The sequence below is a fragment of the Microcoleus sp. CAWBG27 genome, from assembly GCF_020883145.1.
Taxonomy (GTDB): domain Bacteria; phylum Cyanobacteriota; class Cyanobacteriia; order Cyanobacteriales; family Microcoleaceae; genus Microcoleus.
In genome coordinates this window covers 18,750-76,420 of sequence record NZ_JAHREU010000007.1, presented here as the reverse complement: position 1 = coordinate 76,420, position 57,671 = coordinate 18,750, and the positions used below count along the sequence as shown (strand labels likewise).

Genomic DNA, 57,671 nt, shown 5'->3' with positions numbered 1-57,671 from the left:
TAATTACGACTTGAGTTCCTTCTTCATAAAGTTCGTCTAAAACTTCTAGTGCTTCCTCTGCATTTTCGGCAGTTTCATATACATATTGGTCATCAAATTCTTCTTGAATTTGTCGCAGTACGCTGTTTAAAATAACAACTTCATCATCAACACACAAAATTGCAAGCTTAGGCATAATTATTTCTCCTGAAATTACAAACAATTTAACATCAAACTACTCTAGATACCTGCTGGTAATGTCACAATAAAAGTAGTTTTACCAGGCAGCGATATAAAATGAATTGTCCCTCCATGTTTTTCAATAATTTTTTTCACGATGTCCAGCCCTAAACCGCTGCCCTCCCCTGGAGGTTTAGTGGTAAAAAATGGCTGAAAGATTTTATCTTGAATCTCTTCTGGTATACCACTACCGCTATCAGTAATACTGACTTCGACGTTACCATTCGAGCGAGCGGCATCAACACTGAGTATTCCCCGATAATTCATCGCTTGCAAAGCATTGTGAATTAAGTTTGTCCACACTTGATTTAGTTCATCGAAATAGCATTCGATCTGGGGCAAATCTTCATAATTTTTGATTAACTCTACTCCATGTTTGATTTGATTTTGATAAAGCGTCAGAACCGCTTCTAATCCTTCGATAATATTGACTTTAATTTTTTGCTCGTTGAGATTTTGTCTGGCATAGGTTTTGAGTGCAAATACAACTTTTGCAGCCCTTTCAGAGGCAGTATTGATATCTCGAGTGCTTTCTTGCAATCGCACAAAAGAGCGGACTGTTTTGAGAAATATTTCGCTGCTGGGCTCTTGAAATAAATTGAACAGAGGCTCTATGTTTTCGTAAATTTTAAGATCGAGAAGCAGATTGGCAAGAGTATCGGCATTACTGAGATTTTGGGTTTCTAGTTGGGCGACGATTGCTTTTCTGAGTTGTCGTCTTTCCCTTCCAGAAATCAATGCAGGATTTACCATCGAGCGCGCTAATAATTCCTTAAATTGTAATTCTTTTTCGGGTGTCAACTGTCGAAACCATGTCGGTAATGCAGCCAAATTTTCCGAGAAGTAATCGCCAATATATTTAACAGAGGATTGAATCGCACCCAAAGGCGTATTGATTTCGTGGGCAACTCCCGCAATCAGTTGACCTAATGCTGCCATTTTTTCAGAATGAATCAATTCCTGCTGAGCTGATTCTAGCTGTTTTAAAGTATTGGCAAGTTCTTCGTTTTTTTGCTGTAGCTGTTGCGTTCTTTCGGAAACTTGAGATTCTAAATTACGATTGTAATTCTCTCTGAGTTTTTCGGCTTGTTTCCTTTCTGTAATATCGGAAAAAGTGGCAATCGCATAACAAATTTTTCCAGTTTCATCGCGAATTGGTGTCGAAGAAATCTCTAAAGGAATTATCCGTTTTTCTTGATGAATTTCTAGATCGTCAGTTCGCACTATTTCTCCTGACAAAGAACGCGCGATCGGCAAGTCTGGCGATCGGCACAAATCTTGGTACTCGCTTTGATACAAAGCATAAATATGGGGTAAATTTTCGATATTCGAGATTGTCCCTTCTGCGATTGCAAACAATTCCTTATATTTTTGATTGGCGTAGGTTAGTTGTCCCAAATTGTTATGAACCGATACACCAATTGGCATAGCTTCTAAAAAATGTCTCAATCGCTGTTCATTTTCTATTAATCGTTTATTCTGTTCGGCTAGCTTTCTTTCCTGCACGTAACTTTTGATTGCTTCTTTTACTGTTAATTTTAAATCGACTTTGTGCCAAGGCTTGGAAATATATCGATAGAGTTTTGCGGAGTTAATCGCATTCACGATTCCTTCAACTGTTGCCTCGCCTGTCAACATAATTTTTAGAGTTTGTGGGAGTTTTTCGTGAACGTATCGTAGGACTTCATCTCCTTTGATATCTGGCATGATATAGTCAGAAATCACCAGTGCAATTTCACTACCATCTTTGATTAACTCATCCACCAATTCTAATGCTTCCACACCTCCCAGTGCTGTTTCGATTTCGCATTCATTCTCTAAAGATTCTGATATTTCTCGGATGAGGCTATCCAGAACAAATTGCTCGTCATCAATACAAATCACAATAGGTTTACTCATTTTTTTTAACGCTCTATTGGTAGGATAACTGTAAATGTGGTTTGACCTGGACGAGATTGAAAAGTAATCTGTCCCCGATGTTTTTCAACGATTTTGCGAACGATATCCAGTCCCAATCCACTTCCTTCGCCTGGGGGTTTAGTGGTAAAGAAAGGTTGGAATATTTTTGAGTGGATTTCTGGGGGAATCCCGGTGCCACTGTCGGCAATGCTAATTTGGATATTTTCGTCATTGTGAATTGCGTTAACGGTGAGAAATCCTTTGTTATTCATCGCTTGTAGGGCGTTATGAATCAAATTCGTCCACACTTGGTTAAGTTCGTCAAAATAACACTGAATGGGTGGGATATGTTCGTAGTTTTTAGTTAATTCTATACCCTGTCTGATCTGACTTTGATAGAGGGTCAAAACTGCATCTATGCCGTCGAGGATGTTGGCTTCGATTGTTTCACCGCTAGAGTCGTGTCGGGCGTATGTTTTTAGGGCAAACACGGCTTTGGCGGCACGATCGCTGGCGATGTTAATATCTCGGGTGCTGGCCTGCAAGCGTACAAAGGCCCGTACAGTTTTGAGGAATTCGTCGCTGTCGCTTTGTCGTAGAAGTGAGAAGAAAGGTTCGAGACGATCGTGAACTCCTAAGTCGAGGAGGATATTGGCTAATCCTTCTGATTTCTCAATGTTTTGGGCTGCGAGTTGGCTAGTAATTGTTTTTCTGAGTTGTCGGCGTTCGCGACCGGATACGATCGTGGTGTTGGCAATGGATCGTTGCAACAATTCCAAAAATTGTGTTTCTCGTTCTGGGGTAAGTTCGCGAAATAATGTGGGAAATTGGCTGAGGTTTTCGTTGAGAAAGTCGGTAATATAACTCACAGAAGAGCGAATTGCTCCTAACGGCGTGTTAATTTCGTGAGCAACTCCTGCTACGAGTTGACCTAATGCTGCCATTTTTTCCGATTGCACTAATTCATCTTGAGTCAGTTGGAGTTCGGTTAAGGTTTGGGATAGTTTGGCTGTGCGTTCGGCAACTTGTTCCTCTAATGTTCGATTGTAATCTTCGCGCAATTTTTCAGCTTGTTTGCGTTCGGTGATATCCTGGAAAGCTGCGATCGCATAACTTAGGTTTCCATCCGCGTCGTAAATCGGCGTTCCTGCGCTTTCAATGGGAATAATTTTGTCTGGATGATGAATTTCCATATCTTCGCCACGCACGCTTTTTCCTTGCAACGCATTTAACAGGGGATCTGATTCTTGAGGATAAATGCGATCGCTACCAGCTTGGTAAATTTTGTATTGAATCTGAATTTGTTCGGCAACGGATGCTACCACACCTTGACCGAGAAGATGCTGTCCAGTTTGATTGGTGTAGTACGGATTTCCGTGACTGTCGGTGACAAAAACACCAATGGGCATGGCATCGAGGAATTGCGATAGGCGGCCTTCGCTTTCAGATAATGCTGAATTTAAGGCTTTCATCTCGGCATTCTTCTGTTTGAGTGTTTCTTCATTTTGGCGCAATGCGGCGGTGGCGCGATCGATCGCCAATTGCAACCGTGCCGGTTCGCTAGCTAAAATGAAGACAGCGATGCTTCCCACAAGTGCGATCGCCATACCTCCTCCCCTCAACCAAATAGTAACTGGTGAATGGTCATCCCATCCAGTTTTAGGAACGGCTGCTAACTGCCAAGAACCGTTCGGTAACGTGACGGAAAGAAAAACGGGTTTTTCCTGAAAAATTGCCCCATTCCCGAAAAAAACCTCACCTTTTTCCCCCAATCCATCTTTGCCACGCAGTACATATTTTAAGTTAGAGGATTCTTGTAACAATCCGGCTTCTTCATAGATAGTTTCGGGATTGACCAAAATACTCGCGAGTCCCCAATATTCAGATTTTCCCTCTATTGATTTGACAAAAATAGGCGATCGGTTAATAAATGCAATACCGCCTTGTACGAGTTTAACCGGGCCGGCAACAACCGATTTTTTGGAGGCAATAGTTCGATCGACAGCTTCTTTTTGGGTCGGCGTTGCTGCTAAGTTCAACCCAACAGCTTTTTCGTTGCCTTCAACGGGATAAATATGACTGATCGCCGATTTTTTGGCTAGGTTCATACTCCGAATCCCTCGATACCTCTCCAACAGAGGAGAACCAATAGCTGTAAATTCATCTTGGGTGAGTTCGGGACGGGTTGAAGCATGAATGACTAAAGCTTCTACGAGAAGAAGTCTGGTGTTAATTGCCGCTTCCAAACGGGCTCGCACGGTACTCAGTTGATTGAGAGTATCTGCCTGTTGTTGTTCCTGAAATCGTTGAGTTTCGGAGCGATCGAGAATCATGGTAGCCGCCAGAATTGATAAGGCTGCGCTCGCAGCAGTTACAAAGGCTTTACCAGTATGTTTTTGAATTTTTCTCATACTAGATTGTCCGATATGACTCAATATAAGTTAAAAAAATGGTACGATAGACCCAATGAATTCGGTAGGTTACAATCGGGAATTGCTAATTTTTAAGATACCCGAACTTAAGTAACACAAAAACTCCTTACAAGTAGCAAAGTTTCCCAAATTCAGCTCGCTAGTGCACCCTTTCCCGATCGCGATATTTAAAATAAGCTACAATTATGAGCAATAGTCCGGACAGTTTTTAGTTGTAGTCTGAAACCCTTGATTTTCCGTCGGCCACTCGATTACCGACTTCCCTTGAAACTTTGATGCTCTTCTTGGCGATCGAATACTGTCCGAAGGAGTGCATCTGGTTTTTCAAGAGGGCGAAGCATGACCGCATATAAGTTATTAGTTATCATCTCATATTGATTTCGGTCATGCTTCGCCCCTACAAACATATTTGCCTTGCACAAGCCGCTGCACCCGTCCGAAGTATTGGTTAGAAAAATTATCTGTATTGCTGTATTCTACAGCGACTTTATTGAGAATTGGCAGCGATTAGGATTTTGACCAACTGCTCTGGGAGCTTTGGTTTGAAGTTGTTTGAAGTGGTATTACACGATACTTTTCAGACATTTTATAGTTTTGCGACATCTGAAAAAAATTCAAGCTTATCTCTATTAGCCGATCGCCCTTGATAGTCTTTTGCTTCTAATTTATTGGGTTGAGGGTTGGGGATATTTGAGCTAAAACACCGAAATTCCCCAATTTGGTCAACCCTCCACCTTAATTTTGACAGCTTAATGACTGCCGATTACCATTTCAGCAAATTAAACTCTTCCATGTCTACGGTATTGCGGTTGCGGTAAATCGCCAAGACGATCGCCAAACCAACAGCAGCCTCAGCAGCCGCAACGGTTACTACAAAAACAGTAAATACTTGACCTTTAATCTGTACGGGGTCAAGATAGTTAGAAAAACCCATCAGATTGAGATTGACTGCATTCAGCATCAACTCGATCGACATCAACACGCGCACGGCATTTCGGCTGGTAATTAAACCGTAAATGCCAATGCAGAAAAGTGCAGCAGCTAATAGCAGGAAATACTGGAGTTGCAGTTGCATAATTTTTGGGAATTGCTCTCAGTCTAAATTACTACAAAACAGGCAGATACAGAGGCTGCGAACAGAAACCAGGTTTCTCGCCTGACGAACACATAGGTGGGCAGTGCACACCCTACAATTACTTTGTTTCCGGTGAAGAAACATCACCGGCTGAAACTAATTCGCGGGGGCGTTCCGGCAAACTAAAAGCTGGTGTATCTGATTGCTTCATGGACAATTCATCCGGGAAGAAATCGCGGCGCGCCAAGACAATTGCTCCTACCATTGCCATCAACAAAAATACCGATGCTAACTCGAAAGGTAGCAAATAGTCGGTGAAGAAGTGTTTGGCGATCGTCACGATCGAACTTTCGGCGGGTGCTCCCGTCGTTGTAACAATTGCCCAAGGAGTAGACACGACCATTGTACCCAACAGCGCAAACAAACCAGCACAAACGACTGCGGTTGCGACTTGACGCACCCAAGCGTTAGGAATTGTGCGGAACTCTTCTCGTTTGTTTACCAACATGATGGCAAACAAAATTAAGACGTTAACAGCGCCAACATAAATTAAGATTTGCGCTGCTGCTACAAAGTCAGCATTCAACAATAGGTACAAGCCGGCAATGCTGGTAAATACGCCACACAGCAGAAATGCTGAGTAAACGATGTTGGAAAACAGCACTACTCCTAATGCTCCTCCAATCATCATTAAGGCGAGTATGCCAAATGAAACAATTTGAACCCCTTCGGCTAGATTCACAATATTTAATCCTTTGTTAATTGGGCAAACAGGGCATTGGCCAAACAGGGCATTGGGCATTGGGGATGTGTTATTTGTTATTTGTTGTTTGTTATTTGTTGTTTGTTATTTATTATTTGAAAAATCACTAACAAGTAACCACTAACAAGTAACCACTAACAAGTAACCACTAACAAGTAACCATGCCCCATGCCCGATGCCCCATTCCCATTACTTACTTTCCTGAATTTCCTCTGGGCGGAGGCCTGCACGGCGATCGGTGTAGGAAACTTCATGAGGATCCATCACACCTTTCGGCAAATAAGCGAATTCGCGCAACGGTGTCACCATCGGATCGTCTGAAACCTTGTAGGGCAAACGTCCGAGGGCCACGTTGTCATAATTCAATTCATGACGTTCGTAGGCGGCTAACTCGTATTCTTCTGTCATCGACAAACAATTAGTCGGACAATATTCTACACAGTTACCGCAGAAGATACACACCCCGAAATCGATACTGTAGTGCTTGAGTTGCTTCTTCTTAGTTTCTTTGTTAAATTCCCAATCCACCACAGGCAAATTGATCGGACAAACTCGAACGCAGACTTCGCAGGAGATGCACTTGTCAAATTCAAAGTGAATTCTGCCCCGAAAACGTTCGGAAGGAATTAGTTTCTCGTAAGGATACTGCACCGTAACCGGGCGGCGTCTCATGTGATCGAAGGTCACTGCTAGTCCTTGGCCGATATACTTAGCAGCTTGAACAGTCTCTTTGGCGTATTCGCCTACTTGATTGAGGAATTTTAGCATCGTGTTCTCTCTCTGTACTTGAGTTTTTGGTAATTGCTAACTAATAATAGGTAATTGGTTAACAGGTATTTTTTCTGTTGCCCTTTACCTATTATGAATTAACCGCCAAAAGCAAAGGGAAAGGCAAGTTTCAAAGCTGCGGTCAATAGCAAGTTAACTAGAGCAACCGGAAGCAAAAACTTCCATCCCAAATCTAGCAATTGGTCAATCCGAACTCGTGGCAGAGTCCAACGGAGCAGAACTGCCAAGAACAGGAAAAAGTAGGCTTTCAACAAGGTCATTGTAATGCCCAGCGTGCCAGTAATTACCTGCAACCAAGGAGTTGTTTCGCTCAATCCCAAGGCATTGGTGATAACTCCGACAGGAATCGGGCATTCCCAGCCGCCGAGGTACAAAACGGCTACTAGCAGGCAAGAAAGGACGAGGTTAACGTAGGAAGCGATGTAGTATAAGGCAAATTTCATGCCTGTATACTCAGTCTGATATCCTGCTACCAATTCTTCTTCTGCTTCGGGTAAGTCAAAGGGTAAACGTTCGCATTCGGCTAGTGCTGCAATCCAGAAAATCAGAAAACCTGCGGGTTGGCGCCAGACGTTCCAGCCGATGATGCCGTAGCCGGCTTGTTGGTGTACGATGTCGATCGTACTTAAGCTGTTGGACATCATCACAACTGCCAATACTGCCAAAGCTAGCGGAATTTCGTAGCTGAGGGATTGAGCAGCGGCTCTGAGTCCGCCGAGGAGGGCGTATTTGTTGTTAGAAGCATAGCCCGACATCAGCAAGCCGATCGGCTGAATGCTAGAGAGAGCAATCCACAGAAATATCGCTGTCCCCATATCGGCGATGAGCATATGCTCTCCGAAGGGTACGATCAAGTAGGACAGAAACACTGGAATCACGACAATTACCGGGCCGAGCGTGAACAGCAGCGCGTCAGCTTTTGCCGGTACAATGTCTTCTTTGAATACCAACTTCATGCCGTCAGCAACGGGTGCTAGGACTCCCAGGGGGCCGAGAAATTCCGGGCCAATCCGCTGTTGAGCGGCGGCGGAGATTTTCCGCTCTAGCCAGACGCTAGTCAGCACCCCGAATACAGCACCGACAACCATCAGCACCATTGGCAACGGCAGCCAAAGCACGTGGGCTATGTCCGCCGGTAAGCCCAAATTCGTTAGGGCTTCTACAAAACTTCCTTGTAAGTCAATTCCTGGGTTCATGTTTCCAGCTTTTGAGCGATCGCCATATAATTTTTCACCCGTCCTTCGTAGGAGTAGGCTTAGAGAGCGGGGACTTTGTAAAGATTTTTAATGCTTTACCGCCTATCAGTATATCGCCGGACTGGCCCCAAGAACCGATGGATGAGGTGAAGTTCTAATTATCTGAGCCCCAACGCGAGCTAATCGGTTGGTAACTTATGGTTGAGTGTTAGCTAATTACTGTTGACTGTTTGTAGGGAAAGACCAAAGAAACCGGGTTTTTATGGGTTTCTGCGAGTTGTAACGAAGTTTTTTCGCAAAAACCCGGTTTCTGAGTGCCCGCGTGTAATACCATTTTTCTAAAATCGTGCAACACTCTTCGACCCCCCCTAGCCCCCCCGCTGCATTGCGGGGGGGACAAGAATACTGTTGCATTCTTTTTTTAAATTGGTATAAGTTCGATGAACGAGATATAGCAACCGCCACATCGGGCGCGGACAGAAATAAACTCATGAATAAGGCCGACGAACCCTCGAAAAACGGTTTGATTCGCTTGCTATAACTGTCAACTGTCAACTGTCAACTGTCAACTGCTATATAGCCCAAACAAAAAGGGCAGAGAATTAATTCTCTGCCCTTTTTATGCTTTAAGGTAACTTTCAAATGGCTTAAACCATTGATTTTACGCTACCTTTTTTATGGAACTGGGCAGAATCGAACTGCCGTCCAAAGCGGGTATTTACCTTCCGATCGTTCACAGGTTTATCCCCTCTGATCCTCGGGGCGGGAACCATCTTTATCCCAAATGGGGGGATTTTCTAGTGATTTCTTTCCCGGCTAACCGACTAGAAACGTTTAGCTAGGGCATCCGTTGGGGGTTGTTATGCTGCCTTTAACGGAGTTAAGCGGCATACACTCTGAACCAAGCTAGAGAAGTTTTTAGGCTACAGCTACGGCTTTGCGAGCGAAAGGAACGATGTTGTTCGCATTTACTATTTTTTTTGAGCCGATATTAACGAGAGTAGACTCCCTCTCGACCTGCATCACGGAGCAGCTTTCGCCACCCTGTCGAAACCATTACAGCCCCTCGTGTTCTCTAATCATAGCTAATATTTTGTATAACGTCAATCGATTTTGGATTTTAGATTTTAGATTTTGGATTTTAGATTTTGGATTGAGGCTTTTTTTACCAATAGTCGAGGACGCACTACCAACAAAGAAACCGGGTTTTTTACAAAGAATGAGCATTTTGGGCAAATATTTTCGTTAAAAAACCCGGTTTCTCTATACCCGTGGAAGATTTCTAATGCAGAGTTTTGTCCCAGACGCCGATGTAAATTCGATCGCGCTCATTGCGTTCGATCGTCCCTTTCAGCGAACCTTTCTGAAAATTAAACCGATTGGTGCGACGTTGCTGCACGTCCCGGAACCCTTGCAAAATCTCCTTATCTGCGCCGCCCACCATGCCGTTTAACGCGGTTCGGACTACCAAATCGTCCACCGACTGGGCAAAAGAACCCTCTGTTTGGACGAGTTGTTCGGAATTGCGATCGTAAATATAGCCGAGAGTCACCCGGTTCGGCAGCAATTCATAGAGTGCGGTGCGAGTATTGGGCCAATAGCCGCGGGATTGAGAGTCCGTGGGATCTCCCAGTGCACTTACAATCTGACTTTCCGGCGTACCAACGGCAAACCCTGGGATGGTGGGAGTCTTCTGATAACCGGTTCCTGGTTGTTCGCTGGGTGGGGGCGATCGATCGGGCGGCAATTGCTTGTCAACCAGTTTTTCCGTACGCTCTTGTAGGGGCGGTGCCCCCGTGTCCGCCCCCGCTGGTGGAGTTGGAGTTGGCGCTGGAGTTGGCGCTGGAGTTGGGGTTGGAGTTGGCGCTGGAGTTGGAGTTGGAGTTGGGGCCGGAGTTGGAGTTTCAGCAACAGGCGGCGGAGTTTCTCGGCGAGGGGGAATTGGTGCGGGTGTGGGAGTGGGAATTGGTGCGGGGCTGGTGCGTGCGTCTGGATCTGCGGGGGTGGAAGTGCGATCGTCCTTCGCTATTGGTGCCGGTTCCGAAGATTGTCCGTTGAGGAAAATCCTCGCAATCCCGACCAAACCACCGAATATAAGTGCGATCGTCACAAACCCCAAAATCAACCAAACCTTGCGGTTGCCGAACCCATTCGTCACCACAGCAGGCGCTGTTTTGAGAGTTGCAGGCGACTGAGGGCCGTGTCCCGGCATCACAGCCAGCGTCGGCCCGGTATCCGGCGACTGCCCGTGCAGCAGCGACAGCCACTCATCCACGGTAGCAGGGCGATTTTGAGCCTCTACCGTCATCCCCCGCATCACCGCTTGACTCACAGTCACACTTAAGTCAGGGCGCAAGTCGCGGGGTGAAGGCATCGGCTGACTGGTACGCAAAATGGCAGCCACGGGCACCCTGGCTGTGAGCAAAGTGTAAAGCGTCGCCGCCAGCCCGTAAACATCGGTAGCTGGCGTATATTTTCCTTGGGCGAAATACTGTTCTGGCGGTGCGTAACCGTCGGACACCATATTAGTGTGAGATTGAGTTGCGCCTGCTGTAAACTCGCGGGAAATGCCAAAATCGATCAGCACGACTTCGTGAGTACCTTGGCGCAACAGAATGTTTTGCGGTTTGACATCTCGGTGCAGCAAACCCTTTTGATGAACTGCTTTCAAAGCAGCCCCAATTTGAGTGATGTAGAGAATTGCCAGATTTTCTGGGAGGGGATTGTTTGTACCGACTACATCGCCCAAATTCTGACCGGCTATGTAGTCCATTACCATGTATGGCTGTCCGTCTTCGACAAAGAAGTCGCTGACGCGTACTATATTCGGATGGACGCAGGAAGCCAACCGCCTCGCTTCGTCTTGAAACTTGCGATCGAACTCGGCAAAATTTGGTTGTCGCCGCAGGGATTCGTTGAGGGTTTTAATAACGACAGGCTGTCCTAAATAGCGGTGAGTTGCCTTGAAGGTAATTCCAAAGCCACCGCGTCCCAATTCTTGTTCGAGGGTGTACTTTCCACCCTGTAAAGTTTTGCCGATGAGCGCATCCATAGGTTCGGGCGATCGCACTTCAAATAATATGGCTGATTATGGCACATATGGTTTGCTCAGTTACCAGTCTAAATGGCGATCGAGGAGTGCGATCGGCCCTAAGTACCAGGTTTGCTTCTAGCTGACGTTGATACTTTTCTCCGGCCTCACACCAGATGTGAGTGTATCCGATGATCTTCTGCGATCGCTGAAATATCTATATTTTTTCTGGAATCAGCATTCAAATTCAGCCTTGTTTCAATTTTCAATTAATACTTGTGCTACTTTTTGTAACAATGACGATTGACTGTTATCACCCATTTTTAAAACATTTTGAGTTAGCGTACTAAAATGTAAAGCTGTTATGGGATGCTCGCTCAGCTCCGATGTAGTCATTGACTCTCCGCCATATCTCTTCCCCATCAAATGATATGCTCTAAACCCTTTCTTAATCGAGCCGGCAATATTTTGCCTTGGAGGTACATAATACTGAATAAATGTTTCGTTCTTCAAATCCAAACATATCATATTTTGGATTCTGTTGATAGGTTTAATCTCGCTGTTGTAATGGGATACCAAAGGTAAAAATCTACTACTATTTTCACTTTGGTTTTTTCGATCTATTGTTAGTTCTCCGCTTTCCAAGTCTTCAATAATACCAGTCCTTCCAATTAAGGTGGGCGTATAAAAATCATTGGTATAACAACTAATATACAGACCCTCTGATTCATCAACAAAATATTTTTGATCGTTAATTAATTTTTTTGCATTATTTCTTTGCCTTCTTAAAAATCGAAATTTAGATTCTATTTGTTTCAAATCGTGCATTACATTTTTTATATATATGCAACCATCTTTGTAAATAAATTCTACCGCAACCGCTTTAGCTTCCTTGTTTTTTGGGCTGCGTACATAAATACTAAAAAATTGTTTTTCAGAAAATGATTGAGGAGTAGTAATAGGCAAGCCCAAGTTCGGATTTGACAAACTCTGCGAGATCCAGTTCTTAATTCCCAACTCAATCAAGACTTTCTGAAATTCAGGGGAAATCTTTATCTTGTATTTATCGCAGAAAATTTCCCATTCCTTGCTATCTTCTTGTGCTTTTAGATAACAAAAAATAGAATCTTCTACATCCAATAATTTCCCTTCAGTAAAAGCTTGCGTCTCCTTGTGGAGACTATCTAGATCTCGATCGATTTTCCAATTTGTATAATTAAAAACCGCAAAATCAGTTTTCTCATCTCCCACAGCACGAAATTCTGGTATATTTATCCCCTGCGTGCTAAAAAACTGTCCCGTCTCCAAATAGTTAAATCTTTTCTTTAACTGTGAATAGAAATCTACTTGCGATTGATTATCTATTGTTGTTGATGGATACCACAGATTGTCTTTTGCCTGATAAGCCATCGAACCGGATTCTTCTTCCAAAAGTTTATTGAAAACCAGATAGTTTTTTCCTGCTTCGAGTTGAATATCTGACCATTTAATAGATTCCGTAATTCTCCAGCAAACTTCGTCCTCACCGTCAGGTACTTGTTCGTAGGTACTCACAGTTTTTCCATGATTGTAAAATGCGATCGTAGATACCCCTTGATGTTTCAGGAAGCATTGCAAAAATTGTCGGTCATCTTCAGTTAAATCGAGTCCTGTATTGTTAATAATCTCTAAGAATTCTACAGATTCTATGTTTTTAATGAAAGGGTTTTCCAAGTAGTGGTCAGCCTGAAAATCAAGAGACTCAAAAGCAATATTGCACTCACTTAAAAACCCCTCAAGTTTTGTCATGAGGTTTTGGTAATGATAAAGCTGAGTCTTTTTGAACTTGTCATAATTTTTAGGATCGCTATCAAATTGCATAAAATTTATTTTATTTGTTTTCCTAGCATCTAGGTCGCGATCGAAGTAGTAGTTCTTATTGTCGTAGACCAACAAATCTCCTAAATCATCACCATCTATGGTACTGTAGCTATCTTTTGGTAAGAAGAGTCGGTGTTTTCGAGACAAGGTTAATGTGAGTACGCCATGTTGATTGTATTTGACTAATAAATTTTGGCCCCACACTAAAAGAGCCTCTTTCGATTTGCTGAGATCCCTGGAATGGAGTAACAGTAATTCTTCAAAACCATTCAGTGTCTCAAAGTATAAGCCTTGAGACAGAATATAAAACTTGAAAATGAGGTTAAAAATTATTTCTAGATCGCTAGAATTGTCTGTAAATAACTTTTGCCATCCAGAATGATTTTTATTAGGGGATAAAAAGAACACATATTTTTTGCCCCCATTATATGAGAAAAAGTATTGAATTTCTGATTTTTCCCGTTTCTCCCCATGTGCAGCAAGTCTTTCTTGGACTTGAGCTTTAATGTATTTATGCCGCTCTTTATAAAAGGTAGGCCGTGAATCCTCATTTTCAGAATCTTTATCTTCAACAATCGGATATTTAAGCTCAAAATGTTCTATCCCTTGTCCCTCTTTAAATAGATACTTACGCAGTTTTTCGGCAACTTCTTGTGGATTTTCTAAAATTTTTAGTTGATTGGTTCGCGATATATCTGATAATGCTGCTGTTTTATTTTTCATTTTATTTCTCCTTTGTAAACAAAAACTCTTTGAGGATATTGGATTCTACTGGACAATTGCGATCGTCAAAGAAAATTAAATTTCCCGAAAATAGCGTGGGTGAGTATTGTTGATTTTTTTCTTGGGCGGCGTGCAAGTTAAGAAGTAACCCCCTTGCGGTGCTAAATTCTGGATAGTCTGAAACAATTTCCTTCAGCTTGTTTTCGGTTTTATCCAGCGTCTTTTTTGACAGGCGATTTCCCGAAGGTACGCTCCAAGCTTTAACATCAATACAAAATAACGTATTCTCCTTGACATAGTACAAATCAAACCGCTCGTATAGTTTACAATATTTTTTTAAATCTCGCAATGGCTCAAAACGATAGATGGATTTTATGGCTTTCCAGTCTTTACCTTCTTTGAAAACTACATCTTGAATCCAGCGTTCCACAAAATTTTCAGCCAGTGAAGGATACAACACATCGTAAAAGAAATTCGGACGCGGAATATAAGTATTAAAAACTTCAGGTTGTGGCATCAAATTGTTGTAGAGTCTGTAGATTAAATCAGTCGAAGGATCTAGGGAGCCAATTTCATTACCTTCTAAGTCATAGCCTCGCTCGCTAATTTTTAGATATTCAGGATATAACCGCTTCTGGTAAGGATAGATTTTTTCCCCATTGATGCTATCGCTGATAATCTGGAATTTTTTACCGCTTTCTTCCTCGGAAGCTAAATAGGGCGTAAATTCAACTTGTTCTGGGTTGTGATAGAATAATGACTCAATAAAATCAGCAGGAAATAGCCCTGAATCTCGCAACTTTTCCAGATACTTAGCTGGGTCTTTGAAAACAATTGGATCGCGCAACGCATCCCACGATTTTGTGATGTCAAAACTATGTTGATTAAGATGAAAGCGATCGATTTCCTCCAACATTTGTGTTTTAAACGCTTGGAAAGCCATAGTGGCATCAATCTCATCAAGAATATGATCTTCATAATCCTTAATCGAGCGTTTTTTTTCTTCTTCTCGAACGCTTAAGTAAACTTTGTGGTTGTTAACGGAAAATTTACGAATTTCCTCCTTTTCTTTCCCTTCCAGGTATCTGTAAAAATTCACTAAATTTTTTCTGGTTTCTTCATTAACAAATATTTTTACCACTTGGTTAGGAAAATCGCGTCTCTCAGATCTGCCGATCGCTTGCAAAACTTGTTTCCCTAATAAAATCTGGTGTTGCTGCTGTCGAAATTCTCCAGCTTCTGGTCGGCTGAGGTATTGGTTGAAATCTTTGATTTCAATATTAGAGTCTCCCAAGTTTACAATACTTTTCATCAACGCAAAATGGTAAAGCGTCATAGATAATCCAGAATCTTTTGATTTGTTCAGCGATGGGCCCATTACTGTATAGTAACTGTCCATTAACAAAGCTAAAGAGTCGAAATCTTTTTCATCGCCGTTAGGATTTTTAATAATCGGATTCAATCCTTTGGAAGCTGACTGATAAGCTGATATAAAGAAGATTTTCTCCCCTGGTTTTTCAACCAGCTCATTCAAATACGTGTTTTGAGCTTTTTTGTCGCAATAAAGACTGTTGAATGATGCCTCATACAAAATTATTTTAATCTGAATATTACTCTGATATTCCTTATGCTTTACTTGCAGATAATATATATTTGGATGTTCGGTTGATGCTTTAAATTTAAAGTTAGCCTGCTTGAGTAGCTCGCAATGTTGAATTAACTTTTTAATCCAGCGTAGAGTTTGAGTAAAAGCAATTGTTTCTTGAATTGAGTCATCCTCAAACAGGTAAAACAAGAAACGAATAAACTTTTGAAGTTCTTGGATTTTGTAAGTTCCCAGCCAATTTCCATCCTGCTTGAGATCTTCGATAAAACTTTTTAAAAGAGTTTTTTCAAATTGTTCCACAACTTTTTGAGTTGCGTTATTTGGGAAAGACAATAAATCCTCACCGAAAAACTTTACTGCAATCTGTCGCTGCGCCTCACGACTTTCTCTGATGTTTTCGCAAACCGATACTTCTTCCTCGCTCATTTCCTTAAAGGAACTTTCACCGGATTCACTAGCATTACGCAATTTATCTTTGAAATACTGCATATCATAGCTAGTGCTTAAATCTCCTAAAATTCCTCCTGTTGCTGAAATTATAAAAATCACATTACTATTATTGCATAACATGGAATTTATTTTGAATTCAGGCGAAGTCAATATAGCCGTACTACCAATAGAAACTTCTCTAAGGGCGCGATCGATCAGATTATTTTTAGGATTTTGATAACGAGAAATTTCTTTGATATTTACGATCGACTTATAACTTTCATAGACATAGGCAGTATTTAAGTATCTTAGCAGTTGATTTTGCGAGGGGCTTTCTTCACTTGCCTTTTGGACTTTAGCTATTTGTTTCGACCAAATTTCTAAAGAACGGGATTGAGAATCTTCAGCATCTAGGACGTTAGCTAGAAAATCTTTGATGGTTTTGATTTGCGATCGCACAGCTAGAATGGCATAAATTAACTCTGCTACAGAAGTATTATCTGCAACTTTTTCCTCTGTGATTTGGACGTGCCCGCCAGAAGGTTTGGTTAAAAACAATTTTTGCAGAGGTTCGAGGTTGTAGATGTACAGGTTGTTGTATGCAAAAATGTTCATTAAATCATCACATATTTTATTGTAAAGCTTTTGAGGAATCAGCAAACTTCTATTATTCTCAAATTTTGAAATAACTCTGGATAACATTTCAAAATCCACTATAATGAGATTTTCTTCATCATTGTCGAAAATCCCAACTATTTGTTCCATTGAATCGTCAAGCCCATTTTGAATTTTTACTATTTTTTCTAAAAAATTGATAGAGTTTCCCTCTTCAAAGGTCAACCGTTGATATATGCGGGCGAATTTTTGCAGTTTTGGTTCTAGGGCTTTGTCTTTTTCAAAGTGTTCTTGAAATTCGTAAAAAGCTCCCTTATTCTTATCTATGAAATTTAAAAAATCTCTGTTTTCATTGTTTTGAGTTGAAAACAGCATAGAAAATTCTCTATTGATAGATGACAGCGCATTATTGATTGCCAGTTTTTCAGGAGAGATGATATCAATCTTCTCCTCTAGCATAATTTGATAGCCATCTTCCTGCTCATCCAAGGCAAGGATAAACTTTCGGGAGTTGTCTGTATGCTCAATAACGTATTTATCGAGATGACTGCTTTTCTTTACCCATTTTGTACCATTGTAGATAAAGTACGGAATAGCCGTTTCAAATTTTTTATAGGTGAGCATCAAAATTCCAGATTTGTTTTGCAGAAGATGGAGTGGGAAAAATATTTCAATTAACTTTGAGCATTCAGCAGGAGAATTTCTTCTATCTAATTCACATTTGATAAAAAATTCTAAAAAGCTTTCAATTAAATGATTCAGTTCCCGTCTTGCTCTCGTAATTTCAGACTCATTAAAATCCTCATCTCCAAAACCTGTGTTTTTTACATATTCAAGGCGTTTAATCACCTCTTTTACTTTCTCAAGGTTTCGTTTATTTTCCTGAACCTTTTCCTCAGGACATACTTTTTTATCGATTTTCCAAATTTTTGTGTTTTTGAGAATAGAAGATATCAATTCCTTGTATAATTTGATAGACTCATCCGTCGTTTTCATTTCTAAAGAATTTATTTTATAGACGGGAATATCTGGGAATTGGCTCTCAACTGAAGCTGGCACACATAAGTGTTCTCTCAACGGGGCAACATATATACCGATTATTTGATTTTTTGGATGTTCTTCTATGGTTTTATAAATTGCTTGAAACAATTGGTGAGTTTTTCCTGAACCCGTACCATAATTGATGAGTTTTAGTTGAGGACGGTTTTCTCGAAAGCTATCTTCAATAGTTGCAAGGTAGGAATCAAGAATTTTGGAACGAGCTGAGTCTAACTGCTGATTAAGATCGTCTGTTTGCTTTTGCATTATGTGTTATCACCTTATCTAGAGTAAATACATATCGTGGGATAGTCTTTTCTTTGACTGATACCCATAGTAGCGCCTGAACTCTTGCGCTTTGTCTCGTAAATTGCTAGAAGCCAGCTTTTTGGCATCTTTCTGTGCCTGCTTGGTATAGACTAGATTCCAACTCACCACTGCAACTGGCGATCGCACTCTTCGATCGGCATAGCCAGTCCTTCCCGAATCGATTCCCGCATCCCCGGTACTGATAGAAGATACAGTGTCTCCTGCACAGATGCCCAGTCAGATTCAGATAATAACACTGCATTGCTAGTCTGTCCTGCAATCACAATAGGTTGGTGCGACTGACTCACCGAATCGATCGACTGCTGCAACTGTTTTTGAGCTTCCTTGATTGGAATCATAATCTTCCACTTTTCTAAATACGCTTTTCTCGATGATGTTGGGTGGCTGTAGACACTCCCTTAATTATGAGCGATCTTTACCCTTACTGACAGCTATCTCCATAGTAGTATTTGATTGGGGGTAGGACTTGAAGATTAAAAAACGTTCCGGTTGAGCGAATGCAAAGAGCCTTTTCATCACACCAATATCTTTCGACCGTTTGCTGCAACCGAATTCTTAGTCTGCGCGCATTCACTACAAATTTGACTTCTAGACTCGACCATACATACAGTTAGCGCACGACCGAAAACGTAACATTTGATGCTAGATGTTAGCTTTTTTACATATCCTCATCTCGCATTTAGACATTAAGTAGATTGTACCGCAATTTCAACGTCATACCTGGTTTGACGATCGATCGCCAAAACCGCAGTACAATACACTAATTCAAAAACGCCTTTCTCTGAACCCTTGCCAGTTGGTACGCGCCGCGACTGTCCAACAACTGATATTGATTTGGCTGCAATCCGAATTCCACAAACTTGTGTGGATATCCCAGCACTAGAATCGTCGGAGAAGTGTGGTTGTTGGATTCCTCGATGTAGTCTTTTGCGCCCCTGGGAAGTCGGTAGAAAGTCACCGGATCTTGGGTATAAAAAACTAGACTCGGTTTCCAGAAACCAATCATCATCAACTCTTCTCCCGGCAGTTTTTGTTGGACAACAACCTTCGCTAACTCTCTCAGAGGTAACTGGCGGTTGAGATCGACCAAATTGTAGGCGGGAGTCAAACCAAAGATGATAAATGCAACTAATCCGATGAAGTTAGCTACCAAAATCCAGCGTTGTTGACGTTTCCAGAGTAAAAGCGCGATCGCCACCGCCGCAGTTATCCAAATCGCACCGCCCACATTCAGCAATCCCGACTGCTGAATTGCTTCGGGAAAATTCGGCATTGCCGGATCGTCTCCCAGCCAGTGGTAGCAGTAGAAAGTTGCTCCCGCTAGAATCAATAAAAATACGACGTTAACAATGAATGTAACTAACAGCGATCGCGGCAGAGAATTTGGTTTGTTTGTCGATCGCCCGGGCCTGACTTCTGATGCTTTTCCTGCCACAATATCGTCCCACAGCAGCGTTACCAAAATCGCCGCCGCTGGCAGTAAAGGCAATACATAACTCGGCAATTTTGTCACGGCGATCGTGAAAAAGCCAAAGATGCAGCCGAACCAAAATAGGGCAAATAAACTTAATTGTGCCGATCGCGCTTGACGGCGCCAGTAACTGCGCTGCCAAAAACGGGTACGCGCGATCGCCACCGGCAAATAAATTGACCAAGGCGCAAAACCAAGCAGCACTACAAAAAAGTAAAAATACCAAGGCGCCGAGTGCTTGTTGACTACTCCAGTAAAACGCTGGAAATTGTGATAGCCGAAAAAACTCTCAATATAAGTTTCACCGTTGGCTAATATCACCAGAATGTACCATGGTAGGGCGATCGCCAAAATAATCAAGATTCCCGACAGCGGACGCATTTCGCGCCAAAGTTGTCGAAAATTTCCCAAATACAGCGCGAAGCTACCAATAATCATCGCTGGTACGACAATTCCCACAGGCCCCTTAGCCAGAATTGCTAAGGCAATTAGTACGTAACAAGTCACATACCATTTATTGGGAAATCGCCCAGCAGAAATGGTGGAAAGTTCTGCTTTTTCTCTCTTTTCTTCTAGCGTGTAACCGAGAAAAAATGCCAAAAGTGCCGAACACATACAGGCAACTAATAGCATATCTGAAACGCCAGTCCGCCCCCAGGCAATAGTTTGGGGATTTAAAGCTATTAATGCCGCACCAATCCAAGGAGTAGAAAGAAACAGCGGGAGATGACGAGAGGGGGAGAGAGGGAGAGAGGGAGAGGGGGAAAATATTCTCTCAGACTTCTCCCTTGTATCTGTTAAATCCGTTACATCCGCTAGAGAATCCGTTGCCGAACTTCCTTCTTCCTTCGATCGCGATAGAGTGTAGAATCCGAGGCAAGTCAGGCCGATCGCGCACAAAGCCGACGGAAGTCGCACAGCCCACTCGTTAACGCCCAGAGTGCGGTAAGCCACCGCCATCAGCCAGTAAATCAACGGTGGCTTGTCAAACCTGGTTTCGCCGTTGAAATAAGGAGTGATCCAATCTCCTGTCACCGTCATTTGACGGGCGGCTTCAGCAAACAGCGGTTCGGTTTCGTCAACTAAGCCGATGTTACCCAGATTCCACAAGAAAGCTACCCAGGCGATCGCGCACAGCCACAACACCGATAGCAACAAAGGTACCATCGGCCGATGCCTGTAATATTCTGACAAATTTTTAATAACTTCCTTCACGGAAACTTCCTGCGATTTTAGATTGAAAATTTTAACTCGCATAGAGAGTCTACCGAAAGATTCGCGCGATCGAAACTGGAAATTCGATCGCACTCCTTCAACTCACATCTTGCACCGTTCTCAACAATTCGGGGGGACGCTTGCAAAACATCACTAATGACTGATGACTAATGACTAATGACTGATGACTTCACTGCTGCAAAGTTAATTGCCATTCTTCAGCTTTGGGATTCCAAGCGGGCGAGGCTGTCTCCCCGGCGACGTAGGGCCCCCAGTAGCGGCGGGAACCATCTTGAGCAAAAACCACCAGAATGTCTCCCTGTTTGACTTTTAACTTGCCCTCCGGCAGCGATAGCATTAGTCCCTTGCCGCCACCTTCCCCCGGTGCAAAATCCCAGTGGGCCGGTTTTCCGTAGGATTTCTCGGTTTGCCGTTTCGACAGCAAGGCCACTCGCACTGGGTGTTCGCTGCGGTTGCTGACTCGCAAACTGCCGGCGGCTTTGCCATTGACAGGGATTGAGGAATTGGTTTCTTCCTCTGCTTCTGGGGGTAAGTCGGGTTTGGGCGCCCTAGCGGTGTCTGCCGAACCTGTCGCGACTGTCGAAACCGGAGGTGTTGGAGGGAGTGCGGTGGCTGCTGAGGGCAAATCACTCGATCGATTTGCACCGTTGGAGATGGTGATTTCAAAACGTCCGAGAAACATTCCTGTAATTAGGACGATCGCCATTCCAATTAATATCTGGTAATTTTGAAGTTTCATAAATTTTATGCTTAAAGGATAGACTGCACCCCTGCTATTAGTCCTACCTATCTTGAATGTAGAATCCGGGGCTACTGTGCCACAAGATACAGCTACACTTAATTACTTGACGGTTCGGGCTATAAAGCTCGCGATCGCTCAATACCATTTTAGATGTTAAATTTGAGACTTGACATTGCCGGATACCGATCCGGTAAGGATTTGGGGTTGTTGGCGATCGGCATTTTTTAACCCCGCTCAAAAACAGCTACAAGCCCCGATACTCAAGAGTATCTAGCCAAAAACTTGAGACTCCTGGTCAATCTCCCAGCAGATTCAATACGACAGTAAATCTAAAATCTAAAATTCTTCAATCTAAAATCTAAAATCTACTGACTCATCCGCATAACTTTTAACTTTTATGCAGAATACCCGAATTAACAGATTGATTGATGTTCTGGGCGAGCAATTTGCAGGCTGGGCTAGCAATCCTTGGCGGCGGATTTCGCTGCTGGTAATTAGCCTGCTGTTCGGCAATTTTTTGGGAACTGCTCTTTCGACGATCGCCGGACAAGCCGCTAATTGGGATATTATCGTAGCCGGGATGTTGGTGTTGTTGACCGAGTTGGCGAACCGATTGGTTTACAGCAGGCGGCGGCTGGCTGGTGCTTTGTGGGTGGAAATGCTCAATGCTCTAAAAATTGGCGTGACTTACAATTTATTTGTAGAAGCTTTCAAACTTGGCTCTTAAATTATTAAATCATATGGTGTCCGCTCGATTAATCGCAGTAAAATTCGTTTGTAGTGCGGACTGAAGTCCGCTCTCACTCTGCGGACTGAAGTCCGCACTACAAACTATTTTTGTTATGGTAATCGACTCGACATAATATCATCCAATCCTAAAATCTAAAATGGTTGGCTCGCCTGTAAATCCTGTTGAAATTTTACACCGCTGGCGATCGGGCGATCGCCCGATCGCTCCCGATTTCGATCGCCTCGCCTGTTGGGAACTTGCCGATCGTGTGCGATCGCGCGCTTTTAACATTACTCCTGACAACGCAGCCGATGTTGTCCGCCACAAAACCGATTTATTCCTGTCTGTACTCGATCGACTGCATACTTTCCCCGTCAAGTCAAGTGTTTTTCTCGAAAGTTTGTGGAATCTGTGGCTGCCGCTGGCGATACAATTATCGACTGAAAAACAAAGTTTAAACCAAACTTTAATTCAAGGAATTTTAGGAGTCCAAGGAACGGGAAAAACTACTTTATGCCAAGTTTTGAGGCTGATACTCGAAAAATTGGGACATTCTACAGTCAGCCTTTCTTTAGACGATCTTTACAAGACTTATGCCGATCGCCAAAATCTCCAACAAGCCGATCCGCGTTTGATTTGGCGCGGCCCCCCCGGCACTCACGATATTGACTTGGGAATCTCCGTTTTAGACAAGTTGCGCGCTTCTGGCACGGGCGAATTAGCAGCATTTGACAGTCAAAAAATAGAAATTCCCCGGTTTGAAAAATCAGCCTGGGGAGGTGCGGGCGATCGCAGTCAATCCGAACTTATTTCCGGTGCGGATATTGTACTGTTTGAAGGTTGGTTTGTCGGTGTAAACCCAGTCGCCGATCGCAGATTGAACGAGTTTTTGGCGGCGGCGCCGTTTCCGATTTCGACAGAGGGCGACTGTCAGTTTGCGCGCGATATGAATGCGAAGCTGCACGACTATTTGCCACTGTGGAACCGATTAGATCGGTTGATGGTTTTGTATCCCCGAGATTACCGCCTTTCTCAAGTGTGGCGCAATCAGGCGGAACGGGAAACGATCGCTGCGGGGAAGTCGGGAATGTCTGAGTCGGAAATTAATCGGTTTGTGGAATATTTCTGGAAAGCGCTGCATCCTGAGTTATACATTCAGTCGATGCTGGAGGGCGATGGCGTGGATTTGGTGGTGGAAATTTTGCCCGATCGCGCGATCGGCAAGATTTGTCGTGCGATCGACTGATAATTAAACCATTAGCAATACCAATTTTAAACGAATTAGGTACGTAGTTGCGCTTCAGCGCTCTTTCCTGATATTCGCAAAGAGCGCTGAAGCGCAACTACATACCTTAGAGGCTCGATCGCGCGATCGGGAAGATTTGTCGTGCGATCGACTGATAGCCATTACCAATACCAATTTTAAACGAATTAGGTACGTAGTTGCGCTTCAGCGCTCTTTCCTGATATTAGCAAAGAGCGCTGAAGCGCAACTACATACCTTAGAGGGTTAAATTTAAGTCTCGATTCTAAATTAACTGCCGGGAGTACCGAGTTCGATCGCCTTTTGCACCAAATCGTCGGTAACATTGCCCGGTGCACCTGTGGGGTTAACTTCCTTAGCCATCGCTAGAAAATCATCGGGATTTCCCTGTGCATCCGCCGGCATAGGAATTTCTTGAGGGGCTGGAATCTCAAACTTAGGCGCAGTTGCAGCAGCGGCAGCTTCGGCGCCGGCACTCGTGCGATCGATATCGCTAACGCTGAATTGTTTTGAAGCTTCGTAGTCGGCCGATACATTAACCTCAGGCAACTTTTGTTCTCCAGCTTCTACGCTTTCAGTTATCTGTTGAGCATCAAATGTTTGAGTGTTATCTAATTCTGTATTCACTTGAGGATTAACTTCAGACATAGCCGACTCCTTGTTACTTCTATTTAACAATTCAATATAATTATTGTCGCTAAAATTCCTGTTTTTTTCATCTATCCGCAGATGTATCGTGCGCTTCTATCTCAAGGATGATTTATGCTAAGGTCGTGGCTCAAAATTATTTGTGTAAAAAAAGAAGGCTACTCTACGCCAGCGATCCAAACCCATACATCATAAGTCATTCCCTGTTTGGCCAATTCCCAATTCCCAATTCCCAAATCGCATTACCTCTCGGGGATGGTGACTTGTACCTACAAATGTTGATATTTATATATTCTGGAAGCATTTTTAAGGAATTTTACGTATGAACTCACCCGCCGCGACCAATACTCACGCTCTCTCAGACGATACTCAAAACATGGTTGATAAAATCAACGGTTTGGGTACAGATGAAAAACTGGCACTGCTCTACTTTATTTATGAAAAAATGGGAGAGTCAATTACACCAGCCGCTCCCACTGCTGCGGAACCAGAGTTAGCTCCCATGTTGCTAAATGATTTTTACAACCTTTCCCACGACCAACAACTGAATATAATGCGAGGTATTGTCAACGGTGACGACACGCCTTATTCTCGCGCTTACGGAGCCTTAACTGCTAACAATCAGTTGCTGGTTTGGTATGCTTGGGCTATTGATATGGGGGATAAAATTGTCGATATCCCCGAAGGATATGAGGCAACTGAGGCTGTGAATTGCGTGTTAGATCAAATTGAAGGTCTGGAGTTTGAACAGCAAATTTCGGTGCTGCGCGATGTAGCTAATAATATGGGCTACACGGATGTTAAACCAATTGCTACTCAGGCTCAAGTTGGGAAAACTTCTAGTTTTTAGGAAATAAGACGGGACGGTTGCAACCGCGTATCCAGTCAAAGGAAGATTAGATTCTGTGGACTGAAGAATAAAGCAGGCTTTAAAGCCGGATTTGGTGTCATACCATGTCCGGTCGATTACCATAACAAAAACAGTTTGTAGTGCGGACTTCAGTCCGCAGCTTTTTGCGGTCGATTACCATAACAAAAACAGTTTGTAGTGCGGACTTCAGTCCGCAGCTTTTTGCGGACTGAAGTCCGCACTACGAACGAATTTGATTGTGGTTAATCGAGCGGATACGATATAATTAGCGGGCATGAGTAAACCTCCGAAGTGTCTGCAGGTTTGTAAGCAAACTCCGGTTTTAATCCTTCCTAAATTGCTCCTGGATGCAGAACCTAATTATCTAGGATGTTCGTAGTGAGGACTAAAGTCCTCAATTTTTATGAGGACTAAAGTCCTCACTACGAACCAATTTTATTGTGGTGGTTCGAGGGAATATGATATGAAGTGACGAAGGAGTGCGATCGCCAACTATTCTTCCTTCTTCCTGATGACTGATGACTAATATAGCCTTTCTCAAAAAGATGAGGTATAACTGACAGCTTATATAACCGCTTAAACCAAGAGGGCCCAAGCCCAACAACGTCCGCGAATCTTTGTGAGAACCGCTATAACCAATAACCAACAACCAATAACCAATAACCAATAACCAATAACCAACAACCAACAACCAATAACCAATAACCAATAACCAATAACCAATAACCAATAACTAATGACTTATGCTATGGCTTTTTGGGGTTAACTGTTCGAGGAATTTCGATCGCAAATCTCGAACCTTTTTTTAGTTGACTTTCGACCGTAATTGTGCTGTTCATTATCTTGACTAACGAGGCACTAATCGCTAGTCCTAAACCGGTGCCTGGATATGGGCGGGTTGTGCTTTGGTCGGCTTGATGGAATTTGTCGAAAATGTGGGGCAGATCTGTTTTAGAAATGCCGATTCCTGTATCCCGAACGGTGATAATTAGCCGATCGCCCTCTAATTCCCCTACCTCAATGCAAATGCAGCCCTGATGAGTGAATTTAACCGCGTTGGAAATCAGATTCACCAAAACTTGCCGCAGCCGCAACTTGTCATTAACGATACACCGATCCTGCAAGCCCACGCAGACGGACATTGCCAGATTCTTTTCGGTGGCTTGATTTCCAAATTCCAGAGCCACATCCATTACTAAATGCCCTAAATCAAATTCTTCAATTTCTAATTCGGTGCGACCGCTCTCGATTTTGGAGAGGTCGAGGATATCGTCCAGCAGGACTAGCAGGTTTTTGCCGTTATTTAAAATTCGCCCCACCATATCTATTTGCTGCGCGCTCAGCAGTTGTTTGTGCTGGCGCAGCAGCAATTGGGAAAAGCCGATAATCGAATTCATGGGAGTTAGCAATTCGTGGGACATGCTGGCCAAAAATTGCGATTTTAACTTTGCTGCTTCTAGCAGTTGCAATTTTTGCTGTTGAATGCGCCGACCCTGATTTTCCAGTTCTTGTTGTTGGCGAATTAGCAGCTCGTTTTGCAAGTCTAAAAGCTGTTCCTGCTTTTTTAATTTTTCGATCGCCCGCGTGCTGTTAATCGCGATCGCAGCTTGTCTTCCCATCACCGCCAGCAGTTGCACAGATCCGCTGTCAATAGCCGTCCTGTCTTTCCCGTTACCGATCGCCAAAACGCCCAAACGCCCGCTTTCCCGCGACTCGATCGCCGCAGCACAGGCCGCCGCCGCCACTCCTGGGCACGACTCAGAGCGCCACAGTTGAGACTCTCCCGTCGCAAACGCCCTCAGCAGCAGCTTGTCTTGCACGTGCAGGGTTTTGCCTTTCTCAAAGTTTGTCGCACCCCCGACAGCGCTGAGTTTGAGCCCGCTGGAATCGCACTCCGGGAGCGCAACCAGGCAAAATTCAGCTCCGGCGATCGCCTCCACAGTCGCGTCCGCGATCGCTTGTAACAATTCCGACAAGTTACCTGCGCGCTGGCTCAACAGATTTGTAAACCGCTCGATCGCCTGCAAATTCGCCCCAGCATCCATTAGTATTGGGTATTCGGGCAATTTTTCTGCTTTTAAGTTAGCGGACGATCGGGCGATCGGGCGCAAAAATTCGACTTCTGATTCTGGTTCGGCTTGAGTTTGTGCGATCGGGTGCATATCTGTGTAGGTTCCCACCCATTCCATAACTTCCTGACTGTGTGGGTTGGCGGGCGATCCTCTAGCCAGGTTCCAGCGGTAAGTCCCCTCTCGCGTCCGCAGCCGAAATTTGATTTCGTAACTTGGTGGCCGCTCCCCACCCGTGCCCGATGGCGTTGGGTTCCACCCGTGGCGCGCCAACAGACGGGGGCGGTCTTCTGGGTGGACGCACGCCAGATACCCGAAACCCAAAGCTGCTGATGCTGGTACTCCCGTGTACTCTTCCCACGGCTGACCTAAATAAGTCGTCCAGCCGCCGGTATTAGCTTTCCAAACTATGTGAGGAATGGCCGACCACAGGCGATCGTCCACAGTTTCGCGATCGCAAACTTGCTGTAGGGGGGATGGTATTTCAGATACTTTGTGTAATATTTCCGCCTCAGAAAACTCCGAGCGAAAAGAGTTGTTGCCGTGGTAGTGAGTCATAACTGGTTTTATAAATAAGCATTCAACTTTAGCCATAACACCAGATCGAGGCTCGTGCTGCTAGCTTTATTGATTTGACGTACAATGTGCATCAAAAGTTTTTATACCTTAAATTTATCCAGGTAGTGGTATCTTTACCTCTATCAAGGGGCGGACAATGAGATAATTCAGTTACAATGTTTAAACATTGAGAGCTTACCTGTCCCGATCTCGCTTTCCCCGCGCCGCAAAATAATTTAAAAATTTACTTGCAATCTTGGCGGCTGCATGAGTATCCTGGAAAAAGATGTGCGGGCTGTCAAACCCTAAATCAGGACACATTCTCAAATTTACTCAGCTTGGCTGAGTCACTTGACGATATTTTAAAAGTTTAGCGGACTATTGGAAGAAAGATGAGTAAAATTCGCGTTGCTTTAATAGAAGACCACGACCTGACAAGAGTCGGCATCCGCACAGCTTTACAACAGCGTGACACCATCGAAGTTGTCGGGGATGCAGCTAACGCTACAGACGGATTGAAACTGCTTCAGTCTACCAAACCTGATGTGGCAATTGTAGACATCGGTTTGCCAGATTTTGACGGCATTGAACTGACACAAAAATTCAAAAAATCGATAGCAGCCGACTCCGATCCGGATACCAAAGTTTTGATTCTGACTTTTCAGGACAACGAAGAAGAAGTTCTGGCAGCTTTTGCCGCCGGAGCTGACTCTTACTGCATGAAAGATATCAGCTTCGATCAGTTGTTGGATGTAGTAAAAGTAACCCATGAAGGTAACTCTTGGATCGATCCGGCGATAGCTCGCATCGTTCTGAAACAAGCTCGCACTAAGGAGTCTGCTCCGGAAGAACCCAAGCCTGAGGGTAAAAGAGTCACAATTAAGGCTGCCGAACCCGAGTTCAGTCACATCATTGAAACCTACCCGTTAACCGAGCGGGAGTTAGAAGTTTTGGAACTGATCGTGCAGGGTTACAGCAATGCTGCTATCGCCGAAAAGCTGTACATTACTGTCGGTACAGTCAAGACTCACGTCCGCAATATTCTGAACAAGCTGTGCGCTGACGATCGCACTCAGGCGGCCGTTCTCGCCCTGCGTTCGGGCTTGGTTGGATAAAGCCTCACCAGCAGGCAAAAGCAAGTTAAAAGTAAGGTGCGCGGGCGCACCTTACGCATTAATTTTAGGATGCGTACTTGGCACCGGCTGACTAATTGTTGGCGCTTATCTAGGGTGTTCTTCGGCGCACTTTACTGCCGAAGATATAGACTTCAATCTCAGCATCGCCAGCCGCATAATCTGATGTCTTAAAAGCTATATTTAAGTCCGCATCTATCCTGGTGCAGATATTTACAATCATCTTTTGATCGGTAAATCTACCTTAAGATAGATGCCAAATAATTCTCAACTTACTAATACTTATGGTTGAGAAATAGAAAGTTAGATAAAATTCCGAATCGCACTGTCGGTATGGCGCGATGTCACTTCATAAAATGCGTAGGCTCGGCTAGATACTCATACTTTTAGGAATAGTTAAGCACTTACAGAAATTATATCCGCAGAGTGATGCCAGAGTTCGCTTCAATTTGCGAGATTAAAACTATCTACTGCTACTGAAAAATCTTAAAAAGAGGCATTATGAGCGCTCCAATTGAATTTCAGTTATTTGCTCCCTACAACAAAGGAGCTGCCTTGATGGGGTCTTTTTCTAATTGGGAAGAAATTCCGATGGCAAAGGACGAAGAAGGTTATTTCCGCACGCGAGTTGAGTTGGAGGATGGCGTTTATCAATACAAATTTCGCGTGCAGTCCAAAAGCTGGTTTCTGGAGGCAGATCAGTGGGTAGATGTGGTAGATCCCTACGCGACTGATATCGACGATCCCACTCAAAACGGCGTGGTTAGAATCAAAGATGGCGATCGCATCGTGGATACCTACGTGTGGCAGCACGATGACAAACCGCTACCTGCCGATCGAGAATTAGTAATTTACGAAATGCACGTTGCCGACTTTTCCGGCGGCGAAGCCGATCCCCTCGCCCGCGGCAAGTACGAGCACGTCGTCGAAAAACTCGATTATCTAGTCGAACTCGGCGTTAACGCGATCGAACTCATGCCCCTCAAAGAATACCCAGGCGACTACAGTTGGGGCTACAACCCGCGCTACTTCTTCGCTGCCGAGTCCAGCTACGGCACCACCGAACAACTCAAAAACCTGATAGACGAGTGTCACGGGCGCGGGATTCGCGTCATCATCGACGGGATTTACAACCACTCCGAATCATCCAGCCCCCTCACCCAAATCGATCACGATTATTGGTACCACCACGCCCCCCGCGATCCAGGCAACAATTGGGGCCCAGAATTCAACTACGAATTTTACGACGAAAACTTAGGAACTTACCCGGCGCGCAAATTCATTGGCGATACAGTCCGCTATTGGGTTCAAGAATACCATCTCGACGGCATTCGTTTCGACGCCGCACGACAAATTGCCAACTACGATTTCATGCACTGGATAGTTCAAGAAGCCAAAAATGCTGCCGGCCCGAAACCGTTTTACACCGTTGCTGAATACATTCCCGAAACTCCCAGCATCACAAATCTAGAGGGCCCGATGGATGGCTGCTGGCACGATAGTTTCTATCACTGCATTGTCGAACATATCTGCGGCGATACCTTTGATTTAGAACGGCTCAAAGATGCGATCGACTGCAAGCGCCAAGGTTTCTTGGGTGCGACAAATGTAGTCAATTATTTGAGCAATCACGATCGCGATCGCGTATTCTCAGAATTGGGCGATCGCGGAATTTTGGATGAACCAGCATTCAAGCGGGCGAAGTTGGGTTCTGTGTTGTTAATGACAGCAGTTGGCGTACCGCTGATTTGGATGGGCGAAGAATTTGGCGAATACAAAGCCAAAACAATCGAGCAAGCAAAAATTGACTGGACGCTGCTGGGAAATGACATGAATAAAGGTTTGTGGGAATACTACAAAGGCTTGATTCACCTACGCAAAAACAACCAAGCACTTTACACCGAAAACATCGACTTTTTCCACGAAGACCCCGACTCGAAAGTGTTTGCTTACACTCGCTGGAACGATGAAGGTTCGAGAGTTGTAGTAGTTGCGAATCTGTCGGAAAATTATCTAGCGGGTTACAGCGTTCCCCACTTCCCAGCAAACGGAACTTGGCACGAATGGACGGGCAATTATGATGTGGAATCTGGCGATGACAATATTACGATTGACTTGCCGGAATACGAAGCCAAAGTGTTTGTTTGGCAGTAATCTGTCTTGTCATATCCGCTCTCAGAGCGATCGGTTAGGTACGTTGTTGGGCTTCAGCCCTCTGATTATATATATGCAATAGCGCTTAGGTACGTTGTTGGGCTTCAGCCCTCTGATTATATATATGCAAGAGCGCTGAAGCGCAACTACGTACCTTTATTTAATTTTACTGCGCTCTTATTCTATATATGAAAGAGCGCTGAAGCGCAACTACGTACCTTTATTTAAAGTTACTGCGCTCTTATTCTATATATGCAAGAGCGCTGAAGCGCAACTACGTACCTTTATTTAAAGTTACTGCGCTCTTATTATATATATGAAAGAGCGCCCAAGCGCAACAACGTACCTTTATTTAGGGTTACTTGCTAGGAATTTTATTTTTTACACGCACCCTAGCAGTATTTCTCGTTGTCAATGTAAACTACATATTTTACTCGGTTGATTTTCTAGATACAATTGGGTTGCAGCCGCCGCCGGTATGGGTTTGCTAAAGAAGTAACCCTGACCCATATCGCATTGAAGCGATTGCAAAAATGCCAACTGTTCTGCTGTTTCCACTCCCTCGGCAATCACCCGTAGATTCAAGCCCTGTCCCAGAGCGATCGCCACTTTCACAATCGTAGCACCGCTGTTGCAGTTGAGCAAATCTGCCACGAAGGATTTATCTATTTTTAAATTATTCAGTGGAAAGTTTTTCAGAGACCACAGCGAAGAATAACCTGTGCCAAAATCGTCCAGAGAAATTTGAATGCCCATTTGCTGCAACTGCTGCAATACCGACACCGTAAAATTTACATCTGTCATGGCAACTGTCTCGGTAATTTCTATTTCTAAATACTCGGGATTTAACTCGGTTTCTGACAAGATTTTAGCAATGGTTTCTACCGTGTTAGCTTGTAGAAACTGACGGGCTGATAAATTCACAGCTACCCGTACCGGCGGCAATCCCAATAACTGCCACTCTCGATTTTGCAAGCAAGCTGTCCGCAGCACCCATTCGTCAATTTGGCAGATTAATCCTGTTTCCTCAGCTAGGGGAATAAATCGATCGGGAGAAATCAAACCGCGTTCGGGATGCTGCCAGCGAATCAAAGCTTCCATGCCGACTATTTGGCAAGTATTTAAGTTTATTTGCGGTTGATAGTGCAGCACAAACTCTGATTGTTTCAAAGCTTTGTAAAGCTGATTTTCTAAGTTAAGTTCTTCAGAGACTTGATTGCCGATCGCCCGCGTGTAAAAATGATAATTGTTCCGACCTTTCTGTTTAGCTTTGTACATCGCAGCATCAGCATTTTTCAGTAAGGTTTCTGCATCTTCTCCGTCATAAGGAGCCAAAGCAATTCCCAAACTAGCCTTAGTATAAAGTTCCCGACCGTCAAAATCAAAAGGAGTGCTTAAACTCTGGATTATTCGCTGGCAAACCTTAGTTGCGTCCTCTGGGCTGTTGATATTGTACAGCAGTAAAGTAAATTCATCCCCGCCCCAACGGGCGATCGAATCCCCGAGGCGCAAACAGTTAGTCAAACGCCGAGATACACCTTGCAGCAACTGGTCGCCCACTGGGTGGCCGAGAGTATCGTTAACATTTTTAAATCTGTCTAAATCTAGAAATATCACCGCCAACATTTCTGCATTCTGGTGAGCGTTAGCTAAAGCTAAAGACAGCCTTTCATTAAACAGCAATCTATTCGCTAAACCTGTTAATGGGTCGTGCGAAGCTTGATGTCGCATCATTGCCTCGACGCGCCTCTGCATGGCAGCCATGTACAGGTGAGTTCCTAATGATTTTGCTAGCTTCTGTTCCTCGCTGCTCCATTTTTGAGCTTCGCCGGTTTTGATTTCTTTCCAAGCTGCAAAGGACTGTCGGGGTCGATCGCTCCGGGCGTCGGAACTGCAACGGCCAGCCCACAAAATTTCGGTTTCTACGGCTGCGCGAAAAATGGTGAGACAGCCGATGCACTGTTGGCGGTATTGCAGCGGTACTGCCAAAAATGACCGAATGTCAGCTTCGAGAAAATTTGCAGATAAAGATTTGACTTGAGGTTCTTGAGAAATATCGGAAATCGCGTACAAGTGCGGGACGATTAAATTAGAAATATTTGTATCAATTGAACTGTAATGCTCGGAATATAGATTTTGAAAAATGCCTAATTGGCTGGTACTGTCGGCAGTTTTTGGTTGCTCGTCTTGGTTTGCCCACCCCATGATCTGCTGCCAAAACTCGGTGAGTTCGAGATTGGTGTCTGGAGGCTGCACGCCGCAGGTATAAAGTTTAGCCGGCCGATCGCCAAATTCGGCGGCAATGTACAAGCGTCCTCCCGAACCGTGCAAATGCTTGACAGTTTGTTCGAGAACTGCTTGCCGAATTTCGTTTAGTTCCAGAGGAGAGTGCAGCAAACTGCTAATTTGGTTGACAACGGCTTCGTCGTGCGCTTGCTGTCGGGCTTGAGTGAGGAGAAAAGATTGGGCGATCGCAATTGAAAGCTGATCCACAAGCAACTGTACTATGTTCAATTCTCGATCGCTAAACCGTTTGGGTTGACTGTGGTGACAGGCCAGCAGCCCCCAAAGTTGATTTTGATGTACGATCGGCACCGTCAGAGAAGAACGCGCCCCCATAGCCTCCAGATATTCTGCGTGACAGGGGTCTACAGGACAATAGCGAATATCTTCAACTGCTAAAGTTTGGCCGGTTTCGGGACAATCTAAGCGATTAATTATTTTATGCTGCAATCCCACATCTACAATCACTCGCTGCCGCGCTTTGACAAACATTTCGCGCGCACTAGGCGGAATGTCGCCCGCAGGAAAGCGCAAACCCAGCAGAGATGGCACATTTTCGCCGTTGATGGCCTCGGCAATCACCTCGCCGCTACCGTCTGCATCAAAGCGATAAACTTTTACCCGATCGCTTCCTAAAAAGCTGCGGATTTCTCGCGCCGTTGTCGTCAAAATCTCTTGCAGTTCTAAAGAGTTGCGGATGCGATTGGTAATTCGATTGAGTAAAATCTCTTGTTTTAAATTCGCTCTTGACGTTTGTCTAACTCTTCTGCGGGCCATCCCTTTTAATCTCCAGGGCAATTGACAGCATTTTTGCGAGCCACCTTGTTAACTCGCCCTGTTTTATAGACTACAACACTTTCGCTCAGTCTGTGGGATTGACGCAACCAGAGAGCCAGAAACCCAGTTTTTATGAATATTTCTGGTTTTTCCACAAATTTTCGGTAGGAACCGGGTTTCTTAACAGACTTTTATGCGGACTAAAGTCCGAACGATCAAACCAATCTAGAAAGCGGGTCGATCGCACAAGCTTCTGACTGAGAGTGCAGAATGCTGGAAGAGTAAACCCGGTTGCTCAGTATTTATACTGGGAAATATCCCGTTAAGCCGACTCCCAAATTTCCCGAATTCTCTCCGGCAAAAAGCTCGCTATTTCCTGAATTCGCTCCTGGGACAACTCATCCTTCGTTGCCGAAAATACACCCGCGATCGCAGTTTCCGATTTTACTCCCGAAGGAAGTGAGCCTTCTAGTTCGACCCTCCGTACAAACAAATTGGCATCGATGCCCAAAGGTGCAGGCCCGCGCAAAGGCTCACGCACCCGGCTTAGCAATCGTACCAGCGGATTCGTATCTTTCCAGAGGTCAGCTATTTCTGTTTGGAGGGTTTTGTCGTCCGTAGGTAAAACTTCTTTGTGCAGTTCGGCTTCCACGCGATCGCTGGCTTCTGTTGTCATCAAATCGGGCGGGCGGGCTTTCAACCAATTCTTTCTGGTAAGTTAAGTCGTCTCTGATTGCAATTGTCATCAACATCTCCTAGGTTAATATCTGGTAAACAGTCAGTAAAAAATGATATTTTTACGGGTTTAAGTAGCGATAATTACTACTTAAAAACATTGAAATCTAAACCGGAGAAATAAGTATCTCAGCAGGTGGAAGTTGTTAAATTTATGTGCCTCATCTAATCTTTCTTTAGGTATATACACGGAGGATATCAGTAGTGTAATGTTGAGAGAATTCTCAAAAACTGCGGCCACTCTTCAAAGCAAAAATTAAGCTAGGATAGTTTATTAGCAAGCTTTTTCCTAGTAATCGCCTCTTGTTGTCAAAGCTGACGCAACCTTAGGGCGTAAGTTGGCAATTTGCCCGGGGATCGGTAAAATTATGGAGATACTGTGGGAGCGCTCGACTGGTGCAGTCTTTGCCAGAACTCGCAGCGATATTGTACAATCTGGCTAGACTGAAGACTGGCCATCTGAGAGCTACAAATACGAGCCAATCTGTTTCAAGTGCCGGAGCGCCACTTGAAGAATGCCTCGGGTAAAACTTTTACGATCGTTTTTCGATCTGGATTTATGAACTACCCTACGTGGAATCAGCATTTGGAATCTTCTTTAAATATGGGTCACCTGGCGGTTGACAAGCGTCCTCTCGTATTGGCTGTAGACGACAATCACGATAACTTAGAGCTGCTGACGCAAATACTCGATTTATTCGGCTGCGAGTGCGTAGGAGCCATGGACGGCTACAGTGCTCTTTCGACAGCAGTCTCGCGCTCTCCCGACTTAATCGTACTCGATATTTGTCTGCCCGATATAGACGGTATAGAATTAGTAAAGCGGATCAGAGAAAACCCGGATCTCAGACATATTCCGATCGTGGCCGTCACAGCACTAGCAAAAACAGAAGACCGCGATCGGATTCTCGAAGCAGGCTGCGTTGCATATCTTTCTAAACCTTTCAACATCAAGGATTTAGAACAAATTATCCGCCACCATCTCAACCATCAGCCGATTCTCGTGGAGTTTTAGACTTAGAACTCGAATCGCGAACTTGAGGTGCAGACTCCAAAATTGCGATCGTTCCGGCGCGGCCCGTCTCCAAAGTCGCATCGCTGAGCAAATCAGTCACGGCCACACCCAAAACCTCTTTGATTAAGTCTTTCAGTGCCACTTCCAGAACTGACTCTAATTGCGATCGCACCTGGGAAGCCAAATCTTCCTGACCGTTCTGAGCCAGCAGTTTTTCTGGTTGAGTAATCGCATTTTCGATTACAATGATTAATTTGTTATCCAAAAGATTGCAGAGCGCCTGACTCGTTTGCTGTCCCAGCAGAGAGCGATACAAAGCTTGAATACCCTGGGCCAGACTGCGTTCTAACTTTCCGCGAGTAGGTACTAAATTTTCCCCGGTCATATTTTTTATGTATAGCAAGATCGCTAAAAAAAATACTTAATAGTTAACAGTTCATACCAATTTTTATGAGGCTGCATAGAATCTGATCCCCCCTAACCCCCCTTAATAAGGGGGGGACTGGAATCTTCTCAAAGTCCCCCTTCTTAAGGGGGATTTAGGGGGATCGGAATATGTGCAACTTCACATTAAATTGGTATCACAGTTAACAGTTCACTTGTTAACCGTTAACTGTTCCCAACAACCGTCGCCCTAGCCAACGGGAGCATCTCAGTTTTGCAAAAAGCATTTTTTTTATTATAGTGCGAGCGTCCCCGCTCGCGTATTCTACAACTCGCGAGCGGGGACGCTCGCACTATAAATACCAAACTGAGATGCTCCCCTAGCCGACAGTAACTTGATTGGTTTCCACCCCAGTTGCACCCTTAACCCTTTTAGCAATTGTCACCAACTTGGTGACAATTTCCTGACTGGGAACCGTACCTTTGAGAACCACCGTAGTACCGTGTTGAGCAACATAAACAGTCTCAATGTCCGCCACATCAGGATTTGCATCGAAAGCCTGAGCCACCCGTTTAGCTAAACCGCTTTGATCGTATTCTCCATTCAATCCCATGCGTTCCGGCGGGATTGTCTGAGTCGCCCTAGCAGCAGGTTGAGTTTGAACTTGAGCTTGAGATGGAGCTACAGGTGCTTGGTAAGCAGGAGCTTCCACATTTTCTTGATTTTCCAGTTTTTCTAAACCAAACAGTCTTTTTAGCCAGCCCACAGAAGTTACCCTCTCAAAATGTTTTTGTTAATTGACATTTGGCACGGCGCCGTACAATTCTTATACTCAATACCAGGAATTGCGATCGCCATTCAGGACGCAGACACCGAGTTGTTACGGCCATCAGGCTCGGTACAAAAACTCGGTCGAGCGAGTTGTATGTGCCAGTCATAAATACAATTTAATCTTCTACAACTTCATCAAACCTCTGCCTGGGGACATAAATTTTTCTCATCTCAAAGAAATACATGAGCCGACCATTCCGGGAAATCAAACTTAAAGTCTTCTTCCCCAACTTCTACAATTTTGTTGTACATCCACTCGTGCCAAGTTCCGGTATCGGGAAAGTTAGGAATACAGTAAGTAGATAGATAAGTGTCCGAAAAATTGGTCACCACTACTATTCGCGAACCCTCATCGCTCCAGCGATAGTAAGCGAGCACTTTAGCTTCGGTATTTTGGTGGATGAATTCAATGTTTTGGGTGTAAAGTGCCGGAACATTTGTCCACAATCGAATCAGGTGTTTGTAGTATTCCAACAAATCATGATTCTGCTGATTGTTCAACAAAGACCATTGCAAGTTATTCGGCTGGCTGGGGGTTTGGCGAGTGGATTGTCCGAACTCTTCGCCCATCCACAGCATCGGTATTCCTACTGCTGTGACTAGCAAAACTGCTGCCAATTTAGCGCGTTTAAAATATGAGCAGTGCTGTCAATCTCAGTAGCGTAGGGGTCATTAACTTTTACCCATTCGTCGGTTTCAAAACAAGGACTCTGCGACTGCACTCGGAACTTGTATTGATAAATACCGTCTGCGAGCTGAATTTTAGTGTGGAAATAACCTCTATCATCTTTTTCTAAGGGAATTTCTTCCCATTTAGAAAAAGAGCCGAACACTGTAGCTGCTTTGTTGTTGGGAGCGAAGAGTTTGAATTGAATTGCAGCGGCCATGAATACCTTTTACGCAGAACTTATAACTGTGATTAGTATTCATTTTTACAATTTTGCCAATCTGTCGCCATCGTTCTTAAGAGTTAAATCGTAACTCGAATGTTGTCATGAGTTCCGCGCGCACCCTAGAGCGTGGTTTGATTATCATCATAAAAATTAGGTACGTTGTTGGGCTTCAGCCCTCTTTAGATCTATGAAAGAGGGCTGAAGCGCAACTACATACCTGTATTTATCGCTACAAAAATTAGGTACGTAGTTGGGCTTCAGCCCTCTTTATCCATACGTCTCAAGAGCGCTGAAGCGCAACTACGTACCTTTATCTCTTGCGATCGTAAAACCACCCGTTTGGAAAGGGGATTAGGGGGATCGGGGGCGTAATTGAGTCAAGTGCAGCACAAGCAAAGCACCCCGAACCCTGAATGAAATCAAAATTGTAGCTAAAGTAACTAAAACTTATCGATCGCTGTTTATGAAAATTAATTTAACTTTTGATAAGTAGATAAATCGCCTTCAAAGATTAATATTTGTAACTAAAGGAACATTTTTTAGCTGACAGAGCTAATACCGTAGAAAGATGTCATTTTAGGCGGAAAGAGCGAGGATGAGCTTGTAGTTATCAAGTAAGGGAAACCAGAAAGATAAATACTTTATTCAACTGGATTCTCGGGCGATCGCCTTTAAGTCGAGTTTGAGCGGATAAGAGCAATGATTATTTTTGCTTATACCTTGGTAGCACTTGTTTTTTAGTCAAAGACTGGGAAACTTTGCAGAACCAAAATCAGCTTAAACGACTGCTGCTACCTCAGTAATTGGTAATCGGTGAAAATTTCATCCGTCCCTGTTACCTGTTAGATCTTCCGAGCAGCGGCTAAGATGGCTCTAAAAGTTTAATTTGGGATGTTGACGAATTACCGTTACTGTAAAAACTCTGGAGTGTTAAAAATGCTAAAACAAATGTGTTGGTTGCCCAGATTGGGAGGCAATGGAGAAAAGATATTGCACCTGCGTACCGAAGCTCGTCAAGCGTGGCGGCCTTATACTGCTTTTCCGCAGTTCGCGGTTTCGGACTACATGGAGCCAGGGGGTTCTAAGGGATGGGCAACTTTTCAGAAGCTGATAACTCAAGGGTGGAATTTAGTATCTACTGAAGATGGGCAGCAGTCATTTTTTGACGAACAAAAAAGTGCTTAAAAAAGCAGAAACGGCAGTAATAAAAGAAGAGCATTTTGCCTCTTCTTTTTATTAGTGTCTTGGACGAAGTATCAGGTTGTTTTTACCTTGAGTTCGTGTCCGGTCGATTACCATCACAAAAAGGTTTGTAGTGCGGACTTAAGTCCGTAAAAATCTACGGACTTAAGTCCGCACGCGCGAACAAAAAGGTTTGTAGTGCGGACTTAAGTCCGCTTTCCGGAGGCGGACTTAAGTCCGCACTACAAACGAGTCTGATTGCGGTTAATAGATCGGACACGATATGATACTTCGTTCAAACAGCAAGGTGCGATCGATCGCACCCTAGATAATTTTGAGATTTTTGCACAGTTGCAAGCAAGTTGCCCGATCGCCCGAGTCTGACTATGCTACCGTTGCTACCCTATCGAGCATCGGCTGGCGAGTTTTCAAATTAAATCGATATCCGTGGGGGAGGATGTGCAACTTGGCCCCGCAAAGCGCCAAAGCCTCATCCTTCAACAGTCCATCCATATTGTCGTGGAGTTTTTCCGACTCGTCGATGACAGTTACAGCCCCTTCGCCAATGACTTCAACCACGTCACCGCTGACTAAAATAGCTGTATTTTCGTCAATCCCAAATCCCAAGACTGCTGGTTGCAACAAGAGTGCAGCAACTAAGCGTCCCAGACGGCCTCGCTGGGCGAAATGCTGATCGATGACAATTCCTGGCAGGAAACCCATTCCCGGGCCCATTGCTACCACGTCAACGCGAGGATTTGTCTCGGAGTCTCCTTCAATAATCATCATGTCTGGCATCATCGCCGCGCCTGCACTGGTGCCGCCAACGATCGCCCCTTCGGAGTAGCGTTTGTGCATAGCTGCGTCGAGTTTGGTATCTTTCAAGCAGCTAATAATCCGCGCTTGCTCCCCGCCGGTAAAGAATATGCCAGTCGCTTGTTCGATCGCTTCTAAATAATCTGGATTGTCAGCATCTTCGGCTTTCTGGGTATCAACCACTCGCACATCTTCAGCGCCCAGCCGTTCAAACACTCTGATGTAATTATCTCCGACTTCTCCCGGGAGGCTTGTCGCAGCCGTCATCACTACAATGCGGGCTTTAGTGCCTCCAGCGCACCGCAAGAATTCCCGCAGAATTTTGCAATCCCCGTCTTTGTCTTCGGCGCCGCCAATAATTAGCAACTTTCCCTGATTTTCGCTGCCAGCCATACGATCTGCACTCTTAATGAATTGTATTTCAGTGACGTACCCGACTCTGATGCTTCGCATACAGAAGCGGGCTTCCCGTTTCATCCGCCGTTGCCGTTGCTCCCACAAGGAGAACACTGGTCTTACACAGCGTCCACAGGTTTGGATCACTTGTGTGTCCCTTACTGGCAGACTGCATACACAGCCTCCGGGCAGACTCCCTGCGCCCCAAGGAGTTTAATTGTTTTCTGTCCTTGCCGTATGGCTTGCTCATGGCTTCCAGTGACGGTTCGGCTTCCCTAGCGACAATCTTGCTGTGGCAAGCATATGACTGCTACTTAATCCTGTCTGTTCGAGAGGCTAGGCAGGTCAGCGACCTCGCGAGTAGTATATCAGTTTTTCTCGCTTCGTATCCGCTCAATAAATCGGGGTAAATCGCTCAATGATGAGCGTCAAGCATCGCAAAATCGTTCCAAAAGCAGTAGTCTACCCCGAGTTATTGAGCGGATACAGTTTTTCTCGCTTCGTTTGTAGGAGATTGGCAATTCTTCATCGTGCCCAATCCCTTGCTCAAATGCGTTTCGCATCGGTCAAGGGCACAATTCATCATTGCCTTGGCTCTCATCCCGACGCTCATGGCAACGCAATAGAGCGCGGGGCTTCCCGCCGAGGAGCTAAAACATAACTTTTTTGTGTCCTAAAACTGCCAAAAGGTAGAGATCGATACAGAACAAACCTCTGATTTTGATAAGTCTGGGAGGCACGCAACTCAAGCGTTCCGGTTATTTCACTCGAATCCCGGGCTTTCAACAGTTGACAGTTGACAGTTGACAGTTGACAGTTGAAAAGCGAACTCTACCTAAAAGTCTGAGTATTGGAGTAATGAATAGTCTGATTTTAATTTTTCCCTCAAAGGGTTCCGGCTTTCAACCAATTCTTTCTGGTAAGGCGATTTTTGATAAAAAAACTAACCCCTCCTCACACCATGGAGGAGGGGTCAAAAAATGAGTTTACATTACAGGACTTACGCGCGACGGGTCATCAACCCGATTTCTGACTGGAGACTTGACCCATAAACCTTTTATTTTTCGTATCAACCGGGTCGATCGGCGCTTTTAGATTAGTTCGATCGCGAGTTAGTGCGATCGCTCGATCAAATTGCTCAATACTGTACGCGCTCGTTCCAAAGGCAGGTGTCGGGGTTTGCCGTTCCAGACAATCTGATATTCGTTGCTGTGTTGACCGTCACCGTACCCAGAAATCAGCTTCAAGTGAAATGCTTCCTCAGCTAATTGATGAACTTGATCCCTGAGAGCAGTTTGTGCAATCTTCATAATTCTCTGCCTCTTAAATCCTTTTTCACAGTCATAGCCAATTTTAATTGGCTGTGTACCTCTCAAAAGTTATAGCTTTTTTTCATTAGTGATTGATAATTTAGTGATTAGTCATTTAGTCATTAGTCATTAGTATTCGTAATGGGGAATTGGTAATTGGGAATTGGTAATTGGGTAATTCTCCCCCTCTTCGTCTCTATCTTCCTCTCCCTCTCTCTCCCCCTCTCCCTCTCTTTCTTCCTCTCCCATTCTCTCCCTCTCTCTGCAATATAGTGGCGATCGCACCCCATGAGGTATGCCAGATTCTGCGAATGTCAGGATTTGTAAACGGTGGCGTCTGTACCTCCAAAAACCCGATCGAGCCTATATAGCGGTTATCAGAAAGATGAGGTATGTTGTTGGGATGCGAGCCCTATACGTCTAAGCGGTTATACCAGCTCTCAGACGTACCTCATCTTTTTGAGAAAGGCTATATGCGCGAGCGATTACCGATTACCGATTAGCGGACATACCTCATCTGTCTGAGACTCTACAATATATATGCCCGCAGGTAGTATCGAATGCGCCGACAAGAGAGCTAGTGTGATAAGTTAGCTCAAAGGAGGTTAAAAAATGCTGCAAGAAAAAAATACCGAGACAGCCCGGGTTAATGCTCGAAAAACCGATGTTTTTGATATTTTCAACTTCAAACATTACATCGGGCCAAACCCTTATTTAGAAACAGCGGCTTTAGTTTTCGATTTGGCGGTGACGGATGCGATCGCACCACAGCCGATCGCACATTACCATGAAATTATTGGCGATCGCTACCCGCAACTGTTGCACGAAAGCTTCACGAACCACGCTCAACTGTTCGGCCGCACCGCCTCAGAAGTAGCAAAACTCGATATGGGTTTGCACTTCCAACACTGGAACGTCAAACCATTTTCTGGGTTTAGCAGAATCAGCATAGAAGCAATTCACGCCCGCAGCGCCAGAGCCGTAGTTTACGCTGTTTGGGATTGGTTTGAAGCGATCGATCAAAATCAAGATTTCCCGTTAGCAGCACAAATCGGCGCCCTGCAAAATATGTTCCGCCAGTCTGTTTACGGAGGCCCGACAGTTTATTCATTAATGCGATCGGCATCCCAAAAAGGCATTCCCACATTTTATTTGTGGGATGAAGGATTGATGCAATACGGTTACGGTAAAAAACTGGTGCGCGGCTCTGCCACAACTTTTGATTCCGACAGTCATTTAGACTCAGATTTTACCACGCGCAAAGATGATTGTAAAGCTTTTCTTGCTACCTTAGGATTTCCAGTTCCTAAAGGCGATATCGTCTCCACAGAAAACGGAGCTTTGGGAGTTGCGAGAGAAATTGGCTACCCAGTTGCTATTAAACCAGTAGTCGGTCATAAAGGAATTGGCGTCACCGCAGATGTGGGAGATGCAGAGGAATTGCAGGCGGCTTTTAAAAGAGCAGTTAACGCAATTCCCGAAACCTCGCCCGTGCGAGTTATTGTGGAAAACAGCATCAAAGGAGCGGATTTTAGGCTGCTGTGCGTTGACGGCAAGTTTGTTTCTGCAACTGAACGCCGGCCCGCTTGGGTAAGAGGAGACGGCGACTCAACTATTCGGGAATTGATCCGCCGCGAAAACCGCAAACCAGAACGCTTGGACACGCCAACTTCGGCGATGAGCAAAATTCAGTCCGACGAAGCGATGGAAATGTATCTAGAAGAACAAGGGCTGTCATTGGATAGTGTCGTAGAGGGCGATCGCACTGTATCTCTGCGGAAAGTAGCCAATCTTTCCGCAGGTGGCGTCAGCATCGATGCTACTCGCACCATTCACCCGGATAACATTGTTTTAGCTCAAGATATCGCCCTGCATTTTCGGTTAACTTGTTTGGGGATTGATGTTGTCACAGAAACTCTCGCCAAATCTTGGAAAACTGGGAATTTTGGGATTATCGAAATCAATGCCGCGCCGGGAATTTTTATGCACCTCAACCCGGCTGTCGGAGAAGGGGTTGATGTGCCTTCACATATTATTGATACTTTCTTTGATTCTGGAAAATCAGCCAGAATTCCGATTATTACGTTCAACCGAATTTCGGTACACGAACTGCAAGAAACAATCGACCACATTTTGTTGCAACATCCTGATTGGACAATCGGTGCTGTTTGTCGCTCTGGACTTTTTGTCAACCGTTCTGAAAAGGTTTTGCATAAAAATTACAATCTTAATGTGCAAACTTTGCTGCGGAATCCTAAGCTCGATTTGTTGATTGCTGAATATCCCGAAAATGTTTTGGAAGCTGAGGGAATGTTTTATCAGGGCAGTAATATGGTGGTGCTGGACAATCCGGGGGAAACAGAGATGATTTTGCTCAGGGAAAGCACTGATGATGATACTGTGGTGGTGCGGGAAGGCAATAGTATTTCTATCCGCCGCCAAGGTTTGATCGAACAGTACAGTCTGGAGGATGGGGAACCGTTTACTCGGGTGTATTTGAAGGAAATTGGGACTATTTTGTAAGGTGCAAATTGCTACTTGAGTAAGGTGTGGGTTGCAGACAATTAAATCAACACAAAGGTGCGAATTGTTACTCGCACAAAGTAATAAGTGCACCTTCGTGTTGACGGTTAAGTGCAAATTGCTATTTAGGCAAGGTGTGTAGCGCCCACTCAAATTTAAAAATCAAGTGCGAATTGCTACTTGTGTAAGGTGCATTCGGCGCACTATACTGAGGTAAGGTAATTATCATCTTGTCGTTACCAAACTAATATTTTCGCAGAAACCGACTTTATGAAGATAAATTCATATTTGTGCGATCTTAAGTTTTGAGACAATCTTGTTTCTGCGCTGTCGATCGTGTTATCAAGGAAACTGGGTTGAAAACCCAGTCCTTCTAGGATGGCTTTAATTATAAATCTTTGTTGCACTTGCGAGCCAATCTTGTACTGAAAGATATAGGATAACGTGGGAGGTCAAACCATGCTAGTTTTTGAGTTTAAAGCCTACGGGAAATCAAGTCAGTTCACGGCAGTAGATGAAGCAATTCGTACAGCTCAATTTGTTCGCAATAGCTGTTTGCGCTATTGGATGGACAATAGAAAAATAGATAAGTACGACTTAAACAAATATTGTGCGGTACTGGCGAGTGAATTTCCGTTTGCCGACGAACTTAACTCTCAAGCAAGACAAGCCAGTGCTGAAAGAGCATGGTATGCTATCTCCCGATTCTATGATAACTGCAAAAAAGGGATTCCCGGTAAAAAAGGATATCCGCAATTCCAGAAAGATTGTCGCTCAGTTGAGTATAAATTAACTGGATGGAAACTGGCCCAAGATCGGAAGTCGATTAAGTTTATCGACAAAAAAGGAATTGGCAAGCTCAAACTCAAAGGAACACGGGACTTACACTTCTACCAAATTAACCAAATTAAACGGGTGAGATTGGTGAAACGGGCTTCGGGCGTATATGTTCAGTTTTGTGTTGATGTTGACCGAAAAGAAAACATAGTAGAACCGAATGGTAATAACATCGGCTTAGACGTTGGGTTGAAGGAATATTATACCGATTCCAATGGGGTAATGGTTGAAAACCCCAAGTTCCTCCGAAAAGGTGAAAAAGTTCTTAAGCGTTGTCAACGTCGAACATCAAGAAAACTAAAAGGTTCAAAGAACAGAGGCAAAGCCAGACAGGTGTTAGGAAAACGCCACCTCAAAATAAGTAGGCAACGTAAAGATCATGCAATCAAACTTGCACGGTGCGTAGTTCAATCTAACGATTTGATAGCTTACGTAGGCGCTTCGCCGTGCCGAAGGCAGATTTGAGAATTAAAAATATGGCAAAAAATCACTGTTTGGCTAAGTCGATTAATGATGCTTCTTGGTATCAGTTTCGTGTCTGGCTTGAATATTTTGGCAAAGTATTTGAGAAAGTAACAGTTGCGGTAAATCCGCAATATACCAGCCAAGAATGCTCTAGTTGTGGTACAATTGTCAAGAAAACACTATCTACTAGAACTCACGTTTGTCAGTGTGGTTGTAGCTTAGATAGGGATTTCAATGCAGCTAGAAATATCCTAAGTCGAGGATTGGCTACCGTAGGGCATACGGGAAGCTTTGCATTAAATGCAAGCAACGCTTTGGGAGATGAGTCCTCTACTGCAAGCTGGAGAAATCCTGCATCAGCAAGTCATGTCGTAGATCAAAGAATCCCCACGCCTTCAGGCTGGGGAGTGTCAACAAGGAAATTCAGAACTATTTAAACGAATCGCACTCCGGTGCCAAAAACTCTGGAAATATGAATGTTGCGAGCAATTGGTTTAATTTAGTAACGAAAAGTTTACAGTCGTATCGCCGCTACATTCCAGCAGCGTTGACTCTTTGCACGGGTGCCGGCTTGTCATTGATAGCGGCTGCCGTTGTCTGGAATTGGGAAAATCAGCGGATGGCAGCAGAATTTCATCAGCAAGCCGATCGCCTGAATGCGACATTACAGCAAAGCATCAACAAAAACTTAGATTTTCTGTACTCAATTCAAGCATTCTACAGCGCATCTGCTGAAGTTAGCAGAGAAGATTTGAGGGAATTCGTTCAACCGGCACTGTCCCGAAATGCTGCCGTCTTTTCTGTAAACTGGGTTTTGCGCGTCCCGGCTGCGGACAAAGCAGCTTACGAACAGACAATTCGAGCCGAAGGTTTTCGGGCATTTCAAATCTACGAGCGAGATGCTGACAAAAAGCCTGTGCCAGTAAAAGCGCGATCGGAATATTTTCCTGTCACGTACAGAGAAGCCCTGGAAGCAGATACAAAATCACTGGGTTTCGATCTGGCTTCCAATCCCGAACGCAAAGCAGCTTTAGAGAAGTCGGTGAATACCGGGAAAATAGCTGCTTCGGGGAAGATTCAATTAATCAAGAACGATCGACCTGGAGTGCAACTATTTCTGCCAGTACCTGGCCGCGCAAGTTCTCCAGATAACTCGGCAAACAGCCGCGAAAACCTCAGGGGAGTGATTTCAGGTGTGTTTCAGATTACCAATATGGTCAATTTTTATTTAGAATCGCTGAATTTAGATCACATAAATTTTTATCTCTATGACAATTCAGCTACAGGGAAAGAACGCTTTCTGATGCGGTACGACTCGCAAACCAAGCAGTTTATAGATAATGCAGAACTAGAACATCCAGAGTTAACTAATCTCCGGCAACCTATCTGTGAAAATAAGAGTGCTTGCACTCGCACATTTAACATAGCAGACCGCCAGTGGATGCTGCTAGTTTTGCCGGGAAAGGGGTACGATAGTCTGAGCGCCCATGAGGGTTCGCTGGCAATTGGCGCGATCGGGCTTTTGATGAGTGGCAGCTTGACGGCTTACCTGTTGATGTCTCTAGGACGTACAGCCAAAGTAGAACACCAAGTGCGCGATCGTACAATTCAACTAAAAGAGCGCACCGCTGAACTAGAAACGGCACTGACAAATTTACAGTCAGCGCAATTAAAACTAATCCAAACTGAAAAAATGTCCAGCTTGGGGCAGTTGGTGGCTGGAGTGGCTCACGAAATTAACAATCCTGTCTGCTTTATTTCTGGCAACCTGAGCCATACAGGCGAATATACTCAAAACTTGCTGGAACTTGTGAAAATATACCAGCAGCAATATCCCAACCCAACGCCAGAAGTACAAGGAAAACTACAAGAGATCGATTTGGAATTCATTAGTGAAGACTTGCCTAAACTCCTAAAATCGATGAATGTAGGAGCCGAACGCATCCGCCAGATTGTGCTTTCTCTACGAAATTTTTCGCGTTTGGATGAAGCTGAAATGAAGTCGGTCGATCTTCACGAAGGCCTTGACAGTACCTTGATGATTTTGGACGGTAGGCTGAAAGCTAACGGTGATTTTCCCGGCATTAAAATTATCAAAGAATACGGCAAATTGCCCTTGGTGGAGTGCTGGGCAGGACAATTAAATCAGGTATTCATGAATATTTTAAGCAATGCCATTGATGTTTTGTATGACGGCGAAAAAAATAAACATTTAATCGCAAAATTTTCCTCAGAGTCGCCTTTTTTACCTACCATTGTGATTCGCACTGAACTTTTAAGTTATAATTGTGCGTGCGTGCGGATCGCGGACAATGGAGCGGGCATGACGGAGAAGGTAAAACAACGTTTGTTTGAGCCGTTTTTTACTACCAAGCCTGTAGGCAAAGGTACCGGATTGGGATTGTCGATTAGCTATCAAATAGTGGAAAAACATCAAGGTTCGCTCAGGTGCGTATCGGCTCCGGGAGAGGGAACTGAATTCTGGATTGAGGTACCCGTGCGGCAACAGCCCGAGCAATCAGTTGCTAATATTTCATCAGCGGTACGCGTCAGTTGACAGTTGACAGTTGACAGTTGACAGTTATATGGCGGTGCCAAGAGTGCGGGCCCTCTTAGGAATGAGAATTAAATAACTTACAATTTTTATTGTTATTGTGGGATGGGCGGGAGAACCCGTTCTTTCTAGACGGGCGGGACGCCCATCCCACAAATATGTATAAATTATTTAATTTGCGATCCTTAATTGACAGTTGACAGTTTAAACAATACCGATGCAACCGGAAACGATATTATTAGCAAGCACATCCTAATTTACATTTAAGTATTACCCAAAACCAATATCTGGGATTTTACCCGCGACAATTTATCATTGTACTAAGGCCTGATTACCAATTACTAATTACGATGTCTTTACAATTTATTAGCATTCCGCCAACCACCGATCGCAAACCAGTCGCTTTAATTGTCGCTTTGCACGGATGGGGTGCTAATGCTCGGGATTTGACTGCGTTAGCACCGGCGTTTAATTTGCCGGATTATCAGTTTGTGTTTCCCGACGCCCCGTTTCCCCATCCTCAGGTAATGGGTGGCAAAATGTGGTATGACCTAGCAAACAAAGATGCTGAGGGATTGGTAGAAAGCAGGGAATTGCTGAAGGAATTATTGCTGTCTTTGGAAAGCAGCACGGGCGTGCCTTTGTCTCGCACGATTTTAGGTGGCTTTTCTCAAGGCGGGGCGATGACTCTGGATGTGGGCTTGACTTTGCCCCTAGCGGGTTTAATTTGTTTGAGCGGTTATTTGCATTCGTCGATTTCACCAGTTGCTGGGATTGCTTTGCCACCTGTTTCGATCGTGCACGGTACTCAGGATACTATTGTGCCCGTTAGTGCGGCGGTGCGATCGCGCGAGAGTTTGACTGCTTGGGGAGCACCGGTGCAGTATCGAGAATTTAACATGGGACACGAGATTATCCCGGAAGTTGTAGATGTAATGCGAAGTTTTGTTGTAGAAACTGTGTCTAAATCTGATTAAAGGCTTAGGATATAGTATGGCGGAAGTCTCGGGCAGGGGAAAAAAATGAAAACTTTAACCAAAGCATCGCGCGATATTGCTGTACTTACTTCTGAGGACGTGGCAGAATTGGCTGTCCGTTTGGAAGTTGACGATTATACAGATCCTTTTGAGGGATTGAATGATTGGCATTTGTTGCGATCGCTTGCCTTTCAGCGGCCGGAGATGGTTGAACCCTATCTCCACCTTCTGGATATGGAAGCCTACGACGAAGCATAGGCTTAAAAATCTAGCTCAAAGTTTCGACGGAATTGAGGAAGAAGTTAGCAGCATATTTTGTTGCGGATTGAACAGATGAGTTATGGATTTTTGTCTGTTTTCATCTCAACTTCTTTCTTGATTCTTTTTTGTGAGAATATGAAACAAGGTTTGTAGTGAGGACTTTAGTCCTTTCATGGATGCGGACTTTAGTCCTCACTACTAACCAATCTTATCAGGTTTGTAGTGAGGACTTTAGTCCTTTCATGGATGCGGACTTTAGTCCTCACTACTAACCAATCTTATCAGGTTAGTAGTGAGGACTTTAGTCCTTTCATGGATGCGGACTTTAGTCCTCACTACTAACCAATCTTATCAGGTTTGTAGTGAGGACTTTAGTCCTTCATGGATGCGGACTAAAGTCCTCACTACTAACCAATCTTAAATCCAAATAATATTATAAGTAAGTCGTATTTTATCTAAAATATAAAATCCTATGGTGAAAGGTAGACGAATTTTAATCGGCGTTAGTGGCGGGATTGCGGCTTACAAAGTTTGTGAAGTAGTTTCAACTTTAGCAAAAGCTGGATCTGAAGTTAAAGTGATTCTGACTGATGCAGCCGGGGAGTTTGTCACGCCTTTGACTTTTGCTACTCTTTCCCGCCATCCTGCTTTTACTGACAAGGATTTTTGGCAAGCAAATCACGGCCGCCCGCTGCACATTCAACTGGGAGAATGGGCGGAAGTTTTTGCGATCGCTCCCCTGACTGCTAATACTTTGGCTAAGCTGGCGGGGGGTTTTGCTGATAATTTGCTGACTAATACTGTTTTAGCTTCTACTTGCCCAATTTTGCTGGCGCCGGCGATGAATACTGATATGTGGGAACAGCCTGCGGTGCAGCGGAATTGGCGGGAAGTGTTGAGTTATCGGCGCTATCATGCGGCGAATCCGGGGGCGGGAATGCTGGCGTGCGATCGCGCGGGTGTCGGTAGAATGGCTGAACCTCATGAGATTTTGCCTCATATTGAGTCGCTGTTGTATGCTAAGGGCGATCGAGATTTAGCCGGTAAGCGGGTGTTAATCAGCGCGGGAGGAACCCGAGAACACCTCGATCCGGTGCGGTTTATCGGCAATCCTTCCACCGGCAAAATGGGGATTGCTTTGGCGCAAGCTGCACTGCATCGTGGCGCGGCTGTGACGCTGGTACACAGCATAACTGGGGAATTGCCGCTGTCTGGTGTACGGGCGATCGCAGTTACCAGCGCCGAAGAAATGCGGCAGGCGATGCTAGAATGCTTTCACGATGCCGATTTGACGGTGATGGCGGCGGCGGTTGCGGATGTCAAACCAGTCGATCGCAGTAATGAGAAATTGCCAAAGCGATCGCTCCCCAATTCTTTACCGTTAGCACCCGTAGCCGATATTGTGGCAGAGTTGGGGAACTTGAAGCAGCCGCACCAAAAACTCATCGGCTTTGCAGCACAAACTGGAGATATTGTCAAGCCTGCGGTGGAGAAATTGCGGGCTAAGAAGCTGGATGTAATTGCCGCAAACCCGATCGATCAAATAGGTGCAGGTTTCGGCAGCAATACCAATCAAGCAATATTAATTAATGCCGCCGGCAAACAAGTAGAAATCGCACTTTGCAGCAAGCTAGAAATGGCTCACCGACTGTTAGATTTTGTAATGGATACGTAGGGGCGGGTTCACCAATAATATTTAATACCCGCAAACAATTTATATAAACCCGCCCCACACAACAGATAACCTACATTAACCTTTACTTCGATGGAAATGAAGCTGCAATCTGCTATAAATTTGCTGGTTCCGGGCATAATTCTGATTCTACAAAAGTCGTTGATTCCGACTCGGCCGGCAACTCAATATTTGCGATCGTAATTTCTAGTTTAAATCCCAACGCTTCGAGCAATTCTACCAAACTGTAAATTTCCGAACCGCCACTTTCAGTCAGCATCCGATCGAGTTTTTCGTGAAGTTCTTTTGCTGACTCCGAAAGAGCATTCATCCTGATTCTAGCCTCAATCACATTTCTGATGGCATTTCTCAGGAGTGCGGGTTCAGGGTCTTTTTCTTCCAAAATAGCCCAGATATAGGCAGCAGCTTCTTCCGGCTCTTTGAGAGATTCAATTAGGTACTCGCGGTAGCTATGACTTGTCGGTGCTTTCACGTTTTTCATAATCTTCCCAGTATACTATAGCTTGTCGAATGTCTTGTTCTTGAGTGCTTTTATCTCCGGCTACTAGGATGACTACAATTGTCAACCCAACTTGTCCGAAGTAGACGCGGTAGCCCGGCCCATAATTAATTCTGAGTTCAAAAACTCCTTCTCCTACTGACTTGACATCTCCGAGATTGCCTTGTTGAACTCGGTCAAGCCTAGACTTGATTCTAGCTTTGATATTCCGATCGCGCACGGAATCAAGCCACTCGTCGAAAGGAAATTTGCCATCTGATGTACCGTAACTTGTAATTTCCCTGGGTTGTACTTCCATAATTTTATCTTAATTCTTGGCCAATTTCTATCATAAACGCGATCGCCACCGCCTTCCCCAAGCAAATCATACTTAAGACAGAGGCATTCGATCGCCTTTTAGGTAAACCTTGTGCAGGAAAGAAACTTTGATTAAAACAGGGAATTGTGAATGAACTTAAGAGCGATCGCACAAACCAATCTACTATTCGGCAGCTTGATAATTAGTCTCGGATTGCAAACACTTCCAGCCGCAGCCGCAGTCACCGACGCCCAAGTTTCCGCCCTCGTAGAAGCCCTGCGACAAGCCGCGCCGCCGCAAACCGCAAATGACGGAATGTACAGTCAGTGGCAAGTTTTACCGAATAATATTTCCCGTTGGGCAAAATTCTGTACCAAACAAGATTTAACACCGCAACAATTTGAAGCCGACACCACAAAAGCCAAAACAATTGTTACCTGTATCGTGGGCGATTTGCTGCGCGACGAATACAAAGCTAGCAGCAACAATGAATTAACCGCTATCCGCCGCGCCGCTTGCTGGTGGATGACAGGAGAATCCGCAGCTTGCAAAAGCGGCGCCACTGCCACTTATGCGGATAAAGTCGTCAGCGTTTACCAGCAGCAGCGGGCTAAAAAGTAACGTTTGTGCTGGCGGAATTTAGATTTTTTTGACCGCAGATGGACGCAGATGGTTTTGTGCTGATGGACAGATTAGAGCAATTTGATATCAAATTCAATTATCCTATAAGCGCCAAAGATTCTTGAGAACATTAATCTGCTCTTTCTGTCGTCGAGCGATTACTTCTGGCGTCCATTCCTGTTCCCGCAGCACTTGAGTAGTAAGTGCAAAGGGTGAAACACCTGTTTTAGTGGTGAAATACTTCTGTTTTTTCACATCAAAATCATAATTTTGTGCCAGAGTGTTTTTCGCACAAGATAGTAAAACTAAGTTGCCAAGACGATGTACATATTGAGCGTGCTCTTGCTGATTAGCAAACCACTTCATCCACTCACTATTAGCACCTGGATTTTGGGGAAGTACGTGCTCGACAGTAATGTTGGAGAAGTTGTAAGATGCTTCGCCTTCTGACAGAGCAGCATCTAAGCGCACCAAAACATAACGACGAATTTTTGGCATTAGGTAAAGGTCACTATCGAGGACTCTAAGGATATTGTTTGACTCTTCAGGAGTAAACTGAAGCGGTGAATAGGAATTGAATAAATCTTCCTCTTGCTCAATAGCAGTAAGCAATCTACTGTAACGTTCTATGCGCTCATTAATATTGGCGCGGACAATCATTAAACCTGTGGCAAGGCGGTCTAAATCTATAAAGAAACGCACCAAATTATCGGGGTTATGACGGTTACGGTTGCGAGATAGGTAGAGAATGGCAGGTGGTACCCAGTCAAAATTATCAATTTTGTTTAACCATTTAAATAGTTGATTAATTTCCTCTGCACGCGCCTCGCTTTCATAGGTTGAGTTGTAAATGTCCGAAAAAGCCTTAGCATAAGGAACTAAAATTTCATCAATGAATTGCTGAGGCCCAGCCGCAGGATTGATGTTTTCTTGAAACTCTTTAAGCAATACTCCGGACAGTTTTAGATCTAATCGAGTATGTCAAACCCTTGATGGCTATAGGGATGAGTATTTTTTCAATCTTTAGGTCTAGCCCTGAGTTTCAAAAAAACATTAAAAATGCCAGGGCTTGCACTGCAACGCTTACAGAGCCGTTAAAAAACTGTCCGAAGTATTGTTTAAGGATACTCTTGCTAAGTTTTTTCTTTTCCTTAATCATGCGAATATGAGAAAACAAATCTTTGAATAACTCGCGTCCCAGATTCTCCTCGGTATCTTCCCACTTTTTAGTATATTTTTCTTGTTGGCTTTCCGGTATTTTTCCGATAATGTCGGCTTTCAAGATATCAGTTATGGAGAGATCCAATCCCCTGTTATTCAACACAGAAAATATCCGATACGCCGAGTCAAAGTCAGGCGTAGAAACCACTACTAAGTAGCACTGGGTAATGATGAACTGGGCAAGACGTATATGCTGGGATTCGGCGAGAGTCTGCAAACGTTGCAAGAATAAATGTGCATTTTCTTTAATAAGCTTCTGACTATCCATCAGCTCAGCAGTGTTTAATTCTTGGAGCTTGTTAATACCACCTTCATTTTGAATATATGTCTTGAAAAAGTCTGCATCTCGCTCGCGCAAAGTCAGACGGTAACGATTAGAGATATTCGCGATTAAGCTGCCTTTTTGGTATAGATAAGTGGTCAAGTCATTGGCGTGTTCTGTTGGCAATGATGCCCTGAGAGCAGCTAGTAGTATGGTGAGAGTCGTTAGACGTTGCTGACCATCTACAATTTCAGCGGCTGGCTGCTCCGATTTGATCAAAACAATACTGCCTAGAAAGTAGGGGTTGAGTTCATCAATCGTCTCATTACCATCTCCCAAGAATGTTAGCAGGTCTTCCAGCAGTTCCCCAGCTTCCTCCTTTGTCCAAGCATAGGGACGCTGGTAGAGGGGAATGGTGAACATAAAGTCATCGCTAAAGATTTTTTTAATCGGATGTTGTTCACCCTTGATGCTGACACGGTTCATGCTTGGTTCCTCTGTTAGGTGTGCTTGGTAATTGCTTCCCGAAAGTCAATTTTCCCTATTGCTAGAATACCATGCTCAAGCTTGGAAAGGCGAACTCTCAACTTAGCCTGTGCAGGCTGGTTCCATTCGTCGCGCCGCAGATGTCAATCTGCGGCTGAATCACCCATTTTCTGCCTGACTTCTCATCAACTTTTGCACGCTACCCAACGCCCGATTTAATTCGTAACTCTTTCTTTCCGAATTTTGCAAAAAAGCCTGCTGTTCTTCCTCAATCATCAACACATCTTGCCGCACCAAACCATCTAATAACTTTTGAGCAGCACCAAAACAACTATCTTTGATAAACTTGCGAAACCACACAGGCAATTTGTGCAGCCGCCAAAACGCATTTAATGAGGTAAAATGAATTAAATAAGCGCGAGTTGCTGTCTCGCTTACCGGGCAAACCAAGCAGTAAATCTTAAAGTCGCTTCCCAATGTTGAAACCCAGTGCGGGTAAACATAACTCACATCAAGCGGTTCCGGGTGCAGTCGGCGCAGAGACTTAAAAAATAACTGGGAAATTGACCAAATTTTATCTATTTTGTAATAACTTTGTGCTTGATAGCGAGCTGTTACTTGATGCTCGTCTTCTGCCAAAGTATCTAATACTGGATTTGCCCAAGCTTGCCAATCATCGTGCAAGTGTCCGTGGTACATATCCATCAAGTTTTCAATTAAAAATGAATAGTGCGCCTGACAGTCGATGACTGATACTGTGGCAATATAATTGAGATCTTCCCACTCGGGCAAATCCAATAAATCTATTTTTTCGGATTGGGTTTCGTCGCCGGGAAACAGCCAGATAAAACCGTTTTGCTCCTTGACTGGATAGGAGCGAATTTTGCAGTTAGGTAGCTTTTGGTTTTCTGCTAAATAATCGACTTCCGCGCATTCTCCGCTTGCATTTAAACGCCATCCGTGGTAGGCGCATTCGATTAAATCGCCTTTAACTTTGCCGTGGCTGAGTTTAACTTGTCGGTGCGGGCACCTATCTTCTAAAGCGTTGATTTTGCCTGCACTGTCGCGGAAAAGCACGATCGCCCGATGCCACAAGATCGCAGCTAGGGGCTGACTCTGTACCTCTGTGCTGCGGGCGACTGCATACCATTGCTCCAAATTAATGCCCAACTCGCGGATGTGAGTTTTTTGTATCCTTGCAGATACCGATTCGATCGCATTATTTTGCATTACAAATTTTCCCAAATTACGCCCATAGAACAACCCAATCTTACAAAATAACAGCCGGGAAAGCAACGACCGTAAATTCTTTTAAATCTCCCTTCTGACAAATACCTGTCGCTCGCTAAATGCTTCAACCAGCTTGGCGACAATCTAAATTTCAACAATCTTGAAGCATCGCGAAATCCGTATTTAGAACAATCGGGAATAAAATTTCTGATTGCACCTATGATGTAGCCGAGGGTGGCTGGTGTTTCGACTTCCGAGACATTATCTAAAAAGACAATTTTACCCTGGCGGTTTAACAAGTTCTTAATGCCTGAGAGGGCGACGGGTAGGTTGGGTAGGTGGTGAAAAGTGGCGGCACTAACTATTAAATCAAATTGGCGATCGAACGCTAATTGACTGGCATCCATTTGGATGTATTCGATATTGGGGGCTGAGCGTTTTTGACTAGCAATAGCCAGCATTTTTGCTGATAAATCTACCGCCACTACACGCTCGTAATACTTAGCTAATTCCCAAGCCAGAATGCCAGAACCGCAGCCAATATCTAATGCTGTACCTTTGTTGGAAGACAGATTTTTAGTAAAAAAATCGTTCTGGCTTTCCAAGGTAGCAGCGAAATCGTATTCTGTTGCAAAATCATCAAACGTTACAGATTTATTGGGAATTTTCCAGTTACTCTTCAGCATCTATTCTTGCTTTATACTCATTCAACATTTTACCCGCAGATGCACCCAAAGCCACGCGGATGTTTTTTTTCCCAAGCTCTGACTTTTCTCCTCAGCGAAACCACACCCACAAACCGTAACTCATCTGAATTGCTAGTAATATTACCAACAAACTCAGGAGAGCGATCGCTCCTAATCCTCCGAAAAGACCTACAATTAGTGTCACAACCGCCGCAGCTAACTTTAAGGCAGGACTCCATATCGGGTGAGCGGGTTCGTCCTCATCTCGGCGCAAAGTGGTTTCCAGGAGAGCAATCACAGCCAAAGAAATCGCTAAAGAACCGCAAATTAAGCACTGCACGTTCAAAGGGAGCACTGTTGCTTTCGAGGCAATCATATTGTTGATTCCCGCCGCCGTTGCTGTCACCGACATTACCAACGGCATATGCAAATATCCCCAAGTAAATACCCAACCAGTTGCAGGTTTTGGAGGCCTGCGAGCGACAAAATCAAAGTATATCCACCAGATACCGAAAGTTAGCGTCATTCCCAGAATTCCAGTGATGGCATCGGCAAAATCAAAGTGTTCTTTGGCGGCCAATCCTTGAACTACGCTGACTACGGCTTCCCCCAAAACGATAATCATAAATAGTCCGTATCTTTCGGGAAGTCTGGAACTGCTAAATTGGGGCAGTTTTGCTTGGTGTTTGACGGTAAATATCGGGGTATTGATATCGATAAATAACCCAATTACCCACAAGATAAAACGTGTTGGGGGAGGTACGAAAACGGATAAGATAAAAAAGGCGATCGAAATACTAGAACCCATGACAAACCGTTTCGCAGTCGGGCGGAAACTCGGTTCGTGGTAGCCTGCCCGCCACCAGAGAACAGTTACAATCGATCGCGCAAATACGTAAGATAAGGCAAAACCCACAGAGGTTTCTCCTAAACCGTGGTGGGAAAATACCGCCAATCCCGCTACAGACAAAATTAGGAGAAATGTAAACAAGCGATTTTCAATTCCTTCTGTCTCAAACCGCTCGTTATAGTAAGTTGCACCGATCCAAACCCACCATGCGGGCAAGAATAGCAATGTGTATTTGCCCGCGCCTGCCCAAGAAACATCGATCGCCAAATTGTGCGACAATTCGGCAATAACTACTACGAATACCAGGTCAAAAAACAGTTCCAGCCAGCTAACTTTCCGGTGCAAGTGCTGTTCTTCGTCGGTGCGGATTTGCGGTTTTTGCCACCAGATTCTTTTAGCCATAAACCAATGTTTTGTGTGCTAATTTTACTCGAAATAAAATAAAAAGGTTCGTAGTGAGGACTTTAGTCCTTCTATGGATGCGGACTAAAGTCCTCACTACGAACAGTTTTTGTTAAGGTTCGTAGTGAGGACTTTAGTCCTTCTATGGATGCGGACTAAAGTCCTAACTACGAACCAGTTTTTGTTAAGGTTCGTAGTGAGGACTTTAGTCCTTCTATGGATGCGGACTAAAGTCCTAACTACGAACCAGTTTTTGTTAAGGTTCGTAGTGAGGACTTTAGTCCTTCTTTTCCTGAGGACTA

General features: G+C 44.3%; 45 protein-coding genes, 1 other RNA gene and 1 pseudogene (1 of these 47 only partly in view). 16 read left to right on the top strand and 31 right to left on the bottom strand.

Annotation, left to right across the window (positions count from 1 at the left end; genetic code table 11):
- The 9 genes from QZ938_RS06355 to QZ938_RS06315 all read right to left on the bottom strand — a co-directional run.
- A protein-coding gene (locus QZ938_RS06355) for a response regulator (protein WP_293149611.1) crosses the window boundary here: on the bottom strand, positions 1–175 show its beginning. 221 nt of this gene lie to the left of the window's left edge; only the first 175 of its 396 coding nucleotides appear in the window; it begins with the start codon at positions 173–175; its stop codon lies off the left edge, out of view.
- A 44-nt stretch (positions 176–219) separates the two neighbouring features.
- Positions 220–2,118 carry an ATP-binding protein gene (locus QZ938_RS06350; RefSeq protein ID WP_293349750.1) on the bottom strand — a complete coding sequence of 633 codons (1,899 nt, stop codon included), beginning with the start codon at positions 2,116–2,118 and terminating at the stop codon, positions 220–222.
- A 5-nt stretch (positions 2,119–2,123) separates the two neighbouring features.
- Positions 2,124–4,529, bottom strand: coding sequence for an ATP-binding protein (locus QZ938_RS06345; RefSeq protein ID WP_293349747.1), 2,406 nt, complete (start codon positions 4,527–4,529; stop codon positions 2,124–2,126).
- A 784-nt stretch (positions 4,530–5,313) separates the two neighbouring features.
- Positions 5,314–5,619, bottom strand: coding sequence for an NADH-quinone oxidoreductase subunit NuoK (gene nuoK / locus QZ938_RS06340; RefSeq protein ID WP_228042566.1), 306 nt, complete (start codon positions 5,617–5,619; stop codon positions 5,314–5,316).
- Between the two features lie 124 nt (positions 5,620–5,743).
- On the bottom strand, positions 5,744–6,367 hold the full coding sequence (locus tag QZ938_RS06335; RefSeq protein WP_293149672.1) for an NADH-quinone oxidoreductase subunit J: 624 nt from the start codon (positions 6,365–6,367) through the stop codon (positions 5,744–5,746).
- Between the two features lie 210 nt (positions 6,368–6,577).
- Complete coding sequence (gene ndhI / locus QZ938_RS06330; RefSeq protein ID WP_293149617.1) at positions 6,578–7,156, bottom strand: NAD(P)H-quinone oxidoreductase subunit I; 579 nt, start codon at positions 7,154–7,156, stop codon at positions 6,578–6,580.
- Between the two features lie 98 nt (positions 7,157–7,254).
- Positions 7,255–8,373 carry an NADH-quinone oxidoreductase subunit NuoH gene (gene nuoH / locus QZ938_RS06325; RefSeq protein ID WP_293176334.1) on the bottom strand — a complete coding sequence of 373 codons (1,119 nt, stop codon included), beginning with the start codon at positions 8,371–8,373 and terminating at the stop codon, positions 7,255–7,257.
- Positions 8,374–9,048: 675 nt separating this feature from the next.
- Positions 9,049–9,439: a transfer-messenger RNA gene (gene ssrA / locus QZ938_RS06320) on the bottom strand.
- A gap of 216 nt (positions 9,440–9,655) precedes the next feature.
- Complete coding sequence (locus tag QZ938_RS06315) at positions 9,656–11,425, bottom strand: serine/threonine-protein kinase (protein WP_293349744.1); 1,770 nt, start codon at positions 11,423–11,425, stop codon at positions 9,656–9,658.
- Between QZ938_RS06315 and QZ938_RS06310 the strand changes: the two genes are divergently transcribed.
- The gene (locus tag QZ938_RS06310) at positions 11,412–11,546 is read left to right on the top strand and encodes a hypothetical protein (RefSeq protein WP_293349741.1); all 135 of its coding nucleotides are present in this window, start codon (positions 11,412–11,414) and stop codon (positions 11,544–11,546) included. The two genes, QZ938_RS06315 and QZ938_RS06310, sit on opposite strands and share 14 nt — an antisense overlap.
- Before the next feature lie 116 nt (positions 11,547–11,662).
- On the opposite strand, the gene QZ938_RS06305 is transcribed toward QZ938_RS06310, so the two are convergent.
- The 5 genes from QZ938_RS06305 to QZ938_RS06285 all read right to left on the bottom strand — a co-directional run bounded on the left by QZ938_RS06305 (position 11,663) and on the right by QZ938_RS06285 (position 21,451).
- Entirely contained in the window at positions 11,663–13,987 is a 2,325-nt protein-coding gene (locus tag QZ938_RS06305; protein ID WP_293349738.1) for a hypothetical protein, read from the bottom strand.
- Position 13,988: 1 nt separating this feature from the next.
- Positions 13,989–17,942 (bottom strand): hypothetical protein, encoded by a 3,954-nt coding sequence (locus QZ938_RS06300; RefSeq protein WP_293349735.1) that lies wholly within the window; start codon positions 17,940–17,942, stop codon positions 13,989–13,991.
- Between the two features lie 164 nt (positions 17,943–18,106).
- On the bottom strand, positions 18,107–18,343 hold the full coding sequence (locus tag QZ938_RS06295) for a type II toxin-antitoxin system Phd/YefM family antitoxin (protein WP_293349732.1): 237 nt from the start codon (positions 18,341–18,343) through the stop codon (positions 18,107–18,109).
- Positions 18,344–18,765: 422 nt separating this feature from the next.
- The gene (locus QZ938_RS06290) at positions 18,766–20,643 is read right to left on the bottom strand and encodes a glycosyltransferase family 39 protein (RefSeq protein ID WP_363318792.1); all 1,878 of its coding nucleotides are present in this window, start codon (positions 20,641–20,643) and stop codon (positions 18,766–18,768) included.
- A 238-nt stretch (positions 20,644–20,881) separates the two neighbouring features.
- On the bottom strand, positions 20,882–21,451 hold the full coding sequence (locus tag QZ938_RS06285) for a hypothetical protein (protein ID WP_293349726.1): 570 nt from the start codon (positions 21,449–21,451) through the stop codon (positions 20,882–20,884).
- 400 nt (positions 21,452–21,851) lie between these two features.
- Between QZ938_RS06285 and QZ938_RS06280 the strand changes: the two genes are divergently transcribed.
- Positions 21,852–22,181 (top strand): DUF565 domain-containing protein, encoded by a 330-nt coding sequence (locus QZ938_RS06280; protein WP_293149633.1) that lies wholly within the window; start codon positions 21,852–21,854, stop codon positions 22,179–22,181.
- A gap of 160 nt (positions 22,182–22,341) precedes the next feature.
- Positions 22,342–23,430 (top strand): glycerate kinase, encoded by a 1,089-nt coding sequence (locus tag QZ938_RS06275; protein ID WP_293349723.1) that lies wholly within the window; start codon positions 22,342–22,344, stop codon positions 23,428–23,430.
- A gap of 288 nt (positions 23,431–23,718) precedes the next feature.
- Here the strand turns inward: QZ938_RS06275 and QZ938_RS06270 are convergent, their stop codons facing one another.
- Complete coding sequence (locus QZ938_RS06270; protein ID WP_293349720.1) at positions 23,719–24,096, bottom strand: hypothetical protein; 378 nt, start codon at positions 24,094–24,096, stop codon at positions 23,719–23,721.
- Positions 24,097–24,418: 322 nt separating this feature from the next.
- Between QZ938_RS06270 and QZ938_RS06265 the strand changes: the two genes are divergently transcribed.
- Positions 24,419–24,946, top strand: a complete 528-nt coding sequence (locus tag QZ938_RS06265) for an orange carotenoid protein N-terminal domain-containing protein (protein WP_293349717.1) — start codon at positions 24,419–24,421, stop codon at positions 24,944–24,946.
- Between the two features lie 767 nt (positions 24,947–25,713).
- Here QZ938_RS06265 and QZ938_RS06260 read toward each other — a convergent pair.
- On the bottom strand, positions 25,714–27,594 hold the full coding sequence (locus QZ938_RS06260; RefSeq protein ID WP_293349714.1) for an ATP-binding protein: 1,881 nt from the start codon (positions 27,592–27,594) through the stop codon (positions 25,714–25,716).
- Positions 27,595–27,986: 392 nt separating this feature from the next.
- Here QZ938_RS06260 and QZ938_RS06255 point away from each other — a divergent pair, with 392 nt between their 5' ends.
- Positions 27,987–28,709 carry a response regulator transcription factor gene (locus QZ938_RS06255; RefSeq protein WP_293149645.1) on the top strand — a complete coding sequence of 241 codons (723 nt, stop codon included), beginning with the start codon at positions 27,987–27,989 and terminating at the stop codon, positions 28,707–28,709.
- A 519-nt stretch (positions 28,710–29,228) separates the two neighbouring features.
- Entirely contained in the window at positions 29,229–30,881 is a 1,653-nt protein-coding gene (locus QZ938_RS06250) for an alpha-amylase family glycosyl hydrolase (protein ID WP_293349710.1), read from the top strand.
- Between the two features lie 411 nt (positions 30,882–31,292).
- On the opposite strand, the gene QZ938_RS06245 is transcribed toward QZ938_RS06250, so the two are convergent.
- The gene (locus QZ938_RS06245) at positions 31,293–33,941 is read right to left on the bottom strand and encodes an EAL domain-containing protein (RefSeq protein ID WP_293349912.1); all 2,649 of its coding nucleotides are present in this window, start codon (positions 33,939–33,941) and stop codon (positions 31,293–31,295) included.
- Between the two features lie 322 nt (positions 33,942–34,263).
- Positions 34,264–34,641, bottom strand: coding sequence for a DUF2267 domain-containing protein (locus QZ938_RS06240; protein ID WP_293342852.1), 378 nt, complete (start codon positions 34,639–34,641; stop codon positions 34,264–34,266).
- Positions 34,642–35,235: 594 nt separating this feature from the next.
- On the opposite strand from QZ938_RS06240, the gene QZ938_RS06235 reads away from it, so the two are divergent.
- A complete protein-coding gene (locus QZ938_RS06235; RefSeq protein WP_293149649.1) occupies positions 35,236–35,691 on the top strand; it encodes a response regulator in 456 nt (151 codons plus the stop codon).
- Here the strand turns inward: QZ938_RS06235 and QZ938_RS06230 are convergent.
- The 4 genes from QZ938_RS06230 to QZ938_RS06215 all read right to left on the bottom strand — a co-directional run bounded on the left by QZ938_RS06230 (position 35,660) and on the right by QZ938_RS06215 (position 37,794).
- Positions 35,660–36,076: a DUF2294 domain-containing protein gene (locus QZ938_RS06230; RefSeq protein WP_293149651.1), complete on the bottom strand. Its 417-nt coding sequence runs from the start codon at positions 36,074–36,076 to the stop codon at positions 35,660–35,662. The two genes, QZ938_RS06235 and QZ938_RS06230, sit on opposite strands and share 32 nt — an antisense overlap.
- Before the next feature lie 379 nt (positions 36,077–36,455).
- Complete coding sequence (locus tag QZ938_RS06225; RefSeq protein ID WP_293149653.1) at positions 36,456–36,842, bottom strand: BON domain-containing protein; 387 nt, start codon at positions 36,840–36,842, stop codon at positions 36,456–36,458.
- A 236-nt stretch (positions 36,843–37,078) separates the two neighbouring features.
- Positions 37,079–37,513, bottom strand: a complete 435-nt coding sequence (locus QZ938_RS06220; RefSeq protein WP_293149655.1) for an alpha amylase C-terminal domain-containing protein — start codon at positions 37,511–37,513, stop codon at positions 37,079–37,081.
- The gene (locus QZ938_RS06215; protein ID WP_293349707.1) at positions 37,507–37,794 is read right to left on the bottom strand and encodes a glycogen-binding domain-containing protein; all 288 of its coding nucleotides are present in this window, start codon (positions 37,792–37,794) and stop codon (positions 37,507–37,509) included. The genes QZ938_RS06220 and QZ938_RS06215 overlap by 7 nt, the downstream gene beginning before the upstream one ends.
- Before the next feature lie 942 nt (positions 37,795–38,736).
- Between QZ938_RS06215 and QZ938_RS06210 the strand changes: the two genes are divergently transcribed.
- Positions 38,737–38,985, top strand: a complete 249-nt coding sequence (locus QZ938_RS06210; RefSeq protein ID WP_293149659.1) for a hypothetical protein — start codon at positions 38,737–38,739, stop codon at positions 38,983–38,985.
- A gap of 255 nt (positions 38,986–39,240) precedes the next feature.
- Positions 39,241–39,366: a hypothetical protein gene (locus tag QZ938_RS06205; RefSeq protein WP_293149661.1), complete on the top strand. Its 126-nt coding sequence runs from the start codon at positions 39,241–39,243 to the stop codon at positions 39,364–39,366.
- Here the strand turns inward: QZ938_RS06205 and QZ938_RS06200 are convergent, their stop codons facing one another.
- Together QZ938_RS06200 and QZ938_RS06195 are read right to left on the bottom strand one after the other, a co-directional pair.
- Positions 39,367–40,191: a cyanophycinase gene (locus QZ938_RS06200; protein WP_293149676.1), complete on the bottom strand. Its 825-nt coding sequence runs from the start codon at positions 40,189–40,191 to the stop codon at positions 39,367–39,369. It abuts the gene before it with no gap.
- A 1,115-nt stretch (positions 40,192–41,306) separates the two neighbouring features.
- A complete protein-coding gene (locus QZ938_RS06195) occupies positions 41,307–41,504 on the bottom strand; it encodes a hypothetical protein (RefSeq protein WP_293149664.1) in 198 nt (65 codons plus the stop codon).
- Positions 41,505–42,116: 612 nt separating this feature from the next.
- On the opposite strand from QZ938_RS06195, the gene QZ938_RS06190 reads away from it, so the two are divergent.
- From QZ938_RS06190 to coaBC, 6 genes and pseudogenes are all read left to right on the top strand, one after another.
- Positions 42,117–44,027: an acetate--CoA ligase family protein gene (locus tag QZ938_RS06190; protein WP_293349704.1), complete on the top strand. Its 1,911-nt coding sequence runs from the start codon at positions 42,117–42,119 to the stop codon at positions 44,025–44,027.
- Positions 44,028–44,486: 459 nt separating this feature from the next.
- Positions 44,487–45,704, top strand: a pseudogene (locus tag QZ938_RS06185) (RNA-guided endonuclease InsQ/TnpB family protein).
- A gap of 97 nt (positions 45,705–45,801) precedes the next feature.
- Positions 45,802–47,886, top strand: coding sequence for a CHASE domain-containing protein (locus QZ938_RS06180; RefSeq protein WP_293149668.1), 2,085 nt, complete (start codon positions 45,802–45,804; stop codon positions 47,884–47,886).
- Between the two features lie 347 nt (positions 47,887–48,233).
- Positions 48,234–48,860, top strand: coding sequence for an alpha/beta hydrolase (locus QZ938_RS06175; protein WP_293151427.1), 627 nt, complete (start codon positions 48,234–48,236; stop codon positions 48,858–48,860).
- 45 nt (positions 48,861–48,905) lie between these two features.
- Positions 48,906–49,118 carry a DUF2555 domain-containing protein gene (locus QZ938_RS06170; RefSeq protein ID WP_096830400.1) on the top strand — a complete coding sequence of 71 codons (213 nt, stop codon included), beginning with the start codon at positions 48,906–48,908 and terminating at the stop codon, positions 49,116–49,118.
- A gap of 475 nt (positions 49,119–49,593) precedes the next feature.
- The gene (gene coaBC, locus QZ938_RS06165; protein ID WP_363318787.1) at positions 49,594–50,796 is read left to right on the top strand and encodes a bifunctional phosphopantothenoylcysteine decarboxylase/phosphopantothenate--cysteine ligase CoaBC; all 1,203 of its coding nucleotides are present in this window, start codon (positions 49,594–49,596) and stop codon (positions 50,794–50,796) included.
- A gap of 112 nt (positions 50,797–50,908) precedes the next feature.
- Here the strand turns inward: coaBC and QZ938_RS06160 are convergent, their stop codons facing one another.
- Both QZ938_RS06160 and QZ938_RS06155 read right to left on the bottom strand, forming a co-directional pair.
- Complete coding sequence (locus QZ938_RS06160) at positions 50,909–51,295, bottom strand: transcriptional regulator (protein WP_293151422.1); 387 nt, start codon at positions 51,293–51,295, stop codon at positions 50,909–50,911.
- Positions 51,264–51,611: a type II toxin-antitoxin system RelE/ParE family toxin gene (locus QZ938_RS06155; RefSeq protein WP_293151419.1), complete on the bottom strand. Its 348-nt coding sequence runs from the start codon at positions 51,609–51,611 to the stop codon at positions 51,264–51,266. The genes QZ938_RS06160 and QZ938_RS06155 overlap by 32 nt, the downstream gene beginning before the upstream one ends.
- Positions 51,612–51,761: 150 nt before the next feature.
- Between QZ938_RS06155 and QZ938_RS06150 the strand changes: the two genes are divergently transcribed.
- A complete protein-coding gene (locus QZ938_RS06150; protein WP_293151416.1) occupies positions 51,762–52,232 on the top strand; it encodes a hypothetical protein in 471 nt (156 codons plus the stop codon).
- A 102-nt stretch (positions 52,233–52,334) separates the two neighbouring features.
- Here the strand turns inward: QZ938_RS06150 and QZ938_RS06145 are convergent, their stop codons facing one another.
- The 5 genes from QZ938_RS06145 to QZ938_RS06125 all read right to left on the bottom strand — a co-directional run bounded on the left by QZ938_RS06145 (position 52,335) and on the right by QZ938_RS06125 (position 57,369).
- Positions 52,335–53,180, bottom strand: coding sequence for an HNH endonuclease family protein (locus QZ938_RS06145; RefSeq protein WP_293349701.1), 846 nt, complete (start codon positions 53,178–53,180; stop codon positions 52,335–52,337).
- A 94-nt stretch (positions 53,181–53,274) separates the two neighbouring features.
- Positions 53,275–54,201: a DUF262 domain-containing protein gene (locus QZ938_RS06140; protein WP_293349698.1), complete on the bottom strand. Its 927-nt coding sequence runs from the start codon at positions 54,199–54,201 to the stop codon at positions 53,275–53,277.
- Positions 54,202–54,360: 159 nt separating this feature from the next.
- Entirely contained in the window at positions 54,361–55,431 is a 1,071-nt protein-coding gene (locus QZ938_RS06135; RefSeq protein ID WP_293349695.1) for an aromatic ring-hydroxylating dioxygenase subunit alpha, read from the bottom strand.
- Positions 55,431–56,117 carry a bifunctional 2-polyprenyl-6-hydroxyphenol methylase/3-demethylubiquinol 3-O-methyltransferase UbiG gene (locus tag QZ938_RS06130; RefSeq protein WP_293151407.1) on the bottom strand — a complete coding sequence of 229 codons (687 nt, stop codon included), beginning with the start codon at positions 56,115–56,117 and terminating at the stop codon, positions 55,431–55,433. Before QZ938_RS06130 ends, QZ938_RS06135 begins: the two co-directional genes overlap by 1 nt.
- A 91-nt stretch (positions 56,118–56,208) precedes the next feature.
- Positions 56,209–57,369, bottom strand: a complete 1,161-nt coding sequence (locus QZ938_RS06125) for a low temperature requirement protein A (protein ID WP_293151404.1) — start codon at positions 57,367–57,369, stop codon at positions 56,209–56,211.
- Positions 57,370–57,671: the final 302 nt, after the last annotated feature.

Excerpts from the sequence above, each read along its gene's own strand:
- QZ938_RS06350 (WP_293349750.1), bottom strand. The coding sequence starts at position 2,118 with ATGAGTAAACCTATTGTGATTTGTATTGATGACGAGCAATTTGTTCTG.
- QZ938_RS06345 (WP_293349747.1), bottom strand. The coding sequence starts at position 4,529 with ATGAGAAAAATTCAAAAACATACTGGTAAAGCCTTTGTAACTGCTGCG.
- ndhI (WP_293149617.1), bottom strand. The coding sequence starts at position 7,156 with ATGCTAAAATTCCTCAATCAAGTAGGCGAATACGCCAAAGAGACTGTT.
- nuoH (WP_293176334.1), bottom strand. The coding sequence starts at position 8,373 with ATGAACCCAGGAATTGACTTACAAGGAAGTTTTGTAGAAGCCCTAACG.
- QZ938_RS06310 (WP_293349741.1), top strand. The coding sequence starts at position 11,412 with ATGAGCGCATCCATAGGTTCGGGCGATCGCACTTCAAATAATATGGCT.
- QZ938_RS06315 (WP_293349744.1), bottom strand. The coding sequence starts at position 11,425 with ATGGATGCGCTCATCGGCAAAACTTTACAGGGTGGAAAGTACACCCTC.
- QZ938_RS06305 (WP_293349738.1), bottom strand. The coding sequence starts at position 13,987 with ATGAAAAATAAAACAGCAGCATTATCAGATATATCGCGAACCAATCAA.
- QZ938_RS06300 (WP_293349735.1), bottom strand. The coding sequence starts at position 17,942 with ATGCAAAAGCAAACAGACGATCTTAATCAGCAGTTAGACTCAGCTCGT.
- QZ938_RS06295 (WP_293349732.1), bottom strand. The coding sequence starts at position 18,343 with ATGATTCCAATCAAGGAAGCTCAAAAACAGTTGCAGCAGTCGATCGAT.
- QZ938_RS06290 (WP_363318792.1), bottom strand. The coding sequence starts at position 20,643 with ATGGTACCTTTGTTGCTATCGGTGTTGTGGCTGTGCGCGATCGCCTGG.
- QZ938_RS06285 (WP_293349726.1), bottom strand. The coding sequence starts at position 21,451 with ATGAAACTTCAAAATTACCAGATATTAATTGGAATGGCGATCGTCCTA.
- QZ938_RS06280 (WP_293149633.1), top strand. The coding sequence starts at position 21,852 with ATGCAGAATACCCGAATTAACAGATTGATTGATGTTCTGGGCGAGCAA.
- QZ938_RS06275 (WP_293349723.1), top strand. The coding sequence starts at position 22,342 with ATGGTTGGCTCGCCTGTAAATCCTGTTGAAATTTTACACCGCTGGCGA.
- QZ938_RS06270 (WP_293349720.1), bottom strand. The coding sequence starts at position 24,096 with ATGTCTGAAGTTAATCCTCAAGTGAATACAGAATTAGATAACACTCAA.
- QZ938_RS06265 (WP_293349717.1), top strand. The coding sequence starts at position 24,419 with ATGAACTCACCCGCCGCGACCAATACTCACGCTCTCTCAGACGATACT.
- QZ938_RS06260 (WP_293349714.1), bottom strand. The coding sequence starts at position 27,594 with ATGACTCACTACCACGGCAACAACTCTTTTCGCTCGGAGTTTTCTGAG.
- QZ938_RS06255 (WP_293149645.1), top strand. The coding sequence starts at position 27,987 with ATGAGTAAAATTCGCGTTGCTTTAATAGAAGACCACGACCTGACAAGA.
- QZ938_RS06250 (WP_293349710.1), top strand. The coding sequence starts at position 29,229 with ATGAGCGCTCCAATTGAATTTCAGTTATTTGCTCCCTACAACAAAGGA.
- QZ938_RS06245 (WP_293349912.1), bottom strand. The coding sequence starts at position 33,941 with ATGGCCCGCAGAAGAGTTAGACAAACGTCAAGAGCGAATTTAAAACAA.
- QZ938_RS06235 (WP_293149649.1), top strand. The coding sequence starts at position 35,236 with ATGAACTACCCTACGTGGAATCAGCATTTGGAATCTTCTTTAAATATG.
- QZ938_RS06230 (WP_293149651.1), bottom strand. The coding sequence starts at position 36,076 with ATGACCGGGGAAAATTTAGTACCTACTCGCGGAAAGTTAGAACGCAGT.
- QZ938_RS06215 (WP_293349707.1), bottom strand. The coding sequence starts at position 37,794 with ATGGCCGCTGCAATTCAATTCAAACTCTTCGCTCCCAACAACAAAGCA.
- QZ938_RS06210 (WP_293149659.1), top strand. The coding sequence starts at position 38,737 with ATGCTAAAACAAATGTGTTGGTTGCCCAGATTGGGAGGCAATGGAGAA.
- QZ938_RS06200 (WP_293149676.1), bottom strand. The coding sequence starts at position 40,191 with ATGGCTGGCAGCGAAAATCAGGGAAAGTTGCTAATTATTGGCGGCGCC.
- QZ938_RS06195 (WP_293149664.1), bottom strand. The coding sequence starts at position 41,504 with ATGAAGATTGCACAAACTGCTCTCAGGGATCAAGTTCATCAATTAGCT.
- QZ938_RS06190 (WP_293349704.1), top strand. The coding sequence starts at position 42,117 with ATGCTGCAAGAAAAAAATACCGAGACAGCCCGGGTTAATGCTCGAAAA.
- QZ938_RS06180 (WP_293149668.1), top strand. The coding sequence starts at position 45,802 with ATGAATGTTGCGAGCAATTGGTTTAATTTAGTAACGAAAAGTTTACAG.
- QZ938_RS06175 (WP_293151427.1), top strand. The coding sequence starts at position 48,234 with ATGTCTTTACAATTTATTAGCATTCCGCCAACCACCGATCGCAAACCA.
- QZ938_RS06170 (WP_096830400.1), top strand. The coding sequence starts at position 48,906 with ATGAAAACTTTAACCAAAGCATCGCGCGATATTGCTGTACTTACTTCT.
- coaBC (WP_363318787.1), top strand. The coding sequence starts at position 49,594 with ATGGTGAAAGGTAGACGAATTTTAATCGGCGTTAGTGGCGGGATTGCG.
- QZ938_RS06160 (WP_293151422.1), bottom strand. The coding sequence starts at position 51,295 with ATGAAAAACGTGAAAGCACCGACAAGTCATAGCTACCGCGAGTACCTA.
- QZ938_RS06155 (WP_293151419.1), bottom strand. The coding sequence starts at position 51,611 with ATGGAAGTACAACCCAGGGAAATTACAAGTTACGGTACATCAGATGGC.
- QZ938_RS06150 (WP_293151416.1), top strand. The coding sequence starts at position 51,762 with ATGAACTTAAGAGCGATCGCACAAACCAATCTACTATTCGGCAGCTTG.
- QZ938_RS06140 (WP_293349698.1), bottom strand. The coding sequence starts at position 54,201 with ATGAACCGTGTCAGCATCAAGGGTGAACAACATCCGATTAAAAAAATC.
- QZ938_RS06135 (WP_293349695.1), bottom strand. The coding sequence starts at position 55,431 with ATGCAAAATAATGCGATCGAATCGGTATCTGCAAGGATACAAAAAACT.
- QZ938_RS06130 (WP_293151407.1), bottom strand. The coding sequence starts at position 56,117 with ATGCTGAAGAGTAACTGGAAAATTCCCAATAAATCTGTAACGTTTGAT.
- QZ938_RS06125 (WP_293151404.1), bottom strand. The coding sequence starts at position 57,369 with ATGGCTAAAAGAATCTGGTGGCAAAAACCGCAAATCCGCACCGACGAA.